This is a genomic window from Bacillus tequilensis KCTC 13622, assembly GCF_000507145.1.
Classification (GTDB): Bacteria; Bacillota; Bacilli; order Bacillales; family Bacillaceae; genus Bacillus; species Bacillus tequilensis.
Map to the genome: position 1 here is coordinate 682,193 of NZ_AYTO01000034.1, position 57,671 is coordinate 739,863.

General features: G+C 41.1%; 51 protein-coding genes, 1 tRNA gene, 8 pseudogenes and 1 riboswitch (1 of these 61 cut by a window edge). Of the genes and pseudogenes, 38 read left to right on the forward strand and 22 right to left on the reverse strand.

The window, feature by feature from the left end:
- Window positions 1–60 precede the first annotated feature (60 nt).
- Window positions 61–1,497, reverse strand: coding sequence for a flavin monoamine oxidase family protein (locus V756_RS0115300; protein ID WP_142675216.1), 1,437 nt, complete (start codon window positions 1,495–1,497; stop codon window positions 61–63).
- A gap of 118 nt (window positions 1,498–1,615) precedes the next feature.
- Between V756_RS0115300 and V756_RS1000000124530 the strand changes: the two are divergent.
- Together V756_RS1000000124530 and ppsA are read left to right on the forward strand one after the other, a co-directional pair.
- A pseudogene (locus V756_RS1000000124530) lies at window positions 1,616–2,118 on the forward strand (SMI1/KNR4 family protein).
- A gap of 394 nt (window positions 2,119–2,512) precedes the next feature.
- On the forward strand, window positions 2,513–5,122 hold the full coding sequence (ppsA, locus tag V756_RS0115305) for a phosphoenolpyruvate synthase (RefSeq protein WP_024715422.1): 2,610 nt from the start codon (window positions 2,513–2,515) through the stop codon (window positions 5,120–5,122).
- A gap of 505 nt (window positions 5,123–5,627) precedes the next feature.
- Here ppsA and bla read toward each other — a convergent pair.
- Window positions 5,628–6,542, reverse strand: a complete 915-nt coding sequence (gene bla / locus V756_RS0115310) for a class A beta-lactamase (protein WP_024715423.1) — start codon at window positions 6,540–6,542, stop codon at window positions 5,628–5,630.
- Window positions 6,543–6,914: 372 nt separating this feature from the next.
- Between bla and V756_RS0115315 the strand changes: the two genes are divergently transcribed.
- Window positions 6,915–7,550: a type 1 glutamine amidotransferase family protein gene (locus V756_RS0115315; RefSeq protein ID WP_024715424.1), complete on the forward strand. Its 636-nt coding sequence runs from the start codon at window positions 6,915–6,917 to the stop codon at window positions 7,548–7,550.
- 270 nt (window positions 7,551–7,820) lie between these two features.
- Window positions 7,821–8,717 carry a CPBP family intramembrane glutamic endopeptidase gene (locus V756_RS0115320; protein ID WP_032682120.1) on the forward strand — a complete coding sequence of 299 codons (897 nt, stop codon included), beginning with the start codon at window positions 7,821–7,823 and terminating at the stop codon, window positions 8,715–8,717.
- 78 nt (window positions 8,718–8,795) lie between these two features.
- On the opposite strand, the gene V756_RS1000000124535 is transcribed toward V756_RS0115320, so the two are convergent.
- Complete coding sequence (locus tag V756_RS1000000124535) at window positions 8,796–9,026, reverse strand: hypothetical protein (RefSeq protein WP_024715426.1); 231 nt, start codon at window positions 9,024–9,026, stop codon at window positions 8,796–8,798.
- 1,060 nt (window positions 9,027–10,086) lie between these two features.
- On the opposite strand from V756_RS1000000124535, the gene ynzI reads away from it, so the two are divergent.
- Entirely contained in the window at window positions 10,087–10,251 is a 165-nt protein-coding gene (gene ynzI / locus V756_RS0115335) for a small membrane protein YnzI (RefSeq protein WP_024715428.1), read from the forward strand.
- 382 nt (window positions 10,252–10,633) lie between these two features.
- On the opposite strand, the gene V756_RS0115340 is transcribed toward ynzI, so the two are convergent.
- The 3 genes from V756_RS0115340 to V756_RS0115350 form a co-directional block, all read right to left on the reverse strand.
- Window positions 10,634–11,440, reverse strand: coding sequence for a DUF817 domain-containing protein (locus tag V756_RS0115340; protein ID WP_024715429.1), 807 nt, complete (start codon window positions 11,438–11,440; stop codon window positions 10,634–10,636).
- A gap of 111 nt (window positions 11,441–11,551) precedes the next feature.
- Window positions 11,552–11,776, reverse strand: a complete 225-nt coding sequence (locus V756_RS0115345) for a helix-turn-helix domain-containing protein (protein ID WP_024715430.1) — start codon at window positions 11,774–11,776, stop codon at window positions 11,552–11,554.
- Window positions 11,777–11,786: 10 nt separating this feature from the next.
- Window positions 11,787–12,269 (reverse strand): DUF2975 domain-containing protein, encoded by a 483-nt coding sequence (locus V756_RS0115350; protein ID WP_024715431.1) that lies wholly within the window; start codon window positions 12,267–12,269, stop codon window positions 11,787–11,789.
- A gap of 352 nt (window positions 12,270–12,621) precedes the next feature.
- On the opposite strand from V756_RS0115350, the gene V756_RS0115355 reads away from it, so the two are divergent.
- The 3 genes from V756_RS0115355 (at window position 12,622) to V756_RS0115365 (ending at window position 14,351) form a co-directional block, all read left to right on the forward strand.
- A complete protein-coding gene (locus V756_RS0115355; RefSeq protein WP_024715432.1) occupies window positions 12,622–13,536 on the forward strand; it encodes a VanW family protein in 915 nt (304 codons plus the stop codon).
- A gap of 46 nt (window positions 13,537–13,582) precedes the next feature.
- Complete coding sequence (locus V756_RS0115360; RefSeq protein WP_024715433.1) at window positions 13,583–14,077, forward strand: YozF family protein; 495 nt, start codon at window positions 13,583–13,585, stop codon at window positions 14,075–14,077.
- A 79-nt stretch (window positions 14,078–14,156) separates the two neighbouring features.
- The gene (locus V756_RS0115365) at window positions 14,157–14,351 is read left to right on the forward strand and encodes a hypothetical protein (protein WP_024715434.1); all 195 of its coding nucleotides are present in this window, start codon (window positions 14,157–14,159) and stop codon (window positions 14,349–14,351) included.
- Window positions 14,352–14,437: 86 nt separating this feature from the next.
- On the opposite strand, the gene V756_RS0115370 is transcribed toward V756_RS0115365, so the two are convergent.
- On the reverse strand, window positions 14,438–14,797 hold the full coding sequence (locus V756_RS0115370; protein WP_024715435.1) for a hypothetical protein: 360 nt from the start codon (window positions 14,795–14,797) through the stop codon (window positions 14,438–14,440).
- A 273-nt stretch (window positions 14,798–15,070) separates the two neighbouring features.
- On the opposite strand from V756_RS0115370, the pseudogene V756_RS1000000124540 reads away from it, so the two are divergent.
- From V756_RS1000000124540 to V756_RS0115405, 6 genes and pseudogenes are all read left to right on the forward strand, one after another.
- Window positions 15,071–15,410 (forward strand): annotated as a pseudogene (locus V756_RS1000000124540) (DUF2178 domain-containing protein).
- A gap of 224 nt (window positions 15,411–15,634) precedes the next feature.
- On the forward strand, window positions 15,635–16,396 hold the full coding sequence (locus V756_RS0115380) for an N-acetyltransferase (protein ID WP_024715436.1): 762 nt from the start codon (window positions 15,635–15,637) through the stop codon (window positions 16,394–16,396).
- Window positions 16,397–16,671: 275 nt separating this feature from the next.
- On the forward strand, window positions 16,672–17,157 hold the full coding sequence (locus V756_RS0115385; protein WP_024715437.1) for a DUF4944 domain-containing protein: 486 nt from the start codon (window positions 16,672–16,674) through the stop codon (window positions 17,155–17,157).
- Window positions 17,158–17,277: 120 nt separating this feature from the next.
- Window positions 17,278–18,456, forward strand: coding sequence for an oxalate decarboxylase (gene oxdD / locus V756_RS0115390; protein ID WP_081719873.1), 1,179 nt, complete (start codon window positions 17,278–17,280; stop codon window positions 18,454–18,456).
- Between the two features lie 209 nt (window positions 18,457–18,665).
- Window positions 18,666–18,959: a hypothetical protein gene (locus V756_RS0115395; protein WP_024715439.1), complete on the forward strand. Its 294-nt coding sequence runs from the start codon at window positions 18,666–18,668 to the stop codon at window positions 18,957–18,959.
- Window positions 18,960–19,605: 646 nt separating this feature from the next.
- The gene (locus tag V756_RS0115405) at window positions 19,606–20,379 is read left to right on the forward strand and encodes an acetoin reductase (RefSeq protein ID WP_024715440.1); all 774 of its coding nucleotides are present in this window, start codon (window positions 19,606–19,608) and stop codon (window positions 20,377–20,379) included.
- A gap of 185 nt (window positions 20,380–20,564) precedes the next feature.
- Here the strand turns inward: V756_RS0115405 and V756_RS0115410 are convergent, their stop codons facing one another.
- The gene (locus V756_RS0115410) at window positions 20,565–21,602 is read right to left on the reverse strand and encodes a pectate lyase family protein (RefSeq protein ID WP_024715441.1); all 1,038 of its coding nucleotides are present in this window, start codon (window positions 21,600–21,602) and stop codon (window positions 20,565–20,567) included.
- A 169-nt stretch (window positions 21,603–21,771) separates the two neighbouring features.
- On the opposite strand from V756_RS0115410, the gene V756_RS0115415 reads away from it, so the two are divergent.
- Entirely contained in the window at window positions 21,772–22,449 is a 678-nt protein-coding gene (locus V756_RS0115415; RefSeq protein ID WP_024715442.1) for a YoaK family protein, read from the forward strand.
- 262 nt (window positions 22,450–22,711) lie between these two features.
- Entirely contained in the window at window positions 22,712–23,410 is a 699-nt protein-coding gene (exlX, locus tag V756_RS0115420) for an expansin ExlX (RefSeq protein ID WP_024715443.1), read from the forward strand.
- 50 nt (window positions 23,411–23,460) lie between these two features.
- Here the strand turns inward: exlX and hpaB are convergent, their stop codons facing one another.
- Window positions 23,461–24,912, reverse strand: a complete 1,452-nt coding sequence (gene hpaB, locus V756_RS0115425; protein ID WP_024715444.1) for a 4-hydroxyphenylacetate 3-monooxygenase, oxygenase component — start codon at window positions 24,910–24,912, stop codon at window positions 23,461–23,463.
- A 191-nt stretch (window positions 24,913–25,103) separates the two neighbouring features.
- Here hpaB and V756_RS1000000123615 point away from each other — a divergent pair.
- Window positions 25,104–25,515, forward strand: a pseudogene (locus V756_RS1000000123615) (methyl-accepting chemotaxis protein); the annotation flags it as partial.
- 113 nt (window positions 25,516–25,628) lie between these two features.
- Here the strand turns inward: V756_RS1000000123615 and V756_RS0115430 are convergent.
- Both V756_RS0115430 and V756_RS0115435 read right to left on the reverse strand, forming a co-directional pair.
- Window positions 25,629–25,919 carry a YozQ family protein gene (locus V756_RS0115430; protein WP_024715445.1) on the reverse strand — a complete coding sequence of 97 codons (291 nt, stop codon included), beginning with the start codon at window positions 25,917–25,919 and terminating at the stop codon, window positions 25,629–25,631.
- Between the two features lie 45 nt (window positions 25,920–25,964).
- A complete protein-coding gene (locus tag V756_RS0115435) occupies window positions 25,965–26,087 on the reverse strand; it encodes a hypothetical protein (RefSeq protein ID WP_024715446.1) in 123 nt (40 codons plus the stop codon).
- 240 nt (window positions 26,088–26,327) lie between these two features.
- Here V756_RS0115435 and V756_RS0115440 point away from each other — a divergent pair, with 240 nt between their 5' ends.
- Window positions 26,328–26,732: a UPF0715 family protein gene (locus V756_RS0115440; protein ID WP_024715447.1), complete on the forward strand. Its 405-nt coding sequence runs from the start codon at window positions 26,328–26,330 to the stop codon at window positions 26,730–26,732.
- A gap of 337 nt (window positions 26,733–27,069) precedes the next feature.
- Here the strand turns inward: V756_RS0115440 and V756_RS0115450 are convergent, their stop codons facing one another.
- Together V756_RS0115450 and V756_RS0115455 are read right to left on the reverse strand one after the other, a co-directional pair.
- The gene (locus V756_RS0115450; protein WP_024715448.1) at window positions 27,070–27,363 is read right to left on the reverse strand and encodes a hypothetical protein; all 294 of its coding nucleotides are present in this window, start codon (window positions 27,361–27,363) and stop codon (window positions 27,070–27,072) included.
- A gap of 100 nt (window positions 27,364–27,463) precedes the next feature.
- Window positions 27,464–29,506: a molybdopterin oxidoreductase family protein gene (locus V756_RS0115455; RefSeq protein ID WP_024715449.1), complete on the reverse strand. Its 2,043-nt coding sequence runs from the start codon at window positions 29,504–29,506 to the stop codon at window positions 27,464–27,466.
- A 148-nt stretch (window positions 29,507–29,654) separates the two neighbouring features.
- Window positions 29,655–29,733, forward strand: a riboswitch (SAM riboswitch).
- Window positions 29,734–29,815: 82 nt separating this feature from the next.
- On the opposite strand from V756_RS0115455, the pseudogene V756_RS1000000124545 reads away from it, so the two are divergent.
- The 9 genes and pseudogenes from V756_RS1000000124545 to V756_RS1000000124560 form a co-directional block, all read left to right on the forward strand.
- Window positions 29,816–30,047 (forward strand): annotated as a pseudogene (locus V756_RS1000000124545) (hydroxyacid dehydrogenase); the annotation flags it as partial.
- Between the two features lie 275 nt (window positions 30,048–30,322).
- Complete coding sequence (locus V756_RS0115465) at window positions 30,323–30,874, forward strand: MarR family winged helix-turn-helix transcriptional regulator (RefSeq protein WP_024715451.1); 552 nt, start codon at window positions 30,323–30,325, stop codon at window positions 30,872–30,874.
- A gap of 13 nt (window positions 30,875–30,887) precedes the next feature.
- Window positions 30,888–31,824 (forward strand): annotated as a pseudogene (locus V756_RS01000000122550) (ABC transporter ATP-binding protein).
- A gap of 9 nt (window positions 31,825–31,833) precedes the next feature.
- Window positions 31,834–32,580, forward strand: coding sequence for an ABC transporter permease (locus tag V756_RS0115475; protein WP_024715452.1), 747 nt, complete (start codon window positions 31,834–31,836; stop codon window positions 32,578–32,580).
- Window positions 32,574–33,565, forward strand: a pseudogene (locus V756_RS01000000122555) (ABC transporter permease). Before V756_RS0115475 ends, V756_RS01000000122555 begins: the two are co-directional and overlap by 7 nt.
- 475 nt (window positions 33,566–34,040) lie before the next feature.
- Entirely contained in the window at window positions 34,041–34,871 is an 831-nt protein-coding gene (locus V756_RS0115485; RefSeq protein WP_024715453.1) for a lipase family protein, read from the forward strand.
- Between the two features lie 24 nt (window positions 34,872–34,895).
- Window positions 34,896–35,765 (forward strand): lipase family protein, encoded by an 870-nt coding sequence (locus V756_RS0115490; RefSeq protein ID WP_024715454.1) that lies wholly within the window; start codon window positions 34,896–34,898, stop codon window positions 35,763–35,765.
- Window positions 35,728–36,450, forward strand: coding sequence for an arylsulfotransferase family protein (locus tag V756_RS1000000124555; RefSeq protein WP_050585662.1), 723 nt, complete (start codon window positions 35,728–35,730; stop codon window positions 36,448–36,450). Before V756_RS0115490 ends, V756_RS1000000124555 begins: the two co-directional genes overlap by 38 nt.
- Before the next feature lie 128 nt (window positions 36,451–36,578).
- Window positions 36,579–37,079 (forward strand): annotated as a pseudogene (locus tag V756_RS1000000124560) (arylsulfotransferase family protein); the annotation flags it as partial.
- Window positions 37,080–37,310: 231 nt separating this feature from the next.
- On the opposite strand, the gene V756_RS0115500 reads toward V756_RS1000000124560, so the two are convergent.
- From V756_RS0115500 to V756_RS0115510, 3 genes are all read right to left on the reverse strand, one after another.
- A complete protein-coding gene (locus tag V756_RS0115500) occupies window positions 37,311–37,844 on the reverse strand; it encodes a GNAT family N-acetyltransferase (protein ID WP_024715455.1) in 534 nt (177 codons plus the stop codon).
- A 68-nt stretch (window positions 37,845–37,912) separates the two neighbouring features.
- The gene (locus V756_RS0115505; RefSeq protein WP_024715456.1) at window positions 37,913–38,662 is read right to left on the reverse strand and encodes a hypothetical protein; all 750 of its coding nucleotides are present in this window, start codon (window positions 38,660–38,662) and stop codon (window positions 37,913–37,915) included.
- Window positions 38,663–38,731: 69 nt separating this feature from the next.
- Window positions 38,732–39,037, reverse strand: a complete 306-nt coding sequence (locus tag V756_RS0115510; protein ID WP_024715457.1) for a DUF948 domain-containing protein — start codon at window positions 39,035–39,037, stop codon at window positions 38,732–38,734.
- A 152-nt stretch (window positions 39,038–39,189) separates the two neighbouring features.
- Here V756_RS0115510 and V756_RS0115515 point away from each other — a divergent pair, with 152 nt between their 5' ends.
- The 4 genes from V756_RS0115515 (at window position 39,190) to proB (ending at window position 42,667) form a co-directional block, all read left to right on the forward strand.
- A complete protein-coding gene (locus V756_RS0115515) occupies window positions 39,190–39,906 on the forward strand; it encodes a 3-ketoacyl-ACP reductase (protein WP_024715458.1) in 717 nt (238 codons plus the stop codon).
- A gap of 241 nt (window positions 39,907–40,147) precedes the next feature.
- Window positions 40,148–40,516: a replication termination protein gene (gene rtp / locus V756_RS0115520; protein WP_024715459.1), complete on the forward strand. Its 369-nt coding sequence runs from the start codon at window positions 40,148–40,150 to the stop codon at window positions 40,514–40,516.
- Window positions 40,517–40,661: 145 nt separating this feature from the next.
- Window positions 40,662–41,555, forward strand: coding sequence for a pyrroline-5-carboxylate reductase (gene proC, locus V756_RS0115525; RefSeq protein WP_081719874.1), 894 nt, complete (start codon window positions 40,662–40,664; stop codon window positions 41,553–41,555).
- A complete protein-coding gene (proB, locus tag V756_RS0115530; protein ID WP_024715461.1) occupies window positions 41,552–42,667 on the forward strand; it encodes a glutamate 5-kinase in 1,116 nt (371 codons plus the stop codon). The genes proC and proB overlap by 4 nt, the downstream gene beginning before the upstream one ends.
- A 48-nt stretch (window positions 42,668–42,715) precedes the next feature.
- Here proB and gltC read toward each other — a convergent pair whose 3' ends face one another.
- A complete protein-coding gene (gene gltC, locus V756_RS0115535; RefSeq protein ID WP_024715462.1) occupies window positions 42,716–43,618 on the reverse strand; it encodes a glutamate biosynthesis transcriptional regulator GltC in 903 nt (300 codons plus the stop codon).
- Window positions 43,619–43,764: 146 nt separating this feature from the next.
- Here gltC and gltB point away from each other — a divergent pair, with 146 nt between their 5' ends.
- Both gltB and gltD read left to right on the forward strand, forming a co-directional pair.
- The gene (gene gltB / locus V756_RS0115540; RefSeq protein WP_024715463.1) at window positions 43,765–48,327 is read left to right on the forward strand and encodes a glutamate synthase large subunit; all 4,563 of its coding nucleotides are present in this window, start codon (window positions 43,765–43,767) and stop codon (window positions 48,325–48,327) included.
- A 16-nt stretch (window positions 48,328–48,343) separates the two neighbouring features.
- A complete protein-coding gene (gene gltD, locus V756_RS0115545) occupies window positions 48,344–49,825 on the forward strand; it encodes a glutamate synthase small subunit (protein ID WP_024715464.1) in 1,482 nt (493 codons plus the stop codon).
- Between the two features lie 56 nt (window positions 49,826–49,881).
- Here gltD and V756_RS01000000122565 read toward each other — a convergent pair.
- Window positions 49,882–50,870 (reverse strand): annotated as a pseudogene (locus tag V756_RS01000000122565) (zinc-binding dehydrogenase).
- A 127-nt stretch (window positions 50,871–50,997) separates the two neighbouring features.
- Between V756_RS01000000122565 and yofA the strand changes: the two are divergent.
- Window positions 50,998–51,855: a LysR family transcriptional regulator YofA gene (yofA, locus tag V756_RS0115555; protein WP_024715465.1), complete on the forward strand. Its 858-nt coding sequence runs from the start codon at window positions 50,998–51,000 to the stop codon at window positions 51,853–51,855.
- Window positions 51,856–51,950: 95 nt separating this feature from the next.
- Here the strand turns inward: yofA and ggt are convergent, their stop codons facing one another.
- Window positions 51,951–53,714 carry a gamma-glutamyltransferase gene (ggt, locus tag V756_RS0115560; protein WP_024715466.1) on the reverse strand — a complete coding sequence of 588 codons (1,764 nt, stop codon included), beginning with the start codon at window positions 53,712–53,714 and terminating at the stop codon, window positions 51,951–51,953.
- Window positions 53,715–53,898: 184 nt separating this feature from the next.
- Here ggt and V756_RS0115565 point away from each other — a divergent pair, with 184 nt between their 5' ends.
- The 4 genes from V756_RS0115565 (at window position 53,899) to V756_RS1000000124195 (ending at window position 56,739) form a co-directional block, all read left to right on the forward strand.
- Window positions 53,899–54,129, forward strand: coding sequence for an excisionase family DNA-binding protein (locus V756_RS0115565; protein WP_024715467.1), 231 nt, complete (start codon window positions 53,899–53,901; stop codon window positions 54,127–54,129).
- Window positions 54,130–54,445: 316 nt separating this feature from the next.
- The gene (locus V756_RS0115570) at window positions 54,446–54,991 is read left to right on the forward strand and encodes a site-specific integrase (RefSeq protein WP_024715468.1); all 546 of its coding nucleotides are present in this window, start codon (window positions 54,446–54,448) and stop codon (window positions 54,989–54,991) included.
- Between the two features lie 53 nt (window positions 54,992–55,044).
- Window positions 55,045–55,117 (forward strand) — tRNA-Arg (locus tag V756_RS0115575).
- Window positions 55,118–55,782: 665 nt separating this feature from the next.
- Window positions 55,783–56,739: a LysM peptidoglycan-binding domain-containing protein gene (locus tag V756_RS1000000124195; RefSeq protein ID WP_050585667.1), complete on the forward strand. Its 957-nt coding sequence runs from the start codon at window positions 55,783–55,785 to the stop codon at window positions 56,737–56,739.
- A 39-nt stretch (window positions 56,740–56,778) separates the two neighbouring features.
- Here the strand turns inward: V756_RS1000000124195 and V756_RS0115585 are convergent, their stop codons facing one another.
- From V756_RS0115585 to V756_RS1000000124065, 3 genes are all read right to left on the reverse strand, one after another.
- A complete protein-coding gene (locus tag V756_RS0115585; RefSeq protein ID WP_024715470.1) occupies window positions 56,779–57,078 on the reverse strand; it encodes a contact-dependent growth inhibition system immunity protein in 300 nt (99 codons plus the stop codon).
- Window positions 57,079–57,088: 10 nt separating this feature from the next.
- The gene (locus V756_RS0115590; protein WP_024715471.1) at window positions 57,089–57,379 is read right to left on the reverse strand and encodes a contact-dependent growth inhibition system immunity protein; all 291 of its coding nucleotides are present in this window, start codon (window positions 57,377–57,379) and stop codon (window positions 57,089–57,091) included.
- Window positions 57,380–57,397: 18 nt separating this feature from the next.
- On the reverse strand, window positions 57,398–57,671 hold part of the coding region annotated (locus V756_RS1000000124065; RefSeq protein ID WP_024715472.1) for an RNase A-like domain-containing protein (this coding region is incomplete at its 5' end). The annotated region continues 282 nt past the right edge of the window; 274 of 556 annotated nt are visible.

Consider the following 57,671-nt stretch of genomic DNA (forward strand, 5'->3'; position numbering starts at 1 on the left):
AGGCCTCTTCGTGACTTTATTTTTTGCTTCAAGGACTCCTCACAAGATCTCAAGCAGGATCTAAGCTAAACGATTGACTTCATACGCGGCACGGATTGCTGATTCGATCGCGCCTTCCATCCACGCGTGAGTGAGTGAGACATGTTCTCCAGCGAAATGAATTCTTCCCTCGGGGACAGGGATATAGGGATTCAGCTCTAATTCCTGTCCGGGTTCTAAAGCAGTAAAGGCACCCGCCGAATAAGGGTTTTGACTCCAGCTAAAAGAAGCGCCGGACACAAATTCAGACCATACAATATCGCCATATATTTCAGATAAATTCAGTAAGGTATACTGGATACGCTCTCCTTCTGAAAGACTATCCCACTTCAATGCCTCGTCCGCCCATGTATAACTCGCCAAAACAACAGCATGTCCATCTGCTCCAATATCAGTGCTTGGATAATACGAAAATCGAATCGGGAGATCAGTAATAGATTTGCCGCCGCGCTGCCCGGTTTTTTCCCAAAATCGGCTTTTAAACTCTATGCCGGTTTTTGTTGCGCTCATATAGTTTAGTTCGCGGATTGCCCTCCTTTTATAGGAGGAAAAAGAATGGTATGGTTCGATTTTTACAAATCGTAAAGTTGAAAAGGGAATGGTTACAATAGCCAGATCAGCTGTGAACGTTTCATGCGCTGCTGTTTGTTGATGCTGACAATGAATCGTTACATTGTGCTCATTTTGAGAAATTTTCATCATTTTTTGATGGTATAGCATATTCGTTTTTAATTGAGGAAGAAATGCATGAGGAAGCCGATCCATGCCGCCTGTTATCTCATAAAAGTGAGAGGGTGATATATAATAGCCAGATTCCCGTAACACTTCAACAAGCGACATACCCATATATGCTTCCATATCAAGGAGTATACCAATCATGTCGATCGCACCGTATGAAAAGAACGTGTTTAAAAAAGAGCTTAACGAATTATTCTTGTATTGTTTTTCAACAATTCGCCAATTTCTTGCAGGATCTTGATTAATAAAATGTAATATGGGCTGCAATACAGAAAGCATTAGCTCTTCAGCCGATTTCCCTTGTTCGTTCGGTGGAACGGGGTACCCTAGTACCTGAGGATTTCGTTCGAAAATGTGGAGACGTGTTTTGATTCCATTCGTATAAATGATGTCCATCGGGGTTCTGTTGATAAATACATTTGTCGGCAGCTTGAACTTTTTTATATATTCTAAAGTAAGCAAATGGTTATTCGGTATGCGCATCGGACCAACATTAAAATACAATCCATCGCTAAAGGGGGACCTCAAAGTGCAGACACGGCCGCCTGCTCTGCCGCTCGCTTCGAGAATCGTCACTCTATGACCGGCGCTCTTTAGCAAAGATGCTGATACAAGCCCGGCCAATCCAGCTCCAACAATCATAATGTGCTTTGGACGATGTATTCGGTGAAGGCCATTCCTAATGATCTTCAGCATGTCATCATTCATGAGAGAATTCACTTGTGTGAGGCACCTCTTTTTTGAATTTATTGCATTATATTCAGTGAAAAGGGCAGCTATCACGATCTCTTCGCATCTTTTGGAATTTTACTCACTTTACAAGAACAATAGTGGGGTGATGGAAACGACTAACTTTGTTCATAAGAGTGTAAGGGTTTGAAGAATCTCTAAAAAAAGGCGCTGTTCAATTGTTTTGTTCTGAAGGGGATATCACGGATTGCTTTGTTACTTTTTCTCCGGACAAAGCAGCCTTTACCGAAATTCATAACTCTGAGCTTGGAAATTTTTGAGCTAGATTCTTTAAGATGATGAAAATATCAGTGAAGGACTTCATTTATTCAACCTTGAAGAGATTGAAGCAGAATTGAAATGCGAGGACTTGTTTGAAGGCAACAACAGCATCCTGATTGGCGACTTACTGGAAGAATGACAGACAGGGGAAAAGTGGATCAAGTGACCATAATTGATCTCTTTATATTAGAAAGCGGCTTAGAATATAAACCACTAAACCTAAACTTTGAGAAATTTTTAGGCCGATATAGCCGATATATATACTGGCCTATGAAAGAGCCTTTTTGGGATTGGCGTTATACACCAGAAGATGATCACAGAACACGATAGCTTATGTATAAGAAGTTAGATTTGGCAGTCTTTTTATTTTTCTAAATCAATGATTAGTGAAGTTTACATAGAGTGAGCTTGGAAGGAAAATGATATGAAGGATTCCTATATCTAAACCATTCTGAGTCTAAAGGTCGGGACATAAAGAACCCAATCTTAGAAATCCTTAGGTGATTATGCAGGAATGGCGGGCGGCGTGACTGGGGGATCGGGAAATTAAAAAGAACCTGGTGAAAATGTTCAGGTTCTTTTTGAGTTGCACAAAAATAGACGCAATGATATAATCAGATCACGTCTGCTTTCCCTTGTATAAAGTTATAGATGTCCATCTTATAACTTTATTATATCAAGCTGGAAAGCTCTTGTCAAATTTTTTTCGAAGGAGAGATGTAGAGTGGGTTCTTTGGTGCTCGGTTTTCACGAAATGGAAAAAACACAGCTTTTGCTCGTTGGGGGAAAAGGGCTACATTTAGGGAAATTATCAAAAATTCAAGGGATACAAGTGCCAGAAGGATTTTGTGTGACAACAGTGGGGTACCAAAAAGCAATCGAACAAAACGAAACGTATCATGCTTTGTTGGAACGATTAGCCATGCTAAAAATAGAGGATCGAGATCAAATTGGTGAAATCAGCAGGGAGATTCGGCAAATCATTATGAAAGTGGAAATTCCTTCTGACGTTGTAAAAGCAGTTACTCAATCTCTCTCTAAATTAGGCGAGGAACATGCCTACGCAGTGCGGTCCAGTGCGACGGCTGAGGATTTACCACATGCCTCTTTCGCCGGTCAGCAAGACACCTATTTAAATATTATCGGCAAAGATGCGATCTTACAGCATATCAGCAAATGCTGGGCTTCCCTGTTCACGGAGCGCGCGGTAATTTACCGTATGCAGAATGGTTTCGATCACAGGCAAGTTTATTTATCAGTTATCGTTCAAAAGATGGTCTTTCCGCAGGCTTCGGGGATTTTATTTACCTCTGATCCAATCACCTCCAATCGAAAGCTTGTATCCATCGATGCCGGTTTTGGTCTTGGGGAAGCGTTGGTCTCCGGTTTGGTATCTGCCGATAATTATAAAGTTCGTGATGAGGAAATCGTTGAGGGGAGGATAGCAACCAAAAAATGGGCTATTTATGGACGTAAAGAAGGCGGAACAGAGAGAAGGCAGATTGATCCTGATCAACAAATAACTCAAACCCTTACTGAAGAACAAATTTTACAATTGGCATGCATCGGAAGACAGATCGAAGCTTATTTCGGTCAGCCGCAAGATATCGAATGGTGTTTGGCTGATGATACATTTTACATTGTCCAGAGTCGGCCAATCACGACTTTATACCCTATCCCTGAAACGGAAGATCAAGAAAATCACGTCTATATCTCTGTCGGTCACCAGCAAATGATGACAGATCCCATAAAACCATTAGGATTGTCTTTTTACCTGTTAATTACTCCTGCACCTATGCGTAAAGCCGGTGGGAGGTTGTTTGTTGATGTTGCACATTGGCTGACTACAACTGCCGGCCGGGACACTTTATTAAATACCATGGAATCCGATCCGCTCATAAAAGGCGCACTCATGACCATAATAGAGCGGGATTTTATAAAATTGTTACCAAATGATAAAAAAGAACAGAGTCTTGGTCAAAGCCGTAAAGGCATTCCGTTTGCGGGTTCTCAAGCACAAATCGAGTACGATCCGGCCATCGTCTCTGATTTGATTAAGCGCAGTCAAACATCGTTAGACGAGTTAAAACAAACGATCCAAACGAAATCGGGTGCCGATTTATTTGATTTTATCCTGACAGATCTCCAGCAATTAAAGAAGATTTTATTTGATCCGCAAAGTTCGGCTGTGATTAAGGCAGCTATGGATGCATCAATATGGATCAATGAACACATGAACAAGTGGTTGGGCGAAAAAAACGCAGCAGATACGCTTTCTCAATCTGTGCTAGGCAATATTACTTCAGAAATGGGTCTGGCGTTATTGGATGTCGCAGATGTGATTCGCCCTTATCCGGAAGTCATTGAGTATTTACAACGTGTAGAAGAGGATGACTTTTTAGATGAACTGCTTCAACTGGAGGGTGGACAAGAGGCTCAGGATGCTATCTATGATTATCTCAGCAAATATGGAATGCGATGTGCGGGAGAAATTGATATTTCCAGAGCTCGCTGGAGTGAAAAGCCAATTACACTTGTCCCTATGATTCTTAATAATATTAAGAACTTTGAGCCTAATGCCAGCCACCATAAATTTGAGCAAGGGCGGCAGGAGGCTTTGAAGAAAGAACAAGAGTTATTAGACCGATTGAAGCAATTACCGGAGGGTGAACAAAAAGCCAAAGAAACCAAACGAATGATCGACATTATCCGGAATTTCAGCGGTTACCGGGAATATCCAAAGTACGGCATGGTTCAGCGCTACTTCGTTTATAAGCAGGCTTTGCTGAAAGAAGCCGAACGACTCGTGCAAGCGGGACTTATCCATGAAAAAGAAGATATATTTGATCTTACGTTTGAAGAACTTCACCAAGCTGTACGCACCAATCAATTGGATGACCAGATCATCAGAAAACGAAAAGAGGAGTACAAATTATATGAAAAACTGACTCCGCCGCGTGTGATCACTTCTGACGGTGAAATCATTACAGGGGAGTATAATCGAGAAAATCTCCCAGCTGATGCCATGGCAGGCCTGGCTGTTTCTTCCGGAGTGATTGAGGGGCGCGCGCGTGTCATCTTAAACATGGAAGATGCTGTTTTAGAGGACGGAGATATATTAGTCACCTCCTATACTGATCCTAGCTGGACACCGTTGTTTGTATCCATAAAAGGCCTGGTTACCGAAGTTGGCGGATTGATGACCCATGGAGCAGTTATAGCGCGTGAATATGGTTTACCGGCAGTTGTTGGAGTTGAAAATGCTACCCAGCTGATAAAAGATGGGCAACAAATTCGCCTTCATGGAACTGATGGCTACATTGAAATATTATAATAGCCGGTGGAGGGTAGGGAGCCAACAGAATTCTCCCATCAGCCCCTAACTGGGAGTGGCGGGCTGACGGGATTAGCAGTTCCCATTGATTCAACAAAAATCGATAGCACAATAAGAAAAGCTGGAACCTCTTAGAGGAGGAATCCGGCTTTTTTAGTAAGTGAATAATGGATCTTAAAAGGTGAAATCTTGATTATAAAGGGGGCTGAGATACAGAACACATAGGTGGCAGACGACATTATGATAAACGTATGCTGGAACAAAATATGAATTGAAAAACGGAACAAGAGTAAGGATATGGTACGTAGGCAACCACATACAAACATTTGAAAAAAAGTTTTGGGTGGGACTCTAAAGTATGATGCTGACTGAAAAGAAAGAGAGAAGTAATACTGAGAATATAAAAGAACCGTTCAAAAAGAATGAACGGTGGGTTTAAAAGCAGAGTTTTTTCCTTCGGGGCAAAAGACTGAACATCATAGCTCAATATGGTGTTTCAAGCTCTTTATTTAAGATCGTTAAGGACGGTTTTTGCTGCTTCTGCGATAAGAGCATTATCATAATTAGCATCTTTCGTAAACCGATTTGATAGGATGGCCAAAACAATAGGAGCTCTGTTAGGCGGCCAAACGATAGCAATGTCATTTCGTGTCCCGTAACTTCCGGCTCCGGATTTATCGCCGACTTCCCATCCAATTGGAGCACCTGCCCGAATCAGTTCGTCTCCGGTCGCATTGCCCCTCATCCAATCGGTTAAGATCGTCCGCTTGTCAATTGTGAGAGTGTTGTCCAAAGTAAAAGCTTTAAGATCGGTTGCCAGTGCTTTTGCAGTGCTTGTGTCACGAATATCACCAGGAATCGCAGAGTTTAAATCCGTCTCGAATCGATTTGCTCTCGTTACATGATCGCCAATTTGTTTCAGTGACTTTTCAAAACCTTTAGGGCCGTCAAGTTGCTGCAGCAATATGTTCCCAGCGGTATTATCGCTGTAACGGATAGCCGCTTCAGAGATTTCTTTTAGACTCATGCCTGTATCTAGGTGTTTCTCCGTGATTGGAGAATATGTAACAAGATCGTCTTTGCTGTAGTGGATGACTTCATTAAGTTTTTCAATTGAGTTTTTCTTCAGGACAGCAGCTGCGGCCAGAACTTTATAGGTTGAGGCGTAAGCAAATCGTTCATGCGGCCGATAGGAGATTGTCTTGTTGGAACCTGTATCAATTGCATAAACGCCAAGCCTCGCATCAAACTTTTTCTCAAGCTGAACAAATTTTTTATTCGTTATACAGCTTTTCACTTTTGTGTCTTCTATGGATTTTGCTTGAGCATGTGCTGGGCTGTATAAAGGATTCAAACCAGCAAAGCTTAGACATAAAAGTCCAACACATATTCCGAATTTTATTGACGCTGCGTTCTTCAACGTAACCACGCCTCCTCATCCAATTAACATCATAAAATCAGGAAAAAATTGATAACGTTTCCCATGAGAGTTAGTGTAACAAAACCTATTAAGCTAGTAAACATAAAATCAAATTCATCTCACTTCTCAATTTTTAATCATAAACAAGACAATTTATTTTTAGAATGAACAATACGCAGAATATTACATTACTTTTAATAGGAAAAGGTTCAGGGTGTATTTCTATAATTGTTTTGCTGTCACCCATATGTCATTATGAAAAGGGGTTTAATATGACATATCAAACCAGTAAATCCAAAAAATGAACTTTCCGCAGCTGTACGGAAGTCATCTGTTAGAAAGCTTTATCAATTGTGATAGGAGTGTTAATCAATGAAAACAAGGAACGTTTATCTTTATGTTTTTCATACAATGTCAGATTGGGAATATGGATATTTAATTGCTGAACTAAACTCAGGGAGATATTTTAAAAAAGATCGATCACCATTAAAAGTAGTTACAGTAGGAGCTAATAAAGAACCGGTTACGACGATGGGAGGAATAAGCATCAAACCAGATATTTCCCTTGATGAGTGTACTCTTGAGAGTCATGACCTTGTCATTTTACCCGGAGGAAATACGTGGGGAGAAGATATTCATCAGCCGATCTTGAAAAAAGCTGGCGAAGCTTTGAAGCTTGGTACGATTGTTGCTGCTATTTGCGGTGCAACCCTTGGCCTCGCAAATGAAGGAATCTTAGATTCTAGAAAGCATACAAGCAATGACTTAGAGTATTTGAAAATGGGCTGCCCTGCTTATAAAGGAGAAGAGTTATATGAAAAGGGACCTTCAATATCTGATGAAAATTTGGTAACTGCTTCAGGAATAGCTCCCCTGGAATTTGCGATGGAAGTACTGAAAAAATTGGATGTGTTTGCACCTGATACATTGCACTCATGGTATAAGCTAAATAAAACTCATAAACCTGAATATTTCTTCGAGCTGATGAATACATTAAATGGAAATTAAGAACCATTTAACTAAGTGTCCCTGAACTTATGGGGCATTTTTTTATGCAATTCTAATAACCTGAGATACTCGTTTGTCAGAAAGAAAGCGGTGCAGCAGATAGCAGATCGTTTTTTTGTACTGAATCTCATCAAAAGGCAGCAAGTTGATGCATAAATGTGAAACAATAACAACATTTGGATCGTAATGTAACCATAAAGTTGAATCAAATTGCACAATTTATTTTCTTGTTTAGTGCATATTTTCACATGAGATGAAAGGGGTATCCAAATGGCACAGATTCATCATATCCAAAGCGGGCATAGCAATCATCCCAAATGGTCAGTCACTATTTTGCTCAGCTGGGGATCATTCGTATTCGCTTTGTTTTTTGCTACATTAGTCGGTACAATGGCCAGTCAAGCAGGGGCTTCCAAGCTCTTGCAGCACAGTATCCAAGCAGGTTTAGTGACTTTAATTAATGTCCCGTTGCTCTACATTCTGCTTAAACGGTCGTCTAGTAGACCATTCTGCTCTATCGGACTGTCTGGGTGGCGGCAAGCCATTCCGAAAGCCATGATGGGGGCAATATATGTGATTGTTCTATCCGGATCTGGATTCACGATCGCCCATTTATTGGGTTGGATTAAAATTACACAATTTCACTTTTCTGGACATTTAGTGACATCATTGCTCTTAAATATGATGATCGCTTTCTTTTATGAAGCTTTTCCAGAGGAATTAACGTTTCGAGGGACGGTGTATTCAGCTCTAAACAGGCGATTTAATGGTTTCACAGGCTTACTCCTGCAGCCGATCCTGTTTGTCCTTGCACCATTAACTGTAAGCGGGTTGCAATATATAGCTGGAATTGAAACATCCGCAATTACATTAGGTTATATCATTTTATTGTTGTCTTTTGGATTCATCCTTCAACTTTTGCGAATGGTAACGGGAAGCCTATGGACGTCTATCGCCTTTCATTTAGCCTTTCTCGAAAATTCTCGGTTTTTCGTCCGGCAGGGGGAGGAACGCTTTATTACCTATGAAGAAATTGTGCCGGGTACTGGAACTCTGTTTGTGATCTTTTTTATGTTGCTTATTGTTGGCACGCTCCTATTAATACCTGCAGTTATAGCTCGCTGGCGGGGTAAGAATAAGAGAAACGAGAAAGATGTGGAAGTATGATAAGTGCGACGCTTGGACTAATCTTTGGGGTCAGTATATATTTGTTCCTCGGGTTTTACGGCAGTCATTCCATTTAATTCAAATCGTGTATTTTACTATGTTCACACCAAGAATAAAGGCTGCTGAACCAAACAGTATATATCCAGACCATTTTTGTTTACTTGATATTGCTTGAACTCCGACTAAAGATAAGAGGATTGCAACGAATAATTGCGTGATCAGCATGAATAATTCATTTTGATTAAATAACGAATATACACAAAAAATCAATGCGATACAAGAGACCGAAATTTTCGCGATTTTTAACAAAGTACCACTCCTTATGCAGTCATAAAATAACGTTAACATACTAAACATCTTAATCGGAGAGCAATAAGAATCAAGGTTGAAGAAATATTTTGAATAAAATGTAAACAGAGCAAATGAATCTAAATGCCCTGTTTTATTCCGCATTGTCGGCATGAATGGCAGAATCCAGCCTTTTTACAGACTTATAAACTATAAACCAATTGTCGTAGTGTTCTTCATGAGAGAAAGGTTAATATTGACTTGGATAAAAATATTTAGTAACTCTAGAGTGGGGATACGATACTTGAAAATGAATGAAAAGGATTAAAAGGGGTGATAAGCTATAAAAAAACGAATCGTGCTTTCCAGTATGATAGGCATCCTGTTATCCATCCTTGGCCAATTATTCGGAATCTTATCTGATTTCTTTCTTTCGGGTAATGCTCGGTTTATAGGCATTTTAGCGGGATTTGTTGTGTTATTCAGTTTAAAGGCAAGAAGTATAGATATGCAATCCTTTATCGTAGGTTCAAGTACGGCGATAGGAATAATGGGCGCAGGGATTTTATACTTTCCTGCTGCGCTTATCAATATCTCCATTGGTTTTGAACTTAACAAAAAGAGACGAGAAGAAAACAAACCCATCTAAGCAGACTGCTTTTGTGTAGGAATATCATAGAAAATGACAGTATTAATATAACAATTGTTTGGTGAGGCTGATATGGATATAAAATTTTACAGGCTTCTTAGCACAAATGAAGTCGAGTTTTTTCAGGTCATTGCTTAACTGAAGAAAGATATCATGAACACTTCATAGCTGATACCTATTCTTTTATAGATGATCTGTTAAACATGAAACCTGATTGCAACTTCTTTATTAAATAACAGATGTATAAATCAGATTCTGAGTTGCTGGAATTTGATTTTCCATTTGATACAAGAGGTAAACGAAGACATTAATCTAAATAACATGAGCAATAGTGATTTTAATTACCTATCACAAAAATAATTTTTGAAAAAGAAGATGACATTTTTACTCATTCAGAATTACTCGGTTTTATTTAGAAAGGGGTCGAGTAAGATGGATAAGAAAAAGGATGAAATTCAAAGAAAATATAGAGAACAGATGAGGGAGAAGGAAGAACGAGAAAATGAAGATGGAAGTTCACATACTTTTGAGATTGTTGTTGTACTAGCCATCATCATCTTGATGTTTTTCTTTAATCAAGTGTTTAAGGCTTTTTAGAGAAAAGATATCTTTTTAAAGCTAAAGCGAGGTGGAAAAAAGACAAAAGTAAAGCAATTAGATGGGTAGGACCCCGGTTTGCTGTGTTGCATATGTCTACACGACCTAATTGCCCGTCATGAAAGCTAGTGTCTCACATGCAGACATTAGCTTTTCGTTGTTACATCAGTTAGGCCAAACTGCCGTGCTAAGCGGGAGGGTGAGAATTGGTTCATTTCGCAGGCGATTCAGATCAAACTACCCGCTGATCCATATAGAGTTGGCGAGGGGACTTCTGAACTGTGTAAAATGCCGAAAGCTCGATCAAAATGGTCAAAAAACAACCAGAGTCACATAAAAGAAAAAAGCAACGATTCGATCGCTGCTTTTTCATTTTATTCATTCACTTTGATACGCTAGGGAACTTTAATCCAGTCTCTGTTTTTGCGGGACTCAGTTTCTTAACTTGTTTTAACGTCGCTACTATAAGAAAGCTAACAATCACTAACAAGAGCCATGAGCTCACTTTTCCTAGATGAACGAGGCTCCATGCCTCGGTTTGGTTTGGGTAAGTCCAAGCTCCAAAAAACGTTGCGATATTTTCGGCTATCCATATGAAAAATCCGATAAGCACAAAGGAAAGTGCAAGCGGCATACGGTAGCGAATTCCATTCACCTCATATATAACCCATGATCGCCAAAAGACAATGATGACAAGGCCAGATAACCACCAGCGAATGTCAATCGAATAATGGTGGATGAAAAAATTCAAATAAATCGAAGCCGCAAGCGGTACGACCGCAAAAAAAGGCGGCCACTTAACCAGTTCAATATTAAGTCTCCTCCACGCCTGGCATAGATAACTGGCTACACTTGCGTACATAAAGCCGCTATACAAAGGCACCCCGAATATTTTGGAATACCCTTCCTCTGGATATGACCAGGAGCCCATATGGACTTTGAAAAGTTCAAGAGCAAGCCCAATAAGGTGGAACAAGGTGATCACTTTTAATTCATCCCATGTTTCCAGACCAGAACGGACCATACCCCACTGCATGAGAACGCAGATGATGAGCAGCCAGTCATACCTTGGCAAGAAGGGAAGAGGAATGATTTGTGTAATAGCTAATGAGGCAAAAATAACGACAGGAAACAAACATGAAAGGGCCTGTTCCCAACCAAAACGAATGAGTTGTTTTAGGGCTCTCATGATGTGTGCCTCCAAAGGTTATTTATGCATATATGCAAGCCGCGCATAGATGGATATAGGGTTACATCCATAGGGTCACCGCCAAATCTGTTTATTTTTCTTTTGCCCTCTTTATGACTCCTGTGTGTCTTTGTCGCTTCGGTATTCCAAAATATCTCCGGGCTGACATTCTAAAGCCTTGCAAATTGCTTCTAAGGTTGATAATCGAATGGCCTTTGCTTTTCCGTTTTTCAATATCGAGAGATTAGCCATTGTTATGCCGACCCTCTCCGAAAGCTCCGTTACGCTCATTTTTCTTTTAGCAAGCATCACATCAATATTGATAATAATTGCCATGTTCATCACCTCAGACCGTTAAGTCATTTTCTGATTTTATATCAATCGCTTCTTTTAACAGTTTTTGAAGAACAGCAGCAAAGACCGCAATCACCATTGAAGCAAAAATAATGACAAAACCTATGACGATGATACCTGGGGCGTCGTCTATCTCGGCAACAAAATAAAAGGCTGGTACGCCGGCTGCAAACAAGACGCTGATAGTGACCGCGCAGTACGTAATATTTTTTAAAGCTTTTACAGCCATTTTGGAAAAAGCTTTGTTCTTGTCAATGTAGTTTAACAATTTAAACGCTTGATAAAGAGCATAGTAAAAAGGAATCGCCGTTACATACAAAAAGATAAAAACGAGATATTGTATATAAGCCATATTCGGAAATAAATCTCCAATATAATTGGCTATCTTAGGAACCACAAAAATACACAAAGCTAGAATCGGAATTCCAATAAGAATAACAGCTATCCTTAAAAAGAGTGTTGATACTCGATTCATGAAAAGCACCTCACTTATTATTGTCCATTTGAATGTACCATATGATTTATCGTTTCTCAATAAAAAAATATTGAAATGGATTATTTTATTATTGATATAGAAGATTCTTTTTTCATTTAGACAAGACAAAAAGCATTTCTCATTACAGAGAGATGCTCTATAGTTTTACACTTTTGCGACTAAATGAACGTTGTGCATCAGTGAGCCCAGAGATTCGGAGATATAGCTCTTTATAAGGGCTTTTTTATTGCTCAAAATATGAAGCAACTCTACAAAGTCAAACTAACGAGGGAAGACATACATCAAAGGATATGCCGCTGTTCATACTAATGCTCAGGAGGTAAACCGACTTATGATACACATTTGGATCACTGGCCTTTTATTATTGGCTCAACCGAGCGAGCCGCCTGACAGCTTAACGGTCACACAACAAGGACGGACGATTGCCACTGTTAACCGTGAGAACTTTACGATGCCTCTTCCCGGCACCCCGATGATTGACCATGAAAAGTACCGTACATTCATCGAACAGCTCAATAAGCAAATTTATCGGGAGCCGATCAACGCCAAGCTTAATAATCAAGGAGTGATCATCCCGGGCAGGATTGGCTTCAAACTGTATCAGCAGGCGTTTAAGGAAAAATTTTATACTTATTTCTATGGGCAAGGCCCTTCCAAGGTAGAAGTGCCGGAATTGAACATTTATCCGAAAGTTGACAGCGAAATGCTTGCTCACATCAGTACGCAGCAGCTTGGTCAGTACGTAACATATTTTAATTCGAATAATAAAAGCCGTTCACATAATATTTCCCTTTCCGCAGAAGCAATTGACAATTATGTTGTTTTCCCTAATGAAACATTTTCATTTAATAAAGTTGTTGGAATGAGGACTCGGGACAAAGGATACAAAAGCGCGCCTATTATTGTGAAAGGTGAATTGTCCGAAGGTGTGGGCGGAGGAATTTGCCAGGTATCATCAACATTATTTAATGCAGTCGATCGCGCAGGGCTGCGAATTGTTCAGCGCTATTCCCATACAAGGAGCGTACCATATGTTCCGCCCGGACGTGATGCCACAGTAAGCTGGGGTGGTCCTGATTTTCGCTTTAAAAATCAATATAACCAGCCAATATTAATCCGGGCAAAACGGTATGGAGGGAGTATGATTGTTTCACTTTATTCTTCTGATGTGATCAATAACAAACTGAGAATAGTTCCTAAAGCGCCATCTCAAATACCGAAGGAAATAAAAACCGACCGGCAGTAGATACTATTTTTGGACAACTAATGAAAAAGGAAGAAGGGACAAATAAGTGAAGAGGGTATTATTTTCCATATGCGGTTTATTATTTGCATGTACTTTTGTTCAAACAAAAGCGCTCGCCCTGACTTTTACGGTATTGCCCATTACACAACAAACAGACCAGTGGTCAGTAGAAGTAAGTGAAGCGAAAGAAGGAAAAGAATTTGCGGCACCTAAGGAAGGAAAATATAATGTATATTCCTTGGAAGTCAAAAACATAGGAAAAGAAGCGGCTACGGTGGATGTGCAATTGTATAGAAATGATCCTGATTCAATGACAAAGTTTTCACTTTTTGGATGTCCCGATGAAAATTGCGTAAAACAAAGAGAGGAAGCTAAAACCTTAGCTGAAAGTTTAAACGATGGCTCCCCAATGAGGTTTAATCATTTTTTGCTGGCAGATCAGGCCTCTGAATTAGAAGTTGTGATTATTTGGACGCAAAAAGGGCAGGAAGGACGCCAGTTAAAACAGACCTTTACATTCACTGAAAATGGTGTTAATTAAGCTGTAAAGCAAATTGCCATTATCCCTGCTGCGGAGGAAGGGAGGGGGAGAGTCAAATAAATATGATAGGATGGTTTTGATGATTAGGTCCATTATTTTGCCAGAGGAAAAAACGAAAATAACTGTTGGAAAACCAATCAAAGATGAGTCAAACGTCAAAGTGACTGCGATTTATGACTACAGAGAAGAACCAGAGGAAGCCTTTTGGATACACTTGTCCGATGGAAGTGAATTGTTTGTTGATGATCACAAAGTTTTTATTGAATACGAATAGAGTAAGATATTGAAATGAATCACATCCTGCCGCATTAAGCTTAAAATGATAAAGATATAGGCAGTTACATCTTTAAAAAATGCAACTCAGTTAAAACCGTCAATTTCAAAATTTTCTATGTCGAGATTTAGGTTTTTCAGTTGTTTTAACAAAACTTCAAATTTTAAGCAATCACCATTTTTCGCATTCTTCGGAATAGATTCAGGATGAGCAATTTTCATCCCGGACTCAATCCATTGTTTGCGATACAATTGAAATGCAGCTTCAATTAAATGATCCGGAGTAACAATAAAGCCTAATCTCACATCATGATCCTCACTGTAACCAAACTCAAAATCGCAACAGGGGCAAATGTCGAACGTTTTTTGATACTCGCCTTTATACAAAGGATTTTGACTCAATCCTTTAAATCCGCAAATTAAACATGAATATAATTTTTTCGCCAAGTTTAATTCTCCTTTTATCTTTTATTTACTTTTGTTGTCCCGCAGCAAATATTACTCCGAAAAAAGAAATGCAGTGTACAGTATTTATTTATATCATAATACGCGATACTCGCATTACTTTTTCCATCATGTTCTGAGTCATTTATTAAAGCAAAGAGAAGTGCAGTGCAGCTCATGCTTTGAACTACCCAACTGTATCATTCTTTCCGTTTTTTGCACCACTGTATATCATAAAATGCACTACCAAAAACATCAATTACATCAGAAAGGTATATGAACCTGACGTTGAATTTCGTCAGGTTCTTACTGGATTCTGGCTATTTCCCCTGTAAGTCATGGGCTGAATTTTCTCCGGAGAATTGGAATATTATCCCTTGGAATTGGTCTTTTACTGCTTATGGATAGTATGATTTTCACTTATGTATTGTATAAGAAGATTGGGAAAGAAGACGAACGAACAAATAAAATCTTTTTGAAAAGCAGCTTCTATATGCTAGTGGCAATCATTCTATGCGACGTGATTTTCCCTAAAGAATACATGTGGAACATTTTTTCCCTGTGCAAATATGCGCTGGCATTTTTAGCTGCGGGGATTTACCTAGCGGGCCAATGATATTATTCTGTTTGAAGAGTTACCAAGAGGGACTCGCTTTGGATTTGATTTGGATGAAAAAGGAATCAAGATAAAAATAAGAATTTAAGAAGGTTTTTTTATTTAATTGGCAAAATGAAAGAGAAGAAGTATTCGAGATGGATGGGTATTCATTCCTGTTAGTCATTAATACGTGTTCTTAGCGAATATGAGTTGAATATTATTAAAGGAGGGAAGAAGAAGACATGAGCTACATTGAAATCACAAAGGAGAATATTGAAGACAATCATATTTGCTGTGCATTGGGTGCGAAACAGTATGAGCATGCGGTCAATGAAAAGAAGCGATGGCTCAAAGCCCGCATGGATGAAGGATTGGTATTCTATCGCTTAGATGAACGGGCAAAAGTCTTTATTGAATACTTACCTGCAGATGAGGCATGGGTGCCAATCAATGCACCTAATTTTATGTATATTAATTGCCTTTGGGTATCAGGCAGATATAAAAATAACGGTCATGCGAGACGATTGTTGGACAAGTGTATAGCAGATGCGAAAGCACGCGGAATGGATGGGATTGTCCATATCACAGCAAAGAAAAAACTTCCTTATTTAAGCGATAAGCATTTCTTTGAGCATATGGGATTTACTTTGCTTGATGAAGCCTGCCCTTATTTTCAATTAATGGCTTTAATATGGAATGGCCTTGCTGCTTCACCTGCATTTAAGCAACAGGTGAAAAGTGATTTTGTGAATGACAAGGGGATTACGATTTACTATACAGCTCAGTGTCCATTTGCAGTGGGCGTGTTAGAAGATTTGCGGGAATTGACTGCAAAGAAAGGGATTCCATTTCAGTCAATTCGGTTATCATCGAAAGAAGAGGCACAAAAATCGCCAGCCATTTGGACGACTTTTAGTGTTTTTTTTGATGGGAAATTTGTGACTCATGAGATCATGAGTGTAAATAAATTTGAAAAATTACTTAATAGACTATCAATAGTTTGATTAAAAAAACAAAAGCCCACTTCACATGAGGCGGCTATATTCTTTGAGCTTTTCCTTACCAAGACATGCAAAGCAAGAGGATGATTGACTCAATGAAACAAAAAATGCATGGAAAGGCATGTTATAAGCTTCAGCCTTGTCTCTGTAACACTTTAATTTAAGCTCAAAAGTGTAAAGCAGCCATCTGTTGTTGTATCACTGGCACTTTTTATTCTCTTTTCAGTAACATTTTCAACCCATTATCCTACTAAAAGATGAGGAAAGTGAGGAAAAACATGAGAAAAAAGAGCAACATGAAAAAATGGCTAGTGGTGATTGCTGCATTTTTGATGATCTGCATTGTATCGACCTTTGTTACGGTGTCAGGAAAGAAAGTGAAATATGAGGGCAGCGGGAAAAGCGGATTATGGGTTTCTAACCTTGAAAAATCGGACAAAACTTCAATTGGGCCTAATTACTTTTTGAATTTGTATTGGCAGGGGAGTAAGACAGACGAAAAAAGGACTGTTGTTGGGAAAATCACTTTATACATAGATGGCCAAAAGTATGATGATAGGGAAGGTTATGATTTATCAGAGTATACAGGTGAAGAAATGCCAGGCGGAGGACAAATGGAAGACCACATTGCTACCTTTGATTATATGCCTGAGGATGAAGTGATCGGGCATGACGTTTTGGTAAAAGTAGAGTGGAAGACAGGTGGAGGAAAAAAACAAACAGAAGAAATCAAATTACATAAGAAGCCATGGTATAAAAGTTAGTTCATTTGATAAGCAGGTGATCACATCAGTGGTCACTTTTTTATTTGCGATCTCAAGGCACAGCAATATGAGGCCTTGCATAGGCTGAAATAAAAACCTGTAATTTTTTAAACGAGGTGTTTGCTGTTGGAAAAACAACCAATCAATCATGAAGACAGAAACGTGCCGCAGCCTATTCGGAGTGACGGAGCCGGAGCGATTGATGCGGGTCCGCGAAATGTGATGCGGGATATTCAAAATCCGAATATAGTTGTTCCGCCTGTTACAGATGAAGGCATGATTCCGAACTTGAGATTTTCATTCTCAGATGCTCCCATGAAATTAAATCACGGCGGCTGGTCGCGTGAAATCACCGTCAGGCAGCTGCCGATTTCGACCGCCATTGCAGGAGTAAATATGAGCTTAACCGCTGGAGGAGTACGTGAACTTCATTGGCATAAGCAAGCGGAATGGGCTTATATGCTTTTAGGACGGGCCCGTATCACCGCTGTCGACCAAGAGGGACGAAATTTCATCGCTGATATTGGCCCGGGCGATCTTTGGTACTTTCCAGCAGGGGTTCCGCATTCGATTCAAGGATTGGAACATTGCGAATTTCTGCTCGTCTTCGATGATGGGAATTTTTCTGAGTTTTCAACGTTAACCATTTCAGATTGGCTTGCACATACACCCAAAGATGTTCTGTCTGCAAATTTTGGTGTCCCAGAGAATGCTTTTCACTCTCTTCCTTCTGAACAAGTCTATATCTATCAAGGGAATGTCCCGGGATCAGTCGCCAGTGAAGATGTACAGTCACCATACGGAAAAGTCCCCTTGACCTTCAAATATGAGTTGTTGAATCAAACCCCTATCCAAACGCCAGGGGGGAGCGTCCGAATTGTGGATTCTTCTAACTTCCCGATTTCCAAAAACATAGCAGCTGCACTTGTTCAGATTGAGCCTGGCGCGATGAGAGAGCTTCATTGGCATCCCAATAGCGATGAGTGGCAGTATTATCTGACAGGACAGGGACGCATGACCGTATTTACCGGAAATGGCACTGCCCGCACATTTGATTACAGAGCAGGTGACGTTGGATACGTGCCTTCTAATGCTGGGCATTATATACAAAACACTGGTACAGAAACGTTATGGTTTTTGGAAATGTTCAAAAGTGACCGCTATGAAGATGTGTCACTCAATCAGTGGATGGCATTAACACCTAAAGAACTGGTGCAGAGCAACTTGAATGCCGGAACAGTCATGCTCGACTCTCTGCGTAAAAAGAAAGTGCCTGTTGTGAAATATCCCGGCACATAAATGATCAAGTTAAATACTCAGAGGCTGAATTCAGTCCTAAGCATTTCAATAGAATACAATATTAAATCCCTATGTATATTACGTTATGTAGGGTTTTTCTGATTGCATCGTATTGAGATAGGCCTTAACATGTTTATATGGAGATGATAACCATTGTTAATTGACCATTTATAGGATGGTTTAAAATTCTATCAATACGGAGGACGAGAATGAAAACACTCACATTCTTATCCAGTTTGACTGCTATTGGAGTCTCAATCTTGGGGCAATGGCTAGGAGTGCTGGATGATTCTTATGCTGTTGGTAATGCTTGGTTTGTAGGTGTTTTAGCGGGTTTGATTACACTTCTTATTTTGATTGACAGTCAAGTGATGACAAAAAATTTCATCGTAAGTTTAAGTACAATTTCAGGCGTTCTGGGAGTAGGATTTTTATATTTTCCAGCTGCAATCATCAACATTTTTTTAAGCATTAATTTGGACAAGAAAAAGGACCTTACGTGAAGATCAAAGATTCTTTAATGTATTTCTTAGGAGGGGAAGCGCATGGATTTACCCACATGGGCTTATATCATATTTACAATCATGGGTGCTGCAGGTTTTCTAAGTTTAATGTGGTTCAGTTATTTTTCTGACAAAACTGAAAAGTAAAGTGTGATTTTAAAACCCTTGCATTTCTGTAAAGGGTTGATAAGTTTACATAACAATATTATTTTAAACAACAAAATCAATCAACCAATTGATTTATGTACTAAATATTCATTTTAACTAGAATAGGATGGCACTAAGAAAAAGAACTTCTTTACATCATATTAAAATCGAGACTCAATCACTGCATATGATACTGTTCATCCAAAAAGATTAGTCAATAGATATTCAGCATCATGACAAGATCCAAGACCTTATTGATTGACGTTTATATTGATCAAAGTCTCCAATCAAAAGGGCGGGGGAAACGATATGAAAAAGTTTTACCCCCTAAAATGAAGACTGAAGGGCATTGATTCAAATGTTTTAGGTTATATAGAGCGGGTAGAAATTTAATATTAGCGCCAAGCTTTCTTTTGTCTTTGCTGAATGATGCAGAGACAACATGATTTGTTAAAATAAATATAGAGTCACAACCACTCATTGCGAAAGGGGAATGTTTATGTCCAAAACAGCGGTCGTTACAGGTTCTGCAGGCGGATTAGGGAGAGGCATCGCAGAGAGACTATGTAAAGATGGTTTTCGTGTAGTGCTGCATGACATCAATGAAGCAGTGCTGAATGAAACGGTTTCGGCATTCAAAGAAAAACACTTTCATGTGATTGGAGTGAAAGGTGATGTTTCGAAACGCGATGACCAATTCAATTTGGTTAAAGAAGCAGTAAATCAGTTTGGCCGTTTAGATGTTTTTATAAACAATGCGGGTATTGAAGCTGTTTCACCATTTTTAGAGATATCAGAAGAGCAGCTGAATAAATTATTTCAGGTTAACGTGAATGGAGTTGTCTTTGGCACTCAAGCAGCTGCTGACCAGTTTATGAAACAAAAAACAAAGGGGAAAATTATTAACGCATGCAGCATAGCGGGGCACGAGTCATTTGAAATGCTGGGCGCATATTCAGCGACAAAGCATGCGGTGAAGTCTTTTACACATTCAGCTGCTAAGGAGCTGGCGAAGTATAATATAACAGTGAATGCATATTGTCCCGGAATCGCCAAAACGAAAATGTGGGACAGAATTGATGAGGAAATGGTAAAACACAGTGATGATTTGCAGCCAGGGGAGGCTTTTGAAAAATTTTCTTCCAATATAGCTCTTAAAAGATATCAAACACCTGAGGATGTTGCTAATTTGGTATCATTCTTAGCTTCAGATGCTTCGGATTACATTACCGGTCAAGCAATATTAACTGATGGCGGCCTAGTTTATAGATAACATAAAACTACTTGCGATAAACTGTTATAATAAGAAAGCCGATTGAGACGTTATCATGAAAAGGCAAATACGCTTTTTGGTAAGTATGGTTTGACCTGCCTGGACTTGATGGGGTGTAACAAGATCCCTTAAATATAGCCAGTACAAAAAGAGGCTCGGCGTTTGTTGCGCAAGCCTCTTTTGTGTCAGTAGCCGAATACCAGAGTTGTACTTTGTGATCCGGCAAATTTCGTGACAAATTCTTTTGTATATTCCGGCGTTTGAACTCGGTAACTGTAATTAGAACCGGGATTCCAGAAGGTCAGCGGAGAGGTTTGCTTATTGAGAGACGGGTAGCTGCCTGTATCCTTAAAATAACCAGTACCTTTGTCATCGAGGATTCCGCCTTTTTCACTGCCTTTGCCAAAGTAATTATACTCGGAATATATTCTGGCTTTTGTAGCAATCGTAATCGCCTGATTAAAATTGTTGCTGTAATTGTTTTTAACATGAAAGTATCCGTATCTCATGAGACCCGGGCCTCTTACATACAAGTTCTCAAAATAATTATTGGCGATTGTCATGTGGGGATAGCCATCATATTGATGCTGCGAATCATCTGGGTATCCTAAAATCAAACCATATTTATGATTTGCGAATCTTGAGTTGCTGATCGTGATATAATCTGCTGATTTTCCGATATACAGGAGTTTGTCCAAGTCATTTCCGCTTGCACTATAGCTGTGGCCTGAGAATGTGACATGGTCAATCCAATAGTTGGTACCGGAATCTAAATAAAGCTGGATATCATTATTTCCGTTAATCTGCGGACTGTGTTCAAATGTAAGGTTTTGAAAAATGACGTTTCCGGATGAAGATGAAGCAGTTAAATAAATATTTTTAAGGTTTTTTTTCGCGAAAGAGCCTACGAGTGTTTTATTTGAGCCAATGGCAACTGTTGTTTTCGAAGATGCAGAAAGGTCATTTTGAAGCACTAAAATTTTCGGAGTGGATCCTCCTAGATGGACTTTTAAATCGTTTACGCTTTGAATGTAAACGATCTGACCGTTTTTGCCGCCCGTTGTGCTCGCTTTAGAAATGCCTTTTTCGTTTTTAGCATTTCCGGCAAACCCTAAAAGCCCATTCGTTGAGGTATTTGGAAAATCGACGGCACCTAACGCTTTTCCAGGCAAGAGAATGAATAACAAACTGAACATGGCGAACCATAAACAACATCGTTTCATCACAATATGCTCCCTTTCGATTTTTTAATCATTTCTTTGCGAGGATAATTATTACAATAAACAGGCAGAAAAGATAGGTTCAATATTCCTAATTAATTCCTTATAACCTAAAAATATACACATGGTGCTGAAAGTCACATTAACAATTGAAGAAAGGATTGATACACCGTTGAGTGCAGCTGCTTATCGAAACACCTTGCTTTCACTTTTATGTTTAACAGCTGGAATTGTGGATGTAATCGGGTATTTAAGCCTGGGACACGTGTTTACAGCTAATATGACTGGAAATATCGTATTATTGGGGTTAGCTATCGGCAAATCTCTTCAAGTCACCGTTTTTAATTCTTTGACTGCGCTAATCGGATTTATGTGCGGTGTGGTTATTTCAACATTGATGGTCGGAAAGGCAGAAAATACGCTTTGGCCGTCTGCTGTAACAAAAGCGCTGGCGCTAGAAGCATTCATTTTGTTCGTCTTTGCTTGTCTATCTTTTTATTCGGCTTTTGTTCCTGTATACATTCTTATTACTCTTTTGAGCATTTCCATGGGGATTCAAACAATAGCAGCCAAAAAGCTGGGGGTCGCAGGTATTTCTTCAACTGTGCTGACCGGGACATTGGCATCTCTTTTAGAGGATTTGTCCGGGCGTTTGTTTTTTAAGAAGCAGAAGAAGACATTCATAAGAGATACGGTGTTAAGAGCGCTGGCGATTATCTTGTATTGTGTGGGGGCTATTATTGTAGCTTTAGCCGTGCCTGATTTATATGACGTCATCATTTGGGTTCCGATCGTGCTGATATTTGGCATCATGATGACAGCTAAGCTGAAACTAAGGCGGGGAAAATAATATCTCTTAACACGCCAACAGCCCGTTTCTTTTTCGTTTAAGGCCATACAATACAGTCAGCAAATCAAAATAAGACATTCGGCTGACGGGCATACTCATTCATTCGTATGGTCTGTTTCATAAAAACCCTTCCTTTGATATATGAATGGTAGTGAATATGTCTTAAAATTATCTATGAATCTATTTCCTCTTTCAAACCAGATGGATTGAGTTTTATAATGATAATGATTCTCATTTGAAATCTGGGTTGAGGAGGATATGTATGAAAAAGAAAATCAGTGCGATTGTTGGTGTGGTTTTATTGATGATTCTTTGTTTTTCCCCGCAAGCTTCGGCAGCCTATGACGGTATGCACGAAGGTTATGCCACGTATACAGGGTCAGGGTATTCGGGAGGAGCTTTCCTGCTGGATCCTATTCCTTCCGATATGGAGATTGCTGCAATCAATCCGGCAGATCTCAATTACAAGGGAGTGAAAGCGGCACTCGCAGGCTCTTATTTGGAAGTGCAAGGGCCAAAAGGAAAAACAATTGTTTACGTTACCGATCTGTATCCTGAAGGCGCCCGGGGAGCTCTTGACCTGTCACCTAATGCCTTCCGAAAAATCGGCAATATGAAAGACGGAAAAATCAATATTAAATGGCGTGTTGTCAAAGCCCCGATTACCGGTAAATTCACATATCGGATCAAAGAAGGCAGCAGCAGGTGGTGGGCTGCCATCCAAGTCAGAAATCACAAATATCCTGTTATGAAAATGGAATATGCTAAAGACGGAAAGTGGATCAACATGGAGAAAATGGACTATAACCATTTTGTCAGCTCGAATGTAGGGACAGGCTCTCTCACAGTCAGAATCACTGACATCCGCGGAAAAGTTGTGAAAGACACCATTCCGCAGCTGCCTGAAAGCGGAACGTCCAATGCATATACAGTACCGGGGCATGTACAATTTCCTGAATAAAAAATACGAAACAGCGGACTTTTTTCCGCTGTTTTTCATATGAACAGATATCAATCATCAGCATCTCCATGCAAAAATGCTTTAATCATGTTCACCTGCTGCTGCATTGGATAGCTGTTATACAGCCTGCTTGAAATCCGAATGGGATCTCCGAAAAAGAATCTTTCGTAGTGAGTTTGCCTTGTTCCAAATGAACTCATCGTTAAATCCCACGCCAAGCGGAAGATTTTCACACGCTCCTCAGCATCTGTATTGGTTGCTTGAAGGTATTGGTCAAGATCTTCCCGTATCTCTGAATCAAACGCATTTTCTGTCGGCAGCGTCACCATTCCGCTGGCACCAATTAACTGAATGATTTCAGTAAAACGAGGATATAGAGTTGGAATGATTGTACTGATGACTTGAAGAGGAATTAAACTGGGACGCATATAGCCGGTTTCATCTAATTGTGCGTCATTTTCTGATTTGTCAATGAGTGCTTTGATTGTCTCCAATCCGACAATGATTTCGGAGAGCTTTTCGTGTATATGCTGATATTCAGAAACATTAATGGTGTCGACCAAAAGCTGTGCCATGCCTAATAGAAATTCAATTTTGACCATTTGTCTAATAACGACCTGATGAAAGGTAAAAGCATGAAAAGAGCTTTTCGCCATAAAATCATTAGCTACTTCAACATTATCGTAAAAAAACACACGATTCCAGGGTACCAACACGTGATCAAAAACGACGATTGAATCCATTTCTTCATACCTTGAGCTTAAGGGGTGATTAAAGGCAGATTCACTTAATACAAACGATTCTCTTGTGATGAATTTCACACCTTTTGTGTTAGAGGGAATCGAAAAGGCAAAAGCTTCATCCTTTTCAAAATAAAATTTCGGTGCTGAAAAAACCAAGATTTCATCAGTTAATCCACCTTGAGTTGCAAGCAGACGTGCGCCTTGAATGATCAATCCTTTTTCCGTTCTATCAATGACTTTAGCGGATATCGGCTTTTCACTGATTCCAAAATAGGACTGTGACCGGTCCACTTGGGGGGTAATGAAGGTATGGGTAAAGGAAAGATCGTTTTCAGCCGCTTTCTGATACAAGTTTAGTATGTGTTCCGGAAAGCAATTCTCTTTTTCTCGTAAAAGCTCTGCTGATGATGCAAAGCTCATCATCACCGTATTCATATAATCCGGACTTCTCCCCATCATTCCGTGAGTATGTCTAGCCCACTGTTCAATCATCTTCCTTCTTTTTCTCAAATCGCTCTTAGTTTTAGGCTGGAGATAGGAAAGACCAATTCGCTCATGATCTCCAGAAAGACGATAAGTCATGTCATTTATGAACTCATCCTTCGTTTGCAAATCATAAAGAGAGCTTTTTGTTTTGATAATTCCTTTAAATGCAGGATGATCAGAAATGTTACCCTCTATTTTTTTGCCATCATACCAAATTTCGTTTTCTAGTTCGTTCAATCGGTCAATGAATTCTTTTCCATTGATGATCCCCATTTGACGTTTCGCTCCTTCAAATATGCTCGCAGGATCATTATATTTTCGAAAGAACAGTCTGTTCAGCCAATTTGAGATCGGAAAAGCCTATTTTAGTATCCGTTATAGAAAAAGCGAAAAAGGACGAATGGCCAATACCATGCAGACAAAGCAGCAATGCTCTCCGCAGACGGTTTTATTAGCATTAAATGCAGCAAGGGAAAGGATTTGCGGTGGTGGCAGAAGAAGTTCTGTTCGCAAATTGGCTGAGGAAACAAATTAATCTGCAATCACACATTCGATGGTAACATCTATCTAAAATGAATCGGTTGAAACGGTGAATACCATCAAGGTTGTACTTGAAAATGTGAGCTCAGGCATCGTTCTTTCTCAAGAGATAACAGGGAATTTCAATGAAATCTAAACCTATTGGAATAGGTCACTTCTCAACTACAAGAAGTCGCAGCAGCAACTCAGCGCTTACATCAGGTGTTGAAGTAATTCAGCATGCTGTTCATACATTGGCTGCTGGAACAAAAGAAACATCAGTGAATATAGAAGCAGTTGCAACATCCCCAATTGGCGGAAGTACTTCAAATCGTCATTAATCGTTTCAAATACTGATTAGATGACATGACGTTTAAACCCCATCTTATTCGGTGGGGTTTTCATCTTTTCAGCCATTTAACTAAAAACGGAACTAACTTCCTTCTTTCAAGTTAGCTCCGCTTGAATGACTAGTCCAAATTTTGATCGATAGTCCCCTCAAAATAATCATCGCTCACTTGTTCATGAGTTTCAGCCAAACCTTGTTCTAATTGCGTGTTTCCTTTATAATCTGAGGGCTCAAAGTATTTCCCGGCTACATCCGTTGTGTCATTCATGTTTTCTTTGTTATGAGCTTGTGATCCGGTGTTTACACTTTCAGTCTCATTGCTGTTTACAGTTTGCTGAAAATCATATTCCTTGTCTAATGAAGAAAATCTTTTATAATCATCAGGTCTGTCGGCTCCATTTTTTTGAGTCACTTTATTTCCTCCAGATAATTGAAATGTTAGTGCGGGCATAAAAACTTATTTCGTTTTTTTAGCATCTGAACCATGTTTTTTAGGGACATCTGCTTTGAAAGCTGTCTCAGTCTCATGGTCATTTCTTGTTTGTTCAATACTTGAATTTTGAATTCCCTTTTTACTCATTGGTTTCACTCCTTTTCGAAAAGTGTTGACATATCAACTCTTCTTATTTTGTCTGTTGATCAGGTATTCATGCGCTTTTTTCATTCGCGATTCCCCGATCAGGAGAGGCGATCATGCTCAGCGTATTTTCTAATAAAAGAACGTATTTTTGGAACCTTTTATTAACGCATGTCGTATAGGATGTTGGGGATGAAATGAGGATTAAACAGTATTGAGAATCATCAAGCAGGAGGTGAAAAAATGAAAAAAATCGTATCATATTATCTAAAGACATTAGGTCTATCCAGCCTTACGTTTGGTTTATTTTTAGGAATTTATTCTTTCGTTATGTATGGCGAGATGGTAATTGCATTGTTTACGGCAGCAATTGCTTTATTATACGGTTTTATGATGTATGGCATTTTCGCTTTTCCACTGCAAATGATGTTGCAGAAAAAAACGAGAACATTCAGTGTCATGTATCTATTGATTTACAGTGGGATAGCTTTTATCGCGGTTTTCCTGTTTTTGGTCATCGGTGACCCTGCGTCAATAGCATGGACATTGCAATCGTACATTTATTATATGTTATGTATTGCAGCTGCAGTGATTTACTGGTTCTGGGACTCTCTGATCCTTTATAAACGGACAGTTTCAGGCGTGTAAAGCAAACCAGAGAACTGAAGTTGAATATGGAAATTGACGGTGATTCGGGATATTGCACTAACATTGCTGCGTGAATTTCAAAGTTTAAAAAATAAATCCTCCGCGGATAAAGGTACATTATGGGGGCAAAATGAGATCATTCAACCCGAATTGGTTTGCTAAGTGTTTTACGATACATATGTTTATCAAGATCATCAATCAAAGGGGGATCATTGCGGAACGGGGATCTTGAGCCGTTTGAGGAAAGAATATTGATGGGGATTTATCGTTTATCACAGAGCTATACAGCAAAGCTGAGGAGAGCGTGACAATGAATCTCGCTCTCCTCAGTTTTGTTTTATTCACCTTGATGTTTCTCAACTAATGTGAATGTCCATTCTTTTAATAAATGTTTCTGCACATATTTTTTTCCGTTTATTTCGATGTAAGGAATGTCTGTCTTGTCCCCGGCTAACTGCTTTGCCTCTGCTGTCGTTATTCCTAAAAAATGTCCGATGTAAAAGAAAATATCCCGTTCCTTTATAAGCAAGATATCATTCTGTTCATTCCCTTTTTGATGGTTCATTTGCTTTAAGCCTTCACCGATAAAATATCCAGCCAAAGCAATACCGATTCCTAAAAAAACGTCCATGTGCATGCCTCCATTATGTCGATGTTATGTTATACGAGCTTGGCATACTCCGGGTTTCATATTTGAAAAAAAACAGCCAGAACGTGCACTAAGTGTTTTTTCACGCCTTTTCAATCTGCACGCGGCCTGAAAAAAAGGTGGCGCCGCCGCCCATATCGGATAAGCGGTCTGGGGTAAGCGCGTTTACAAGCTGTTTTTTTCCTGGTTCATCCGCCCATAATCCTTGGCTGACTACGACACCGGACAGCACTTGTTCCCCGACTGAAGCGGCAAGCTCGCATTCTCCCCGGCTGTTCCAAATTCGTACAGGATCTCCATCACCGATTCCGTATTTTTTAGCATCTTTTGTGTTGATAAAAAGCTTTGGCATCTTTTCAAGCTTGATATGCTTTGCATTGTTGGAAAACGTTGAGTTTAAGAAATTATGGTTTGGCGCCGGAACATACATAAACGGATACTCGTCATCGGATATAAGAGGGGTATATGTCGGTAAAGCCGGGAAGCCGTCTTGTTTCATTTTTTCTGAATATAATTCTATTTTTCCGCTTGGAGTCGGAAGTTTGCCTGGAAACAGGGGCTTTTCGCGTTTCGCTTTCATAAATGAAAACTTAGAAAGGGAATCGTAATCAATCTCAGTCAAATACGGATTATCTGGATGGTCAAGCGCCTGACGGATTAATTCTTCGTCTGAATCTTTGAGCTCCTGGTCTGTGAAATCCATTGCTTCAGCCAATAACCGGAACACCTCGGTGTTAGATTTGCTTTCACCATATCTCTCCATCACCGGCTGCTGAAGCTGAATGTAATGGTGCCAGTAGGAGGTATAAAAATCAGTATTTTCAAAAGCGGATGTTGCAGGGAGGACAATGTCCGCATATGCAGCCGTTTCCGTTAAAAACAAATCATGAACCACAGTGAACAGGTCTTCCCGCAATAAGCCCTGTCTGACTTTGTTAGCTTCTGGCGCAACAACGGCCGGATTCGTCCCATAAATAAAAAGAGAGCGAATAGGCGGTTCTGCTTCCAAAAGCACTTTGCCCAGCTGATTCATATTAAACGATCTTGGTGTGCGCCCCTTCAATAAGTCAGGCCGCTGCAAGGCATTTGTGTTATATTCTAAAATTCCGCTGTTATGCTTAATTGCGCCGCCTCCTGTGTGCAGCCATTGACCGGTGATCGCCGGAAGACAGGCAATCGTCCTTACAATCATCCCGCCGTTATCGTGATGCTGAATTCCGTTTCCAATTCTGATGAAAGAAGGGGAGGTTTCGCCGTACATTCTTGCCAGCTGATAAATATCTTCAGTGCTGACACCGGTGATCAGTGATACCTTTTCCGGATCATACTGTTTCACGTGTTCACGGAGCTTGTCATAGCCGACCGTGTATTCAGACAGGAATACGTCATCATGAAGGTTTTCTTTAAATAAAATGTGCATAATGCCAAGGGCAAGCGCGCTGTCCGTTCCGGGTTTTATAGGAATGAACCAATCGGCAAGACGGCCTGTCTGATTTTTATGAACATCAATCACGACAATTTTTGCACCTTGTTTTCGTGCTTTTTGAGCAATCGTAATTTGGTGCATGTTTGTGCTGACCGCATTGATTCCCCAAAAAATAAATAGTTTCGTATGAATGGTTTCCTCAGGATCGATTCCCGCGCTTATACCCATTGTATATTTATAGCCCTCAGATCCCGCCTTGCTGCAAATCGTCCGTTCTAACTGGCTTGAGCCCATGCGGTAAAAAAAGCGGCGGTCCATTCCTTCAGCCGTTAATTTCCCCATATTTCCGTAAAAGCTGTAAGGAAGTATGCTTTCAGCTCCCTCTTGATCAATCAGCTGTTTCCAGCGTGAGGTGATGGTATCGATCGCCTCTTCCCAAGAAATCGGTTCAAATATTGCTTTGCCTTTCACGCCTGTCCGTTTAAGCGGTACAGTCAGCCGCCTTTCATCATAGATGCGCTCAGTCATATTCCGGACTTTGTTGCATATGTTTCCGGCTGTGACAGGATGATCGGGATCACCTTGCACTTTCACAATTTTCCCGTCTTTTTTATGTATTAACAATCCGCATTGATCCGGGCAGTCAAGCGAGCAAACGGACTTAAAAATGCCATTTTGTTGTGTAGCAAAAGATTTCATGGCCCAGTTCCTCTCTCTAGTTAGATATTTTGTAAGAATTATAACATTTCGGATGATAACGTCAATTCTGAAAAAAATAGATTAACATCAATCTTTGACTTCTTTATGATAAACGTATTCTTTATTCTGAAAATGATATATTCAACATTTTCTATCCAGAGAGGTGGAGGGACTGGTCCAATGAAACCTTGGCAAATTCCAGCAAGCGTCAGCTTGAAAGATAGGAAAGCAAGGTTTATACCGGCGTCTGTCTGTAGACAGGGCACGCTTATATATGATCTCTTTCCATCTTCGGAAAGAGATTTTTTTATGAAAAATAGGATGAAAAGGATGTTTTGCACCATGCCGTTTTTGGTTACAGCACTATACAACAAAGAAGGACACAAAGAGCGAGCTTGAAACATTGTTCGGCTCGGTTTGTTATCAATCCTAGGAGGAGCAAGGCCGGGCATACCGGGAAGTTGAAATCATTCAGCTATTAAAAGAAACACATACGATAGGTTTGATTACTGAGCTCGATCAAGTAACAGAGAACGTATTTTGAACTGATGAAAGAGAGTGCGATTTTCGTCAATACTTCATGGTAAACCGCATTCATATACCTGTACCTGAGGAAAAAGCAGTACAGGAGGAATCATCTCCTCAATATGCATCTTAATCAGAAAGCGCCCTGTTTCAGGAGCGCTTTTTGTCCTTTTCTTGTGGAGAGAGCTGACAAACTTAACTTTCCTGAAGGAGAATAGACAATATGTTGACATTTAATCGAGAAGTGTTATGATGTTATAGACAATATATTGTCTAACAAGGAGGATGAGTATGGATTATTCTAAAGAACTGAAAGATTTATTTTTAATGCAACAGTCTTACGCTACACTTTTTTCTGTTTTAAACAAAATCCAATCACGCGGAGACGATTATTATGAAAGCTTAACGTCAAGACAATTTATGACGATGGTTGCCATACTGCATTTACCGGAAGAGGAAACGACATTTAACAACATCGCAAAAAAATTAGGCACTTCAAAACAAAACATTAACAGGCTTGTCAGCGGCATTGAAAAAAGAGGTTATGTCGCTACTGTACCAAGTAAACGCGACAAGCGAGCGGTGAATGTGAAGATTACAGATTCAGGCAAGCGTGTTATGGAGGAATGCGGTGAAAAAGCAGTGTACTTTATGGCCGATCTATTTAAAGGGTTTTCTACGGAAGAGCTGAAAACATTGTGGGTTTTATTGAAGAAACTGTACAGCTTCGACGGAGAAGAACAGGATGGTTTTGAAGAAAATGCAGCTGATTTTGACATTGAACAAAATCGGGATCATTTAAAAACATATTTATTGCAGGAATTTGCAAAACGGAGAATGTAAAAAGGAGAAATATATGAACAACATGGCGGCTGTAGAAGATTTGAAAATACAGTACGGAAACAAAACAGCGGTAAATGGGATTTCTTTTGAAGTGAGAGAGGGGGAAGTTCTTGGCTTGTTAGGCCCAAATGGTGCTGGGAAAAGCACCACCACACGTGTTATCCGGAGTATTGTCGGCCAGTTCTGGCAACGTGACAATACTGGGCCACAATGTGAAAAAAGGGTCAAAGGAAATGAAGAAAGGCATCGGAATTGTACCTCAAGATATCGCGATTTACGAGGAAATTTCCGCTGAGAAAAATGTTCGTTTTTTTGCGAGTCTTTATTCTCTTAGAGGAGAAGAACTGAAAGCCCGAGTCAAAGAGGCTTTGGAGCTCGTACAGCTATATGACCGGAAAAATGACAAGCCTAAGACGTTTTCAGGCGGGATGAAAAGAAGATTAAATATCGCGTGTGCCATTGCCCATCAACCGAAATTGATTATCCTGGACGAGCCCACTGTAGGAATCGATCCGCAATCCCGGCATCACATTTTGGAATCGATAAAAGAGCTGAAATCAAGAGGAGCTAGCATTATTTACTCGACACATTATATGGATGAAGTCGAGGCGATTGCAGATCGCATTATAATCATGAATGAAGGGAGAATCATTGCCAATGGAACAAAAGAAGAGCTGTACAAAGAAGTGAATAAAGAAATGACATATGCTTTTCAGCTGGCACATGTTCAGAAATTAAATAAAAACGCTATTAGAAAAATCAAAGGAGTGACAGAAGTTGATTTCTCTGACCATCAACTACAAGTGACCGTTCAGCAAAACCAGGATCACCTGAGTGAAATCATAGCAGAATTGGGTGCCCAAGGCTGCGGCATCCTAAGCATGAACAAAAAAGAGGCATCGTTAGAAACAGTATTTTTAGAGCTGACGGGAAGAAATTTAAGAGATTAGGAGAGCAAAATGAGTCTGTTAAAATTGATAACGTTTGATTTTATGAATATTATAAGGAATCCGGTTCTTGTGATCGCCAATACGGTCTTTCCTTTCGTTCTTATTCTGATCATGGGCTTTGTGACGAAAAACAGCTTTGGAGCAGGCGAGGTCAGTTCGTATGATTATTATGGAGTGAATATGATGGTTTTTGCTGCAACACTGATCGCTATGACCGCCTCTAATACGTTTATGGAGGAAAAGGTGAAGAAAGCGAACCTCCGTATTGTATATGCGCCCGTTTCGACAACCGATATTTATCTTTCTAAATTACTATCAACCTGGATATTTAGTGTCATCATGTACAGTTTGAATGTGTTGATCGCCCAGACAATGTTTCATTTGAACTTTGGCGGACAACATCTTCCCTATTTGATGCTCTTATTGTATGTATTTTTATTTTTTGGTTGTTGTTTTGGTACAATGTTTTGCAGTTTGTTCAAAAATGAAGAACAGGCGAACGGGTTTATGCAAATTCCGATAGCCTTTTTTATTTTCTTTGGCGGCGTTTTTTTCGGGATTCATAGATTGGGAGAAGTCGTCAATCATATATCACTACTTTCTCCGGTTAAATGGGTAACAGAGTGTTCATTTCATCTTATTTATGATCACAATTCCAGTATGCTGCTGCCTGTTATGTCAGGACTATTTTTTGCTTCAATCATTTGTATTGCCGTTTCACATGTTACATGTAAGTCGGAGGGATATGTATGCTGAGTCTATTTCAAAACAGATGGGAGCGAATCTTGACCAAAAAAGCGATTATCATCATTACAGTGATCATTGTCCCTCTGATGGTTGGTGTTGCGATTATGTTTTCCGGAAAGCCGATTTTCAAAGAAACGATTGCTTTTGTAACAGAGCAGGACGACGTACAGCATATGCCGAGTGATTTGCCATTAGAGTGGTGGCGGTACATCAGAAGCCGACGTTTTCTGATCTGGTGTTAGGGAAATATGCAGCTATCGTAGAAAAAAATCAAGGTGATTACAAAGTAACCACGTTGAAAAGTAAAGCGGATCAAAAGAGAATTCAGCAATTTTTTAAAACTGGAAAAATGCGAGGCGGCTACTTGGGAGAGGATGAATTAAGGGCTGAAAGGGGAACAGGAACGAATATCTTGGGCTTTATCGTAATGCTTGTTTTGATGCAAGGTGTGGCATTAGCTTCGTTATATCCAGAAGACCGAATGCTCAAAACCTTTAGAAGGATTTTGGTGTCTCCCGTACATGTGGGGAAATATTTGCTTGTTCAATTTATCTTTACGTTTTTATGTCTATACATACCCACTTACTTGGCCATCGTGATTACAAAAGTATTTTTCCATGCTGACATTGGTTTCCGTTTGGACATTCTTGCTGGGCTACTGGGTGTTCTAATCATGCTTGCAACAGGATTTGCTATCTTTATGGCTTCTGTTATGGACCGAAACATCAGTTTGGTGTCAAGCGGTATCAGTGTGGTCACATGTGTATTGTCAGGCTGTTTTCTTTCTTTTGCTCCGCATCATCCATTGTTGAATACGCTTTGTGCGATACTGCCGCAACAAGCGTATATGACTTTTATTCACGGGGTAGAAATGGGACATACAATGTGGGAATACAAAACTCAAGTTGTTTATATTTTGATGTGCTCGGCTGTATTTTGTTTCCTTGGAGGTTTTATCACAAGAAGAAGGACTATTAAAGGGATTTATGAATAGTGCAGATGAACATGAGATGTATAGGTTTCTGTGCATCTTTTTTACTTGTTGTTTATGCTGTATCAATCATTATGTTATAAAAGTTTAGAGGTGAAATCTGATCAAGAATCGGGTGCAGCTTCACCGATATTGTTTGCTGTCGCATGCAGCTGGCCATAGCCGCTATCGTCGCTGGCAAAAATCACTTCATCTTGTTGAGTTGTCAATTGGCATTGTGATCACGATTACAAATTTGTTATGTGTTAGACTTGTTTCTGCTTGTACCGAACGGTATATTGTTGTTTTACGGTGACTCTTGCTGTAGTGATGAAGGCTCTTGTAGTGTTCCATTTGTTGTTATTCCTCCACTAAGTAACTTTCCCGTTTCATTACCAAAATCCCCGTTAATATCACCATCATTAGCAATTCCGGGTTTTCATTCATATGGTAGCGTAAACCTCATATTTACCTATATTAAGAAAGGAATTGCGTATATATGGATTTTCCGGATGAAAACAGTATTTTTAATAGCAAATCCGCAATATTTCTTGCAGCAATGAGCTATCAGACATATCCATTCTTTTTAGAAGGGAAACTTATCTTACCAGAAGGCTTTAAACTTCGATATACCATTCGTGGTTTTGCTGACGTAGAGAATCCTGCGGAAGAAGTATTCGGTTTTATTGCTGAGTCGCAAGATCAAATCGTTATAGCGTTTAGAGGATACGCAGCATATCCTAAGGATCTTTTAGCATCATATGACATATTTCAAGTTCCCTATCCCTACGTTAAAAATGGCGGAAAGACCTCTCGCGGATTTACATGTCTTTATCAATCAACAAGAAACAATTTACTCAGACAAATAAACAAACTTTCCACGTCAAAAAAACTGTTTGTTACTGGACACAACTACGGAGGAGCCTTGGCAACATTAGCTGCTTTTGATATTGCAGTGAACACTGGGTTTAATCATCCGTTCTTGTATACGTATGGCAGTCCGCGTATCGGTGACCCTGTCTTTGCTTCTCAATTCAATCAAGTGGTGAAAAACAGTTTGCGAATTGTAAATATTCATGACTCTTTTCCAACTTTCCCCGCAAAAAAGTATCCACCACCTTTTACGGAGGAAGGATTATACTATCACCATGTAAAAACAAAGTATCCAATCTCTTTTCAGTTGAATAATACGCCGCGTAATGATGCGATTGCCTGTTATTTTAAATACCTCAGTAAAATGAATCCAGATTTCTCCGAAATATTATGTGATAAAAATCCAGGGTTTTGTCCTGATACTGAAATGTGTACTCCGTTTCGAGGAACATGCTAGGAATATACGAAAGGAGCTGCGTGGATGAATAGTTCAAACTTATACTATATGTTTAACCGTGAGGATTCGATATTGTTATCGGCCATGATCTACCAGTCATATCAACTCTTTGAAAAGGAACCACTTGTCTTGCCAAAAGGATATAGCCTTCGATATACGATACGAGCTCTTGCGGGTGTTGAGGAGCCGGAATCTGAAGTATTTGGTTTTATTGCCGAGTCACAAGATCACATCATTGTCACTTTTAGAGGAACCCGAACATTTAAGGACAATGAGTCGGACCAGGACTTATATCAAGTGCCATATCCTTTTGTCAGACATGCAGGAAAAACCCATCGTGGATTTACATGTATTTATCAATCGACAAGAAATGAATTGATCGGGGAATTAACCAAGCTTTCTGCAACAAAAAGATTATTAGTCGCAGGCCATAGTTTAGGCGGAGCTTTAGCCGTGTTAGCTGCTTTTGATATTGCGGTGAATACCCGATTTAAACATCCTTTTGTGTATACGTATGGCAGCCCTCGAGTCGCTGACCCTCTCTTTGCATCCCAGTTCAATCATAAGGTAAAGAATAGTATTCGTATTTACAATGTCCATGACATTATTCCTACCTTGCCGGATCAAGCATATCCGCCTCCGTTTACAAAGCAAGGCTTATTCTATCAGCATGTAGACAAGAAGGTTACGCTCTCTTTCCAGCTGAACAGTTTACCTGTTCGCAATCATGAGATTGTCTGTTATTTTAAAAACCTCAGCCAACAAAATCCTGCCTTTTCCAAATCATTATGTGATGAAAACCCGGGATTTTGCCCCGATACGGAATTATGCGTTCCATTTATGGGGATATGCAGTGATGAGGCATCCGCAAATCATTCAAGCTCACAAGAATAGAACTTTGGTTTCGGCTCCTGCCTTGCACCCCATGAAGGTTTCTATAAATGTCAACAAGCCAGGAACAGCACCAGGCTTAATATTCGTTGCCCCCTATACTGTGTTCGAGTCGACTATGGTTGGGCAAACAGGTGCTCTGATCATAGATCAAGCTGTTAACCCAGTCTGGTTTAGACCTCTTGATAGTCGATTTACACAAAATACGGACTTTAGAGTACAATCCTACAAAGGGGAACCCGTTCTTACCATGTGGCAAGGAACAATATCTGGAACTCAGTCTGCAGATCCTAATCTACCGGCGGGGGATCTGGAACCTGGAGCTTTTTTTCAAATTATAAATCAGAATTATAAAGTGATTAAGAAACTCACCGCCAAAAAGGGATTTACCTCTGATGTCCACGAGTTTACGATTACAAAGCAAGATACCGTTTTGTTTACTGCTGTGAAACAAGTGCTAGCGGATCTCACATTGTATGGAGGTCCGGCAGATGGGTATTTTGACAATTATTCCATTCAGGAAGTTGATCTTGAGACAGGAGAGCTTCTTTTCTTCTGGGGTGTGCTTGCTCACGTTGATCCTGAAGACTCAATGTTACCTGCGTCATCTGCCGCAAGCTCTCATAATATTTGGGATTGTTTCCACGTGAATTCAGTTGAGGAAGGCGGGACAATACACTTCTCATAAGCATGCGTAATATGTGGGCGATTTATTTAGTTGATAAGAAAACAGGAAAGATTGGCAGGTAGCTTGGTGGCAAAAAAAGTGACTTTACTTTTGATCCAAACGCAACATTTTCTTGGCAACAGGATGCACGTTTTAGGTCTCGAACTCGGATAAGTCTGTTTGATGATGCATGTTGCGCTTCTTCAAGCTCTCCGCCTGAGGGAGAAGCCCGTGGTTTAATCCTTCGGCTCGATTTCCATAACATGACTGCAAAAGCAGATCGAACTTATTATCATGGTCCAGAGCTGTATGTTCCAAGTCAAGGAAATGTTCAGAAACTATCAAATGGAAATCAATTCGTCGGCTGGGGACAGGAACCGTATCTTTCTGAATATAGGAGTACCGGTAATAGTGAAAAAGATCCTACGTTGAATTGGTTATATGATATGCAGTTTCCGGATCAAAATCTTTCATATAGGGCGTTTAAGGACAAATGGGTAGGTTTGCCGCTTTATCCACCCAGCATTGCCGTAAATCCATTGTGTGAAGATGCAGCCATTGTTTATGCATCATGGAACGGTTCGAGTGAAACTGCAGCTTGGCAAGTATTAGCGCTGGTCCAAAACCTAACAAATTGTCTGAGGTGGTAACCGGCGCTCATTGGACATCACAGATTATTCATGCGGAGCAAGAAAAAGAAGAACCACATGTTGTGATGTGATCTATCGTCCCGTGTTAGAGGCTGACTGCTGCCTCAAGGACTCGCTGACCTAAGGTTAGGCCAGCGAGCTTCAAGTCTTGCACGTACATGCAGGCGCAGTCACCAAGAAGAGTGTGTGTGAAAGGACGGGGGTCTGCATGCAGATAAAGAAAGGATTTGTTCATTCATTTGATTTTAAAATAGAATATACATTTGTATCATAAGGGATTCCATTTTGATACATGTATTGTCTTAAGACGCCTTCTTTTTGGAATCCCTTTTTGACGAGCAGTCGATTTGATGCTTTATTTTGGATAAATACAACTGCGCCAATACGCGTCAGGCCAAGGGAAGAAAACCCGTAGGATATAACCTCCGAAATAGCTTCTGATGCAAATCCGTTTCGCCAATGCGCTGGAATGATTTCGTATCCGAGTTCTGCACGCTTGTGCTTTTGAGCCAAACCATGGAATCCGATTGTTCCGATCAATTCTTTAGTGTTTCTTCTTTCTATTCCCCATCGTATACCGCGTTTCTCTTGATAAAGAGCGGCAAACGTTTTGACCATTGAAACGGCCTGTTCTATAGATTCCATGTTTTCTAGTCCGTAATAGCGTGTCACCTCATCGTTTGAAAAGCAGGAAAAAATGGCTTCTGCATCTTGATCTGTGATTTGCCTAAGTGTCAGCCGCTCCGTTTCTAATACGGGAAACATTTCACCACTCCCCATGTTTGTGTTTTTGTTTATCATATCCCTTTTATTTCCTCATTTCTATAGTGAACTTAGACCCCTAGGGAGGCAAAGGAACGAATCTGTCTTTCTAATTGCTTTTTGTTTTGGCTGAATTGTTTCAAACGATGGCCGTTTGCGCCTGATGGATGAGGGAAGCCATGAAGGCAGAAAAGGTTCTTGAGGCTGTGTGGGCCGATCAGTGTTCCGCAGACTGTTTCGGCTGCTTTTCCCAGCGGAATGAGAAGAGCCGGTCCCGTCACTTTATTGAGCTCCGCAGGAAAGTGCCCAAAAGCATAGGTGCTTAGGATTGGAGAGCGAGTGATGGCCGGTCTGTATCCGGTATAGTTTTTTTGCTGAACGAAGACGGGATATTTGATAACGGAAGTAGTATGAAGCATATGCCGCAAGTCTCCAAAAAGCTGTGCGGCACTTTGAATGCCTAAAGCTTGAGGAAGCCCGCATAAATTGAGCATGGTAATAAGGTTATGCCTCAGCGAACCTGAAAGACCCGCCGCTTTTTTCGTGTCTGCCGCCATTTGCTCGAGAGATCGGCCCTCCCGCAGGCTTTCTGCAGCTGTTTCATACGCTGTTTTCATCTGTGAAAAACCTGGCGTGATTCCGGCAATCACAATCGAGGCCGCCCGGTTGATATATTCATTATGAGGTGAATAATAGATGCCAAGTTCGTTTTCCTGATGGAGACGAAATGAATCAGTAAGCAAATCGGATTTTGTAAGGGAAGAAGGGAGAGAAGGCAGTTTCTCTGCGAACTTCTCTAAACAGCAGCGGTTTATCATCAAGTTGTAAGCCTCCTCAAAAATAATATCCCATTGTCCATTCTGGTCGTAACAACGGGATATCATTCATCTTTATCTGCTATTAAAATGTCCTGCCTGCCACACTTCTTTGACTGCTTGAGGAACTTCTTTCACTTCAGCTACAGTCTGCTGAAAGGTACTTTTTTTCATTTGAACATCATGCTGAATCCTTTTTTGTTTTTGCGTCAGCAGCTGGGCTTCCGTTTTTAATCCTTCGATTTGTTTTTGCATGTCCTGCGTAACAGAGGTGAGTTCTTTCAGTGTCGGGTCAATCTTTTTCTTATTTTGAATCACATGAACCCCTAAGAAAATGATAGAAAATGCCAATACTGCGAGACTAATATAAACAATAACCATATGTTCACTCCTTTTTCTTTTGTCATTACCCTGTTTCCGTTTTTTTTAATCCGAAGAAATGATGGTGTCACAGTTCGTTTCATTTGCGTATTGGATTTATTCTACTTATAATGTGATATCGTACATAGATAAGCAAAGAAAGGGTGCTTCAATTGCAAAGTTTACAAAATAAAACCGCTCTTATTACAGGCGGAGGCAGAGGGATCGGCCGCGCTACAGCTCTTGCTCTTGCGAAAGAAGGCGTCAATATCGGGTTAATCGGCCGGACTGCTGCAAATGTTGAAAAAGTGGCTGAAGAAGTCAAAGCGCTTGGTGTAAAAGCTGCATTTGCTGCTGCAGATGTAAAAGATGCCGACGAAGTAAATCAAGCTGTAGCTCAAGTGAAGGAACAGCTCGGTGATATTGACATCCTCATTAATAACGCTGGAATCAGCAAATTTGGCGGTTTCTTAGACCTGTCAGCTGACGAGTGGGAAAATATTATAAATGTCAACCTAATGGGTGTGTACCACGTGACTCGCGCGGTGCTTCCGGAAATGATCGAACGCAAAGCCGGAGACATCATTAATATTTCATCTACAGCGGGCCAAAGAGGAGCTGCTGCAACAAGTGCTTACAGTGCTTCTAAATTTGCGGTTCTCGGTTTAACAGAGTCTCTTATGCAAGAAGTGAGAAAACACAATATCAGAGTCAGCGCGTTAACACCAAGCACTGTCGCAAGTGATATGTCGATCGAACTGAACTTAACAGACGGTAATCCTGAGAAAGTGATGCAGCCAGAGGATCTTGCGGAGTACATGGTGGCACAATTGAAACTGGATCCGCGAATTTTCATCAAAACTGCTGGATTGTGGTCAACAAATCCGTAAAATCAAAAGCCTGTCCTGCGACAGGCTTTTTTATTTTTAATTGAAGAAAAAAGGAGTATCATTTAACTAATAAAACTATATACTAAATTTTCATTGTTGCATTTTTGTCCCATTACACATATAAACAGCAACCATATACATTTTCTTCATTATCAGCTTTCATTAAAGAAGGAAAACAATAAGACAAAATTGAATATTTAGTACATAGTGTGCTCAGTTGACAGAAGAAGGAGTGAAAATAATGAAAGAAGAAAAAAGAAGTTCAACTGGCTTTTTGGTTAAACAGCGCGCATTTTTGAAACTTTATATGATAACAATGACAGAGCAAGAGAGACTCTACGGACTAAAGCTGCTTGAAGTGCTTCGCTCTGAATTTAAAGAGATTGGTTTTAAACCAAACCATACAGAAGTATACCGATCTTTGCATGAGCTTCTTGATGACGGGATATTAAAGCAAATCAAAGTAAAAAAAGAAGGGGCTAAGCTCCAGGAAGTCGTCCTTTATCAATTCAAAGACTATGAAGCTGCCAAACTATATAAAAAACAGCTGAAGGTTGAGCTGGACCGCTGTAAAAAACTGATTGAAAAAGCGATTTCAGATAACTTTTAATGTGAAAAAACACCCGCACAGCATTGATCATCGGGTGTTTTCTGCTGTTCATTATACATAATTGTCGAAAAGAAACAATACAAATCAATGATGACCTTCAAACTTGACATCATTTCCTCACGTGGTAACATTTTAAACGTGTGAAATGCGAACAAAAAAGCGAACGAAGGAGATGTTACCGATCTTTGATCAAAAGAAAATAGCCTTTATAGGAGCAGGATCTATGGCCGAAGGAATGATATCAGGTATCATCCGTGCCAACAAAATCCCGAAACAAAACATCTGCGTTACAAACCGCAGCAATACAGAGCGATTAGCTGAACTTGAACTTCACTATGGCATCAAAGGCGCAGCGCCGAATGATTTATGTATGGAAGACATGGATGTACTTATTTTGGCAATGAAGCCAAAAGACGTCGAAAGCGCTCTGTCATCGCTAAAATCACGTATTCAACCCCATCAGCTCATATTGTCGGTCCTTGCCGGCATAACCACCTCTTTTATTGAACAATCATTGCTTAATCAACAGCCGGTTATCAGAGTGATGCCTAACACATCCAGTATGATCGGCGCTTCTGCAACAGCCATTGCGCTTGGCAAATATGTATCAGATGACCAGAAAAAGCTGGCAGAAGTATTGCTTGGATGCATGGGTGAAGTCTATACCATTCAAGAAAACCAAATGGACATATTCACCGGAATTGCCGGCAGCGGTCCCGCTTATTTTTATTATTTAATGGAATTCATTGAAAAAGCAGGCGAGGAGGCGGGCCTCGATAAACAGTTATCACGCAGCATCGGTGCACAGACGTTTTTAGGTGCCGCAAAAATGCTCATGGAAACAGGAGAACAGCCTGAGGTCTTAAGAAACAATGTCACGTCACCGAATGGAACGACAGCTGCCGGGCTGCAAGCCTTGAAAAAGAACGGCGGCGGAGAGGCAATTTCTCAAGCGATTAAGCATGCCGCTAAGCGTTCAAAGGAAATCAGCAGCGATATCGAAAAAACAGCGGCCCTGCTAACAGGAGTGATAAAGTGACGCCTGATACAGACATGAAAAGAGTCGTTGTGAAGATTGGAAGCAGTTCTTTAACAAGCCTTCATGGTGAAATCAGCATTCGAAAATTAGAAGCGTTGGTTGACCAGGTCGTCAAACTCAAAGATGCAGGATATGAAGTGATTTTGGTCTCTTCAGGTGCAGTGGCGGCGGGATATCGGAAGCTCGGATTTATCCGAAGACCAGAGAAGCTTCCGGAAAAACAAGCTTCAGCTTCAATCGGTCAGGGCCTGCTGATGGAAGCTTATTCAAAGCTTTTTTTAGCACACGGCTATGTCGCATCCCAAATTTTAATTACGAGAAGCGATTTTTCTGATGAATATCGGTATAACAATGTTCGGAATACAATGAATGTACTGCTAGAACGAGGTATCATTCCGATCATAAACGAAAATGATACAGTGACTGTCAATCGGCTCAAGTTTGGCGACAATGATACGCTCGCAGCAAAAGTCGCAGGATTAATCGATGCGGATATGCTTGTGATTTTATCAGATATCGATGGATTATATGATGGCAATCCGCGTACAAATCCAGAAGCGAAAAGAGTACGGCGAGTGAGTGAAATAACGCCAGACCTCGAAGCATGCGCAGGTGATACTGACAGCTCCGTCGGTACGGGAGGCATGCGCTCTAAGCTTGATGCGTTTAAAATCGTCATGGCATCCGGCATTAAAGGATTTCTTGGTCAGGCAGATACCGGCGATATTTTATTTCAGGCCGTACATGAAAAGGCGGAAGGCACCTATTTTGAAGCAGAGGGAACGCTTCCGCTGAATCGTAAGGAGCAGTGGATCGCTTTTAATTCCGGCCCGGAAGGTGAAATGATTGTATCAGATGATTATTCACGAAGAGTAACAAACGGCCAATCGAGTTTATATCTGGACGGTGTACAGAAGATTAAAGGGAAGTTCAAAAGCGGATCGGTTGTTCGGCTGATGGATTCACAAGGGGCGGAAATCGGGCTCGGAATCGTCAATTATTCTTCTGTACAGCTTCAAGAACCTGAAAAGAGAAAAGAGCTGATAAACAAAGCTGTGATTGATCAGGAAGCGTTTGTTTGCCATGTGGATATATCTTTGTCTATAAATTAAATTGCAGCAAAAAACCCGAAGCTTCATATAGAAGCTCGGGTTCATTTTTTATTGATACTGCTCCAGCTTAGAAAAGAATTGAATAACAAACTCATAAAAGTCATTCGCAGAAGGCGCAAGCTCTCTGTTTTTCGGTTTTATGATTCCGACAGTTCGTTTTACTTGAGGGAACTCAATTGGAATCTTCACAGTAAAACGAGGTGTCGTTTCCGCAAAAGTGCTTTCCGGCAAAAGGGTAACGCCCATTCCAGCGGATACCAATCCTTTAATCGCATCCAAATCCTCACCCTCAGTAGAAACGAGAGGAGCAAAACCGGCTTGTTTGCAAGAATCAATTGCCATTTTTCTCAGCACAAATCCTTCCGGGAACAATACAAATTGGTCGTTGCGCAAATCGATTAAATGAACCGTTTTTTGTTTGGCAAGCGGATGATTTAATGGAACAAGCGCGTAAATTTTTTCTGTGAATAAAATTTTTCCCGTTATATCCGAGAAATTCGTCGGCACCGGTCCTAATAAGGCCAGATCAATATCGCGGGTTCTGACAGCTTCAATCAGAAACTTATAGGAGCCTTGGCGCAGCAAAAATTCGACGTGCGGATATTCTTCTTTAAATGCTGAAATGACGGTCGGCAAAAGCTGGCTCGCAAGGCTTGTAGGAAAGCCGATCTTTACCGTTCCGCGATGCGGGTCGAGATACTCATCAATTTGTTCTTTCGCATAATCAATGGCTTTCATCGCCGTTTTCACATGAAGCAAAAATTCTTTTCCGATCGGCGTGAGTTTGATGTTTCTTCCTTCACGCTCAAATAAAGTCACATTTAGTTCTTCTTCAAGATTTGCAATTTGTCTGCTGATTGCTGATTGGGCCACATGCAAATGATCAGCGGCTTCTGAAACGTGTTCACGTTCAGCCACCTCCATAAAATAACGCAGTTGGCGCAGCTCCATTTTTGTCTCACATCCATCTATCTCATTTTGAGATTCTTTTGATCTAAATTATATATTGTTTATATCGTTTTGAAAACCTACAATAATAATAGAGTTGTTAGATTTTATGACCGGTATTATCGGAAATTGATCGGGGGAGAGGAATTATGACGTACAATCAAATGCCAAAAGCTCAAGGTCTCTACCGTCCTGAATTTGAACATGATGCATGCGGAATCGGCCTATATGCGCACTTAAAGGGCAAGCAGACTCACGACATCGTCAAACAAGGGCTTAAAATGCTTTGCCAGCTAGACCATAGAGGAGGCCAAGGCAGTGATCCGGATACAGGAGACGGAGCCGGCTTACTGGTTCAAATCCCTGATGCTTTCTTTAGAAAAGAGTGCAAAGATATCAATCTGCCGGAAAAAGGCCGTTACGGGGTAGGAATGGTCTTTTTCTCACAGAAGGAAGATGAAAGAAAAAAAATCGAAAAGCAAATCAATGCACTGATTGAACAAGAAGGCCAAGCTGTTCTTGGATGGAGAACTGTACCTGTAAATGTCGGAAAAATCGGAACAGTGGCACAGAAGAGCTGCCCGTTTGTCCGTCAGGTATTTATCGGTGCAAGTTCTGATCTGAAGGACAATTTGTCGTTTGAACGAAAATTGTATGTCATTCGCAAACAGGCTGAAAACTGGGGAGTCACGGAAGGTCTTGATTTTTATTTTGCCAGTCTTTCAAGCCAGACCATTGTTTACAAAGGCCTTTTAACACCTGAACAAGTTGATGCATTTTATTCTGACCTGCAAGATGAAACATTCGTTTCTGCTTTTGCGCTTGTGCATTCACGCTTCAGCACTAACACATTCCCTACATGGGAAAGAGCGCATCCAAACCGGTATTTGGTTCACAATGGTGAAATCAACACCCTTCGCGGAAACATCAACTGGATGAGCGCACGTGAGCAGCAATTTGTTTCTGAAAGCTTCGGTGAGGACTTAAATAAGATTTTGCCGATTCTCAATGCTGACGGCAGTGACTCTTCCATTTTAGATAACGCATTTGAATTTTTTGTAATGGCTGGTCGCAAACCGGCACATACAGCAATGATGCTCATTCCTGAGCCGTGGACGGAAAATACGCACATGTCTAAGGAAAAAAGGGCGTTCTACGAGTACCACAGTTCCTTAATGGAGCCGTGGGACGGACCGACAGCCATTTCATTTACCGACGGAAAACAAATCGGTGCGATTCTTGACCGGAATGGCCTTCGTCCTGCACGTTATTATGTAACAAAAGATGATTATATTATTTTCTCATCTGAAGTCGGCGTTATTGAAGTTGAACAGGAGAACATTTTATATAAAAACCGTCTTGAACCAGGAAAAATGCTTTTAATTGACCTGGAAGAAGGCCGGATTATCCCGGATGAAGAAGTCAAAACACAAATTGCAACTGAGTACCCGTATCAAAAGTGGCTTGAGGAAGAGCTTGTCCAAGTGAATCCTGATCCGGAATCAAGAGAGGAAGAACAGTTTACAGATCTCCTGACTCGCCAGAAGGCATTCGGGTACACATATGAAGATATCCAAAAGTATTTAATTCCTGTGATTAAAGAAGGAAAAGATCCTCTCGGTTCAATGGGGAATGACGTGCCGCTTGCTGTTCTGTCAGACCGCGCACAATCACTTTTCAACTACTTTAAGCAGCTGTTTGCACAAGTAACGAACCCGCCAATTGATGCGATTCGCGAGCAGCTTGTGACATCTACGATGACTTGGCTCGGTGCAGAAGGCGATCTTCTTCACCCGAGTGAACGAAACGTTCGCCGGATTAAATTGTATACACCAGTTTTATCCAACGAACAATTTTACGCTTTGAAAACGATTGTTCATCCTGACTTAAAAAGCCAAAGAATCGATGTGCTGTTCTCGGAGGATATTGAACGCGGATTAAAGGACATGTTCACACAAGCAGAGAAAGCCATCAGCCAAGGTGTAAGCCTGTTAATTTTATCAGACAAGAAGATGAACGAACGCCTGACGCCGATTCCTCCGCTTTTGGCAGTCAGCGCGCTGCACCAGCATTTAATCCGCAAAGGGCTGCGTACGAAAGTCAGCATTATTGTGGAATCCGGAGAAGCGCGTGAGGTGCATCACTTTGCAGCATTAATCGGCTATGGTGCCGATGCGATTAATCCGTATCTGGCTTATGCAACTTACAAGCAGGAAATTGATGAAGGACGTTTGGATCTCAGCTATGAAGAAGCGGTCAGCAAATATGGAAAAAGCATTACTGAAGGCGTTGTAAAAGTCATGTCTAAGATGGGAATTTCAACTGTACAAAGCTACAGAGGCGCCCAAATCTTTGAAGCGGTAGGAATCAGCCGCGATGTGATTGACCGCTATTTCACGGGAACTGCATCACAGCTGGGCGGTATCGACTTAAAAACAATTGCCGAAGAGGCGCAGCGCCGTCACCGGGAAGCGTATCAGGATGATTACAGCAAAACGCTTGAACCAGGAAGTGACTTCCAATGGAGAAACGGCGGAGAGCATCACGCGTTTAACCCGAAAACGATTCATATCTTGCAATGGGCATGCCGCAGAAATGATTACAATCTGTTTAAACAATATACAAAAGCGGCAGATGAAGAACGGATCGGATTTTTGCGGAACTTGTTCGCATTTGACGGAGACCGGAAGCCTCTGAAATTGGAAGAGGTCGAATCTGCTGAATCAATTGTCAAACGTTTTAAAACAGGTGCAATGTCATTTGGCTCCCTGAGTAAGGAAGCGCATGAAGCTTTAGCAATTGCGATGAACCGTCTTGGCGGAAAAAGCAACAGCGGTGAGGGCGGAGAAGACCCAAAACGCTTTGTTCCAGATGAAAACGGTGATGACAGAAGAAGTGCAATCAAACAAATTGCATCCGGTCGTTTCGGCGTCAAAAGCCATTACCTCGTTAATGCAGATGAATTGCAAATCAAAATGGCGCAAGGCGCTAAGCCGGGTGAAGGCGGACAGCTGCCTGGCAACAAGGTGTACCCTTGGGTTGCCGATGTCCGCGGATCAACGCCAGGTGTCGGATTAATCTCACCGCCGCCGCATCACGATATTTATTCGATTGAGGATTTGGCCCAGCTGATCCACGATTTAAAAAATGCCAACCGCGATGCAAGAATCAGCGTCAAGCTGGTATCAAAAGCAGGCGTTGGCACAATCGCTGCAGGTGTTGCCAAAGCAACCGCAGATGTCATTGTGATCAGTGGTTACGACGGAGGTACAGGCGCTTCTCCGAAAACCAGTATTAAACATACAGGGCTGCCATGGGAGCTTGGTCTTGCAGAAGCACATCAAACGTTAATGCTGAATGGACTCCGTGACCGTGTTGTATTAGAAACAGACGGAAAGCTCATGACGGGCCGAGATGTTGTGATGGCTGCCTTGCTCGGCGCCGAAGAATTCGGTTTCGCGACGGCTCCGTTAGTTGTACTCGGCTGTGTCATGATGCGTGCCTGCCATTTGGATACATGTCCTGTCGGGGTAGCGACACAAAATCCGGAGCTTCGTAAAAAATTCATGGGCGACCCTGATCATATTGTGAACTATATGCTGTTCATTGCTGAAGAAGTTCGTGAGTACATGGCTGCCTTAGGCTTCAAGACATTTGACGAAATGATCGGCCGCACGGACGTACTCAATGTAAGTGAACGGGCGAAGGGACATTGGAAAGCAAGTCAGCTTGACTTGTCTACCCTTCTTTATCAGCCTGAAGGCGTTCGGACGTTCCAATCGCCGCAAAATCATAAAATTGATCAATCACTTGATATGACGGCGATTCTCCCGGCTGTACAAGAAGCCATCGAGTCCGGGAAAGAAGCAGAAGTTTCTATTAAAATCAACAATACAAACCGTGTAGCCGGCACGATAACAGGCAGTGAAATTTCAAAACGTCATGGTGAAGAAGGGCTTCCGGAAGATACGATTAAGCTGCAGTTTACCGGATCAGCCGGACAAAGCTTTGGAGCCTTCGTTCCTAAAGGGATGACGCTTTATTTAGACGGAGACTCAAATGATTATGTCGGAAAAGGACTTTCTGGCGGAAAAATCATCGTCAAGTCACCGGAAGGATTCAATTCCGCTTCAGATGACAACGTCATTATCGGTAACGTAGCTTTCTACGGTGCGACAAGCGGAGAAGCGTACATTAACGGTCGTGCTGGTGAACGCTTTGCCGTTCGGAACAGCGGTGTGAATGTGGTGGTAGAAGGCATTGGCGACCACGGCTGTGAATACATGACTGGCGGCAGCGTTGTCGTGCTCGGCAATGTAGGCAAAAACTTCGCTGCAGGCATGTCCGGCGGAACCGCTTATGTTCTGGCCGAAGATGTAAAAGCGTTTAAACGCAAATGCAACCTTGAGATGATTTTATTTGAATCATTAGGGGATGAAAAAGAAATCGAGCAAGTCAAAGCAATGCTTGAAAAACATGCTGCATATACAAACAGCCAAAAAGCACAAGATCTGCTTGATCAGTGGGAAGACAGCGTGAAAAAATTCGTCAAAGTCATTCCGAAAAACTATAAACAAATGCTTGCAAGCATCGAAGAACAAAAAGCTGCAGGCCTATCAGATGAAGAAGCTGTTATGTACGCATTTGAAGCCAACACGAAACCAAAGCAGAACCCAGCGTCATCGGGACAAAAACAAGCGGTAGTTCAGTAAGGAAGGGGAGAGGAACATGGGGAAACCAACTGGATTTATGGAGATCAAACGAGAAAAACCTGCTGAGCGGGACCCTCTCACTCGCTTAAAGGATTGGAAAGAATATTCTGCTCCTTTTTCAGAAGAAGCATCGAAACGGCAGGGGGCGCGGTGTATGGATTGCGGTACACCGTTTTGCCAGATCGGTGCGGACATTAACGGATTTACATCCGGCTGTCCAATTTACAACTTAATTCCTGAATGGAATGATCTTGTCTACCGGGGCAGATGGAAAGAAGCATTAGAACGCCTTTTGAAAACAAACAACTTTCCTGAATTTACAGGGCGGGTATGCCCCGCTCCTTGTGAAGGATCATGTACATTAGCGATTTCAGACCCGGCCGTATCAATTAAAAATATCGAAAGAGCTATCATTGACAAAGGATTTGAGAACGGCTGGATTCAGCCTAGAATTCCTAAAAAACGAACAGGCAAAAAAGTGGCCGTCGTTGGATCAGGCCCGGCCGGACTAGCGAGTGCTGATCAGCTGAATCAAGCGGGGCATTCAGTCACTGTGTTTGAACGCTCGGACAGAGCGGGCGGTCTTTTGACATACGGCATTCCAAACATGAAGCTTGAGAAAGGCATTGTAGAACGCCGGGTTAAATTGCTGACACAAGAAGGCATTGATTTTGTCACAAACACAGAAATCGGCGTTGATATTACAGCTGATGAGCTGAAAGAGCAATTTGACGCTGTGATTCTATGCACAGGCGCGCAAAAACAGCGGGATCTATTAATTGAAGGACGCGATTCAAAAGGAGTCCATTACGCGATGGACTACCTGACACTCGCGACAAAAAGCTATTTAGATTCTAACTTTAAAGACAAGAAATTTATTGATGCCAAAGGGAAAGATGTCATCGTAATTGGAGGCGGGGATACAGGAGCTGACTGTGTCGCTACTGCTTTGCGACAAAAAGCCAAAAGCGTACACCAATTCGGCAAACACCCGAAACTTCCGCCGGCCCGTACGAATGACAATCTATGGCCTGAACAGCCGCACGTCTTTACGCTTGAATATGCGTATGAAGAAGCAGAAGCAAAATTCGGAAGAGATCCGCGTGAATACTCCATTCAAACGAAAAAAATGGTTGCGGATAAAAACGGCAAGCTGAAAGAGCTTCATACCATCCAAATGGAAAAAGTGAAAAATGAGCACGGAAAGTACGAGTTTCGTGAGCTGCCTGGAACGGAAAAAGTATGGCCTGCTCAGCTTGTCTTCATCGCTATCGGCTTTGAAGGCACAGAACAGCCGCTGTTGAAACAGTTTGGTGTTGATTCTGTAAATAACAAAATCAGCGCAGCATATGGGGATTATCAAACAAATATCGATGGCGTATTTGCCGCAGGGGATGCAAGAAGAGGCCAAAGCTTAATCGTATGGGCGATTAATGAAGGCCGTGAAGTGGCGCGTGAAGTAGATCGATATTTGATGGGGAGTTCAGTTCTTCCATAAATAAAGGGGATTATCATATAAGAGAAACCGGCCTGTATACCAGCCGGTTTCTTTTTTTATTCCATCATAATTCCGATGTTTCCAAACTGTGTGCCGTTCTGCATTCTTGTATATGCTTCAAACGCTTTTTCTAAAGGGTATGTGCGGTCAATTACAGGGCGCAGCTGATGTTTTTCAATGAAAGCGAGCATATTGTAAAATTCCTCACAGCTACCCATCGAGGTTCCCAATACATTGATCTGAGGAAAGAATAAAGAGCGCACCGGAAAACTGAGGTCGGCCCCTGAGCTTGCCCCAAAACTGACAATACGCCCGTTCGGTTTAACATGGCGAAGGTATTCCGAAAAGAGAGCGGGACCTATACTGTCAAGAACAACATCAGCTTTTCCTCCGTGCAGCTGATCATCCCAATTACTGTAGCTGTCAAAAGCGTAATCAGCACCTAGATGGAGCGCTTTTTTCCTTTTCTCCTCACTGCGGGAGGTCACGCTTACTGTCGCTCCGATCGCTTTTGCCATGAATAAAGCGTAGGTTGCAACTCCGCTGCCGATGCCGGGAATCAACAGATGCTCGCCTTTTTTCAATCGGGCTTTTGTAAATAAGGCCCGATATGCGGTTAAAGCCGATAAAGGCAAAACGCCTGCTTCTTCCCAGGATAAATAAGTAGGTTTTTTGATCGCATTTTGTGAAGGAATGATCACGTATTCAGCCAGCGTTCCGTCAGAAGGCCCTCCCAAGATCTCCGGAATTGGCGGTACATTCTCTGTCACATCCCAGTTCAATGTCGGAAAATAATGACTTCCGTTTGAACAGCTGCGTTTTTGACACCTTCACCAACCTCTTCAATAATACCGGCGCCGTCAGACCCCAGTATCACATAAGGATCTCGTTCTGATTTGTTATTCATCAGAAACAGGTCGCGATGATTTAGACCTGCAGATTTTAATTTAACTTTCACCTCTCCGTATCCGGGCTTTTGTGATGGAACGTCTTGCAATGATAAGCCCTGAAGTCCTGCTTTTCCGTTGTGAATGACAGCTTTCATGTGTCCTCCTCCTCATTGAATTGCAGTTTCATATCTTTACATATTTTACATAGCGGTATTCTTCAAGTAAAATGAACAAAAATGATAGCCGATATCACTTTTAATCATAGCAAGAAGGTGAGAGCCTATGGAAAGCGGAGATTTAAAGATTTTTCGGGCTGTGGCCCGTGAAGGAAGCATAACGAAAGCAGCGGAAATGCTGAATTATGTTCAATCGAATGTGACAGCCAGAATACATAACCTTGAGGAAGATTTGAACATCAGGCTTTTTCATCGGACGAATCGCGGGATGAAGCTGACCGCTGCCGGAGAAAATCTACTAGAATATGCTGATCAAGTACTAGCGCTGTTAGACGAGGCTGAAAAATCGGCACAGATGAGCCAGCAGCCGAAAGGGCTGTTGCGGATCGGATCGCTGGAAACAACGGCGGTAACGCATCTGCCTGAGCATGCGGCCTCCTTCCTCAGACGTTTTCCTGAAGTTGATTTATCAGTGAACACAGCTGATACACACAATTTGATGCAACAGGTTCTAGATCATAAGGTTGATGGTGCTTTTGTATACGGACCGGTTGAGCACACGGATATCAGCCAAATCCCTGTTTCCCGTGATGAATTGGTTTTGATTTCCTCACAGGAAGGAACGGCAGAAGACATGCTTCGGCAGCCGATGCTCTTTTTTGGAGCTGGCTGTTCTCATCGTGCCAGAGTCAAAAGGTTACTGGAGGAAGCAGGAATTCAAAATCAAAAAATCATAGAGTTTGGGACATTGGAAGCTATTATAAGAGGAGTTTCCGCCGGTTTAGGAACAGCGCTGCTTCCAAAGTCCGCTATCGACTGTTCCGAACATCGTATGAATATATGGATTCATCAGCTGCCTGCAGCGTATCGAGATGTAGAGATTGTATTTATATACAGGAAAGACTTTTTTATTACGAATGCGTTTCAGAGATATATAGATGAGGTAGACGAAATGAAGGGATGAAGCCTGTTGCGCTGCAATTATCAGGTATGAGACAGGTGTAAAGGTCTGTATACAAAAAACTGTACTCATTTGAACCGAGTACAGTTTTCTTCATTTTATTTCCGTTTTAAATTAACACCGATCGCCGCGCCGTTTCTGCTTGAATCAGCTACGCCTTTAAAAGTGCCGTTTTCATGGTCGATAGAGATGCTTTGCACGTTGCCGATATCAACTGGACTTTTGCCGAATTTATGTCCCATGCCGTTTAGTTTGCTGAGGACATCTTCAGGAACTCCATCTTCGTAGCGGTAGGAGCTCATGCTGTTTGTGTAAATTCTCGGCTCTTCGACTGCTGCTTTTAACTCCATGCCGTATTCGATGTGATAGAGAATGGTTTGCAAAACAGATGAAATAATGGTGGCCCCGCCCGGAGATCCGACGGTGAGAACAGGCTTGTCATCCTTAAATAAAATCGTCGGGGTCATGCTGCTCAAAGGCCGCTTGTTCGGCTGTACTTCGTTGGCACCGCCTGGAACCGCATCAAAATCCGTTAATTCATTATTTAAAATGACCCCGTAATTAGGGACCATAATACCGGTTCCGAATAGCTGTTCAATTGTCGTCGTATAGGAAACAACATTTCCCCAGCGGTCGGCAACTGTGAAGTGGGTTGTTTGGCCTTCTACTTTGTCTTCAGGCTGTTTGACTTGCTTATAGTTTGCCGATCCTTCTTGGTATTTCCAAGGGTCGCCGGCTTTCGGCTTTTTATTGACTTGATCCAGGCTGATTAATTGCTGGCGTTCTTTAATATAATCGGGATGAAGCAGGCCTTTGAGAGGAACGTTTACAAATTCGGGATCACCAGCGTAAGACGCACGGTCGGCATATGACAAATGCATCGTTTCCGCAAGCAGCTGATATTTTTCCCAAGAGCGGGCGTCGTATTGTGAAAGGTTAAAATCATCAAGAATTTTCAGCATTTGCAATAAAAAAATACCGCCAGAGCTTGGAGGAGGAGGAGTGGCGATTCGATAGCCTTGATAGTCTCCCCAAATCGGTTCATCGATGGTAATGTCATAATTTTCTAAATCTTTTTTTGTCATTGATCCGCCGAAATCCTGCACGGTGTCAGAAAGCGCTTTGGCGAATTTTCCTTTATAAAAAGCGTTAGTGCCTTTTGAACGAATGAGCTTAAATGTTTTTGCCAAATCCTTCTGAACCAGTGTATCGCCTTCTTTAAGCGGCTTGCCATTTGGCAAAAATACATCCTTTGCGGCAGTCCGCGACAGCTTTTCCTGATAATCAGAAATGGCATCCGCCAACACTGAATCAATCGGAAATCCTTTTTCAGCGAGTTGAATAGAAGGGGTGATTAATTGCTTCATTGAACGGGTTCCCCATTTATCCAAGGCTTCTTCCAGCCCTTTCAGCGTACCTGGAACACCGACGGCAGTACCTTTTGTCACACGTTCAGAGAAAGGAATCGCTTTGCCGTCTTCATCAAGAAACATGTCAGGAGCTGCGCCTGCTGGAGCACGTTCCCGGCTGTCTATGATGGTTGTATCCTTTGTTTTTCCATCATACACCATCATAAAGCCGCCGCCGCCAATGCCTGACATCATCGGCTCTGTGACATTGAGGGCAAATTGAATGGCAACCGCCGCGTCAATGGCATTTCCTCCTTTTTTCAACACATCAGCACCGACTTCTGAAGCGAGAGGATGTGCAGTGGCAACCATGCCATCTTTTCCAACGTCTACTTGTTTGTACTCGTCATAGCTTTTGGGCGGCTTTTTCGCTTCCGCATGAAAAGGGACACTTCCAGCGACTAACAGGACACAAAGCAGAGCTGTTAAACAGACGTTCACCGTTCTTTTCATATTCTCCCTCCTATATGAAGCTGTTCTGTTACAATCTTAGCGTAAGAAAATTACAGCGTTTTCACAAGTGACAAATGGTATATTATACAGAATATTCACTCGTTTTTCTGTGCAAAATTGATTATAATGTGATAAGCCATGTGCTATATTAGAATCAGCATACAGATGAAGAAAGGACTGCTATATGTATTTAACAATTAAAGAAACAGCAGAATATACAAATCTTTCAGAGGATTATATTAAAAGCTTGGTGCTTGAAGGAAAAATCAGAGCCGTTCATGACGGTGAGCAATTTTTGATTTTTAAGGAGCAGTTCAAAACGCATCTCGAACAGCTGGAGAATTACAAAGCGCTCGTGCAGGAAATCTTAAATGAACCGATTCCGGAAGATATTGATGTAAAGGATGAGGATTAGGACACAATTTCAAATTGTGTCTTTTTTTGTATAACTTTTTGAAGACAGTGAAAAAAACAAGGCATCAGATTTTGTTCTAAGAGGCTTTTCGATGATAACTAAGGGGATATGTATCAAATAGATTAAAAGCTTTATAAGTATCTTTAAAAGCCGTTTAAGAGGAAGGGGGTTTTTGAAAGCAATTTACCCTCCTCATGTAACACTATGTATATTATGTTACATAAATGCCGTGACACTTTGACTTTCAACGTTTATCAGCTATAATAGTAACATAGACCTCAAAATGTTACATAACGGTTTTTTAAGGAGTTTTTTGATGCATATTGTACAGCCGATTCGCAGTTTAGAAAAAATCCAAGAAGTAAAACAATATTTGCTAAACAAAAACAAGCGGGACTACTTTCTTTTTATTTTCGGCATCAACAGCGCGCTCCGCATCTCTGATATTTTGCCGCTGCAAGTGAAGGATGTTAAAAATAAAGATCATTTATGGGCAACAGAAAGCAAAACGAAAAAGAAGAGGAAGATCCTGATTTTAGAATCGCTGAAGCAGGAAATATACGAGTATACGAAAGACATGAAAGAAAACGAATATCTATTTAAGTCTGTCCGGACCAGGAAGCCGATTTCCCGCATTCAGGCCTACAGGATTTTAAGAGAGGCCGCGGCGGTGTGCGGTCTTGAGGAAATAGGTACGCACACGCTCCGGAAAACGTTCGGCTATCATTTTTATCAGCGGACAAAAGATATCGCCGAGCTGCAGAGAATACTGAATCATTCATCACCCTCGATTACAATGCGGTATATCGGTATTGATGAAGATACGACAAGAGCCGCTTATAAGGTTTTTGGAGGGCTCTAATACAAATCGCTTGAAAATATCGATCATCAGAGCTACTATATAAATTATCCAAAGCTCTAGTAGCACAGCGGATAGTGCAGCAGTTTCCTAAACTGCAGGTCGGGAGTTCGAATCTCTCCTAGAGCGTTTTTTAAATGAGATGGGTTCGGATTAATCACATCTAAAAACAGCAAAAACCCTTGTGAAACAGGGGTTTTTGCTGTTTTTAGGAGTTTTTCAATTGGACGAGAATATGGTGGAAAACGATGTGAATTTATTTCTTTTTGCACATTGCTATAGAATCGATTTTACACTGGGCATTTTTTTAAATAAGTACAGTGTGTTTCGTGTATCTTCTTCACGAAGTTCTTTAATGACATGTGAATAATAATTAAGGGTGGTATCTATCTTCGCATGTGATGGAGGCCTCCGCATTACAGTAATAATGCAAATGTGGCCCGTTTTGTTGAGTGGGGAAGATTACAGAAGATGAATAACAGGCTTGACCTATCCGGACAAAACAGCTGTCAGTGTGGAATTGGGCAGCGCCGCAAATTGATCGACACCCCAGAGGTGTTTTTATGTTGCCTCTAAGGAGGTGATAACAAGAAACGGCGGATACTACTGTGTTTATTAATTTTGAAACATTGGATTTAGCGAGAGTTTACCTGTTTGGTGGTGTGAAGTACCTCGATTACTGCTGGTTCTCAGCATCTTGACGTAATAACAGGTGTAATTAAGGTTTGGAAATTCAAAAAGCAGCGGAGCCGGAGCGCTTGCTTCAGTTATGTATGAAAATCATCGTAGCAAATATTATAGATACAATCCTCAATCTGAACGGTGTCCTGACATTTGGAACCGTTCTTTTTTATATCACCATCCACAATACAGCAAACGACGCGTCAGCCGCTAACGAGATCAGCTATATGATCGGGAATACAAGCTCGACAAGCTTTCACTTTGCAGTCGATGACAAAGAGGTGCGGCAGGGCATCCATACAAATCGTAACGCGTGGCACACTGGAGACGGCACATACGGCACTGGTAACCGTAAATCTATCGGGGTTGAAATCTGCTACAGCAAGTCTGGAGGCCCTAAATACAAGGCAGCAGAAAAGCTGGCAATCAAGTTTGTGGCGCAGCTGCTTAAAGAGCGCGGCCGGGGAATTGATCGTGTCCGCAAGCATCAGGATTGGAACGGAAAATATTGCCCGCACCGTATTTTGTCAGAGGGAAGATGGGATGAGGTTAAGGCTACCATTGAAAAAGAATTGAGGGCGCTGGGCGGGAAAACATCTTCTAAACCGTCATCGTCTGCGCCTAAAGCTTCTGGAGGCACTTACACAGTCAAAAAGGGCGATACTCTTTCCGTAATTGCAAAAGAGCACGAGGTAAGCATGGCAACCCTACAAAGCTTGAACGGTATCAAAAATCCGAACTTGATCAAGGTCGGCCAAGTATTAAAGCTCATAAGTTCGAGCACTTCAAGCCCTAAACCAAGCAGCAAAAAAACGTCATTTGCGCTGCCTTCTGGTGTCATTAGAGTAACAAGACCTATGCGAAAAGGGGATGACGTAAGGCGGATTCAAAATGCTCTGGCGGCTCTTTACTTCTATCCAGATAAAGGGGTGAAGAATAACGCCATTGATGGCGTGTATGGACCGAAAACAGCAAACACGGTCAAACGGTTTCAGTCAGTAAATGGTCTGTCTGCTGACGGCATTTATGGGCCTAAGACTAAAGTGAAACTTGAAGAGTTCTTGAAATAATAGAAGAAGCCCTTCTTAAAAGAGGGGCTCCTTTTCTAACTATATTGTTTTAAGGTGTTCTTTAATTTGTTCAATAACTTGCTTAAGCCATTCTAATGGAGTTATATCATCTTCAGGAAAGTATATACCATCAGCTGCTTTTTCTATAAATTCATTCTTATCTGCTTCAGAATAATTACTATTTACAAACTCAGTTAGTGCTATTAAATCTCTTTCTTTTAGCTTTTGTGATGCTTCATTTAGATATTCATTAAGAGCATCTTCAGGAGAATCTATATCTTGGTGGAAATGTCCGCCGAGAAATCTAAATACAGGATCAGAAACTTCGATTTCAATCATTGCTTATATACTAAATAGCCTCTTTTATTTCTGTAATTACTTTTTTCAACCATTGTAAAGGAGTTAAATCGATTGCCGGAAAATAAATCTCCGTATTTGATTTTATAAAACTTTCTTTCTCTTGATCAGACATGTTTTCATTTATAAACTCTTCACAAAATTTTATTGTGAAAACTAAGCATTCTTTACTTGATTCAGCTATAAATTCTTTCAAAGCTTGTTCTGGTGAACCCATGTCCTGGTGAAATGTTCCTTCTAAAAAATCACTTAATTCTTCCAGAGTATCATAATTCTCGTACATTGTTATTCAGAACTCCTTTTATTTTGTAGGATAGCCAGTTAAAATAAACTCCCCATTTTTACTCTTTTTCAATACTATTGTAGCGTTGGTAACATCCTTAGCAACATTTGAACCTTTTTCTACCCTTCTGCCGAGAACTTCTCCATCACCTTTGTATCTTAAAGGAAGAGTAGGTCTACTTGTAGGATTAGAGAGCCATTTTTTTATTTTACTAATGTTTTTTGGATCACTTAGAACTGAACTGGCGACTTTTTCTGCAGTAGCTCTATCTTTAAATGAAGAAGACCCAGAG

Excerpts from the sequence above, each read along its gene's own strand:
- V756_RS0115350 (WP_024715431.1), bottom strand. The coding sequence starts at position 12,269 with ATGAATCGAGTATCAACACTCTTTTTAAGGATAGCTGTTATTCTTATT.
- V756_RS0115450 (WP_024715448.1), bottom strand. The coding sequence starts at position 27,363 with ATGGACGTTTTTTTAGGAATCGGTATTGCTTTGGCTGGATATTTTATC.
- V756_RS0115440 (WP_024715447.1), top strand. The coding sequence starts at position 26,328 with ATGAAAAAAATCGTATCATATTATCTAAAGACATTAGGTCTATCCAGC.
- ynzI (WP_024715428.1), top strand. The coding sequence starts at position 10,087 with ATGGATAAGAAAAAGGATGAAATTCAAAGAAAATATAGAGAACAGATG.
- V756_RS0115510 (WP_024715457.1), bottom strand. The coding sequence starts at position 39,037 with ATGGTTATTGTTTATATTAGTCTCGCAGTATTGGCATTTTCTATCATT.
- V756_RS0115475 (WP_024715452.1), top strand. The coding sequence starts at position 31,834 with ATGAGTCTGTTAAAATTGATAACGTTTGATTTTATGAATATTATAAGG.
- V756_RS0115380 (WP_024715436.1), top strand. The coding sequence starts at position 15,635 with ATGAGCTACATTGAAATCACAAAGGAGAATATTGAAGACAATCATATT.
- V756_RS0115315 (WP_024715424.1), top strand. The coding sequence starts at position 6,915 with ATGAAAACAAGGAACGTTTATCTTTATGTTTTTCATACAATGTCAGAT.
- V756_RS0115435 (WP_024715446.1), bottom strand. The coding sequence starts at position 26,087 with ATGAGTAAAAAGGGAATTCAAAATTCAAGTATTGAACAAACAAGAAAT.
- gltD (WP_024715464.1), top strand. The coding sequence starts at position 48,344 with ATGGGGAAACCAACTGGATTTATGGAGATCAAACGAGAAAAACCTGCT.
- V756_RS0115565 (WP_024715467.1), top strand. The coding sequence starts at position 53,899 with ATGTATTTAACAATTAAAGAAACAGCAGAATATACAAATCTTTCAGAG.
- V756_RS0115395 (WP_024715439.1), top strand. The coding sequence starts at position 18,666 with ATGAAAACACTCACATTCTTATCCAGTTTGACTGCTATTGGAGTCTCA.
- yofA (WP_024715465.1), top strand. The coding sequence starts at position 50,998 with ATGGAAAGCGGAGATTTAAAGATTTTTCGGGCTGTGGCCCGTGAAGGA.
- V756_RS0115455 (WP_024715449.1), bottom strand. The coding sequence starts at position 29,506 with ATGAAATCTTTTGCTACACAACAAAATGGCATTTTTAAGTCCGTTTGC.
- V756_RS0115490 (WP_024715454.1), top strand. The coding sequence starts at position 34,896 with ATGAATAGTTCAAACTTATACTATATGTTTAACCGTGAGGATTCGATA.
- rtp (WP_024715459.1), top strand. The coding sequence starts at position 40,148 with ATGAAAGAAGAAAAAAGAAGTTCAACTGGCTTTTTGGTTAAACAGCGC.
- V756_RS0115410 (WP_024715441.1), bottom strand. The coding sequence starts at position 21,602 with ATGAAACGATGTTGTTTATGGTTCGCCATGTTCAGTTTGTTATTCATT.
- gltB (WP_024715463.1), top strand. The coding sequence starts at position 43,765 with ATGACGTACAATCAAATGCCAAAAGCTCAAGGTCTCTACCGTCCTGAA.
- V756_RS0115590 (WP_024715471.1), bottom strand. The coding sequence starts at position 57,379 with ATGTACGAGAATTATGATACTCTGGAAGAATTAAGTGATTTTTTAGAA.
- V756_RS0115345 (WP_024715430.1), bottom strand. The coding sequence starts at position 11,776 with ATGGCAATTATTATCAATATTGATGTGATGCTTGCTAAAAGAAAAATG.
- gltC (WP_024715462.1), bottom strand. The coding sequence starts at position 43,618 with ATGGAGCTGCGCCAACTGCGTTATTTTATGGAGGTGGCTGAACGTGAA.
- V756_RS0115485 (WP_024715453.1), top strand. The coding sequence starts at position 34,041 with ATGGATTTTCCGGATGAAAACAGTATTTTTAATAGCAAATCCGCAATA.
- V756_RS0115365 (WP_024715434.1), top strand. The coding sequence starts at position 14,157 with ATGATTAGGTCCATTATTTTGCCAGAGGAAAAAACGAAAATAACTGTT.
- V756_RS0115500 (WP_024715455.1), bottom strand. The coding sequence starts at position 37,844 with ATGTTTCCCGTATTAGAAACGGAGCGGCTGACACTTAGGCAAATCACA.
- V756_RS0115585 (WP_024715470.1), bottom strand. The coding sequence starts at position 57,078 with ATGATTGAAATCGAAGTTTCTGATCCTGTATTTAGATTTCTCGGCGGA.
- hpaB (WP_024715444.1), bottom strand. The coding sequence starts at position 24,912 with ATGGGGATCATCAATGGAAAAGAATTCATTGACCGATTGAACGAACTA.
- V756_RS0115385 (WP_024715437.1), top strand. The coding sequence starts at position 16,672 with ATGAGAAAAAAGAGCAACATGAAAAAATGGCTAGTGGTGATTGCTGCA.
- exlX (WP_024715443.1), top strand. The coding sequence starts at position 22,712 with ATGAAAAAGAAAATCAGTGCGATTGTTGGTGTGGTTTTATTGATGATT.
- V756_RS0115465 (WP_024715451.1), top strand. The coding sequence starts at position 30,323 with ATGGATTATTCTAAAGAACTGAAAGATTTATTTTTAATGCAACAGTCT.
- V756_RS0115405 (WP_024715440.1), top strand. The coding sequence starts at position 19,606 with ATGTCCAAAACAGCGGTCGTTACAGGTTCTGCAGGCGGATTAGGGAGA.
- V756_RS1000000124555 (WP_050585662.1), top strand. The coding sequence starts at position 35,728 with ATGAGGCATCCGCAAATCATTCAAGCTCACAAGAATAGAACTTTGGTT.
- V756_RS0115320 (WP_032682120.1), top strand. The coding sequence starts at position 7,821 with ATGGCACAGATTCATCATATCCAAAGCGGGCATAGCAATCATCCCAAA.
- V756_RS0115570 (WP_024715468.1), top strand. The coding sequence starts at position 54,446 with ATGCATATTGTACAGCCGATTCGCAGTTTAGAAAAAATCCAAGAAGTA.
- V756_RS0115355 (WP_024715432.1), top strand. The coding sequence starts at position 12,622 with ATGATACACATTTGGATCACTGGCCTTTTATTATTGGCTCAACCGAGC.
- proC (WP_081719874.1), top strand. The coding sequence starts at position 40,662 with ATGCGAACAAAAAAGCGAACGAAGGAGATGTTACCGATCTTTGATCAA.
- V756_RS0115340 (WP_024715429.1), bottom strand. The coding sequence starts at position 11,440 with ATGAGAGCCCTAAAACAACTCATTCGTTTTGGTTGGGAACAGGCCCTT.
- ggt (WP_024715466.1), bottom strand. The coding sequence starts at position 53,714 with ATGAAAAGAACGGTGAACGTCTGTTTAACAGCTCTGCTTTGTGTCCTG.